Source organism: Streptomyces sp. NPDC030143, assembly GCF_055573695.1.
The window spans coordinates 1-57,671 of the sequence record NZ_JBVIAY010000003.1 but is presented as its reverse complement, the minus strand read 5'-3'; the positions used below and the strand labels follow the sequence as shown (position 1 = coordinate 57,671).

Annotated in this window: 49 protein-coding genes and 1 pseudogene (1 of these 50 running past the window's edge); 25 read left to right on the top strand and 25 right to left on the bottom strand. The window is 71.1% G+C overall.

Annotated elements, in window-relative coordinates; translation table 11 throughout:
- The 3 genes from ACZ4YY_RS06495 to ACZ4YY_RS06485 form a co-directional block, all read left to right on the top strand.
- Positions 1–682: the final stretch of an FG-GAP repeat domain-containing protein gene (locus ACZ4YY_RS06495; RefSeq protein WP_468284477.1), read on the top strand. 2,438 nt of this gene lie to the left of the window's left edge; the window shows 682 of its 3,120 coding nt (coding positions 2,439–3,120); its start codon lies beyond the left edge, outside the window; its stop codon occupies positions 680–682.
- A gap of 349 nt (positions 683–1,031) precedes the next feature.
- Positions 1,032–2,030: an arabinan endo-1,5-alpha-L-arabinosidase gene (locus ACZ4YY_RS06490; RefSeq protein ID WP_468284475.1), complete on the top strand. Its 999-nt coding sequence runs from the start codon at positions 1,032–1,034 to the stop codon at positions 2,028–2,030.
- Positions 2,012–3,442: a family 43 glycosylhydrolase gene (locus tag ACZ4YY_RS06485; RefSeq protein ID WP_468284474.1), complete on the top strand. Its 1,431-nt coding sequence runs from the start codon at positions 2,012–2,014 to the stop codon at positions 3,440–3,442. The genes ACZ4YY_RS06490 and ACZ4YY_RS06485 overlap by 19 nt, the downstream gene beginning before the upstream one ends.
- A 32-nt stretch (positions 3,443–3,474) precedes the next feature.
- Here ACZ4YY_RS06485 and ACZ4YY_RS06480 read toward each other — a convergent pair whose 3' ends face one another.
- The 8 genes from ACZ4YY_RS06480 to ACZ4YY_RS06445 all read right to left on the bottom strand — a co-directional run bounded on the left by ACZ4YY_RS06480 (position 3,475) and on the right by ACZ4YY_RS06445 (position 13,823).
- Entirely contained in the window at positions 3,475–5,229 is a 1,755-nt protein-coding gene (locus tag ACZ4YY_RS06480) for a pyridoxal phosphate-dependent aminotransferase (RefSeq protein ID WP_468284472.1), read from the bottom strand.
- 166 nt (positions 5,230–5,395) lie between these two features.
- Entirely contained in the window at positions 5,396–6,442 is a 1,047-nt protein-coding gene (locus tag ACZ4YY_RS06475; protein WP_468284470.1) for an aldose epimerase family protein, read from the bottom strand.
- Positions 6,443–6,508: 66 nt separating this feature from the next.
- Positions 6,509–7,753: a multiple monosaccharide ABC transporter permease gene (gene mmsB / locus ACZ4YY_RS06470; RefSeq protein ID WP_468284468.1), complete on the bottom strand. Its 1,245-nt coding sequence runs from the start codon at positions 7,751–7,753 to the stop codon at positions 6,509–6,511.
- Complete coding sequence (mmsA, locus tag ACZ4YY_RS06465) at positions 7,750–9,300, bottom strand: multiple monosaccharide ABC transporter ATP-binding protein (protein WP_468285258.1); 1,551 nt, start codon at positions 9,298–9,300, stop codon at positions 7,750–7,752. Before mmsA ends, mmsB begins: the two co-directional genes overlap by 4 nt.
- A 32-nt stretch (positions 9,301–9,332) precedes the next feature.
- A complete protein-coding gene (chvE, locus tag ACZ4YY_RS06460) occupies positions 9,333–10,439 on the bottom strand; it encodes a multiple monosaccharide ABC transporter substrate-binding protein (protein WP_468284466.1) in 1,107 nt (368 codons plus the stop codon).
- Between the two features lie 139 nt (positions 10,440–10,578).
- On the bottom strand, positions 10,579–11,550 hold the full coding sequence (locus ACZ4YY_RS06455) for a glycosyltransferase family protein (protein ID WP_468284465.1): 972 nt from the start codon (positions 11,548–11,550) through the stop codon (positions 10,579–10,581).
- Between the two features lie 111 nt (positions 11,551–11,661).
- Positions 11,662–12,666: a zinc-dependent alcohol dehydrogenase gene (locus ACZ4YY_RS06450; RefSeq protein WP_468284463.1), complete on the bottom strand. Its 1,005-nt coding sequence runs from the start codon at positions 12,664–12,666 to the stop codon at positions 11,662–11,664.
- Positions 12,663–13,823, bottom strand: coding sequence for a mandelate racemase/muconate lactonizing enzyme family protein (locus ACZ4YY_RS06445; protein WP_468284461.1), 1,161 nt, complete (start codon positions 13,821–13,823; stop codon positions 12,663–12,665). Before ACZ4YY_RS06445 ends, ACZ4YY_RS06450 begins: the two co-directional genes overlap by 4 nt.
- Before the next feature lie 255 nt (positions 13,824–14,078).
- On the opposite strand from ACZ4YY_RS06445, the gene ACZ4YY_RS06440 reads away from it, so the two are divergent.
- From ACZ4YY_RS06440 to ACZ4YY_RS06405, 8 genes are all read left to right on the top strand, one after another.
- Positions 14,079–14,936, top strand: coding sequence for an SCO2400 family protein (locus tag ACZ4YY_RS06440; RefSeq protein ID WP_468284459.1), 858 nt, complete (start codon positions 14,079–14,081; stop codon positions 14,934–14,936).
- A 426-nt stretch (positions 14,937–15,362) separates the two neighbouring features.
- Entirely contained in the window at positions 15,363–16,406 is a 1,044-nt protein-coding gene (locus tag ACZ4YY_RS06435) for a LacI family DNA-binding transcriptional regulator (RefSeq protein WP_468284457.1), read from the top strand.
- Between the two features lie 135 nt (positions 16,407–16,541).
- Positions 16,542–17,546, top strand: coding sequence for an ABC transporter substrate-binding protein (locus ACZ4YY_RS06430; RefSeq protein ID WP_468284455.1), 1,005 nt, complete (start codon positions 16,542–16,544; stop codon positions 17,544–17,546).
- A 98-nt stretch (positions 17,547–17,644) separates the two neighbouring features.
- A complete protein-coding gene (locus ACZ4YY_RS06425) occupies positions 17,645–19,183 on the top strand; it encodes a sugar ABC transporter ATP-binding protein (protein WP_468284453.1) in 1,539 nt (512 codons plus the stop codon).
- An 8-nt stretch (positions 19,184–19,191) separates the two neighbouring features.
- Complete coding sequence (locus ACZ4YY_RS06420; RefSeq protein WP_468285255.1) at positions 19,192–20,271, top strand: ABC transporter permease; 1,080 nt, start codon at positions 19,192–19,194, stop codon at positions 20,269–20,271.
- Positions 20,271–21,302, top strand: coding sequence for a galactofuranose ABC transporter, permease protein YjfF (yjfF, locus tag ACZ4YY_RS06415; protein ID WP_468284451.1), 1,032 nt, complete (start codon positions 20,271–20,273; stop codon positions 21,300–21,302). The genes ACZ4YY_RS06420 and yjfF overlap by 1 nt, the downstream gene beginning before the upstream one ends.
- 256 nt (positions 21,303–21,558) lie before the next feature.
- Positions 21,559–24,117, top strand: a complete 2,559-nt coding sequence (locus ACZ4YY_RS06410; protein WP_468284450.1) for a M14 family zinc carboxypeptidase — start codon at positions 21,559–21,561, stop codon at positions 24,115–24,117.
- Entirely contained in the window at positions 24,114–25,277 is a 1,164-nt protein-coding gene (locus ACZ4YY_RS06405) for a serine hydrolase domain-containing protein (RefSeq protein WP_468284448.1), read from the top strand. Before ACZ4YY_RS06410 ends, ACZ4YY_RS06405 begins: the two co-directional genes overlap by 4 nt.
- Positions 25,278–25,393: 116 nt before the next feature.
- On the opposite strand, the gene ACZ4YY_RS06400 is transcribed toward ACZ4YY_RS06405, so the two are convergent.
- The gene (locus tag ACZ4YY_RS06400) at positions 25,394–26,392 is read right to left on the bottom strand and encodes an NADP-dependent oxidoreductase (RefSeq protein ID WP_468284446.1); all 999 of its coding nucleotides are present in this window, start codon (positions 26,390–26,392) and stop codon (positions 25,394–25,396) included.
- 101 nt (positions 26,393–26,493) lie between these two features.
- Here ACZ4YY_RS06400 and ACZ4YY_RS06395 point away from each other — a divergent pair, with 101 nt between their 5' ends.
- On the top strand, positions 26,494–26,940 hold the full coding sequence (locus tag ACZ4YY_RS06395; protein WP_468284445.1) for a MarR family winged helix-turn-helix transcriptional regulator: 447 nt from the start codon (positions 26,494–26,496) through the stop codon (positions 26,938–26,940).
- 94 nt (positions 26,941–27,034) lie between these two features.
- On the top strand, positions 27,035–27,841 hold the full coding sequence (locus ACZ4YY_RS06390) for an EI24 domain-containing protein (protein WP_468284443.1): 807 nt from the start codon (positions 27,035–27,037) through the stop codon (positions 27,839–27,841).
- On the opposite strand, the gene ACZ4YY_RS06385 is transcribed toward ACZ4YY_RS06390, so the two are convergent.
- Both ACZ4YY_RS06385 and ACZ4YY_RS06380 read right to left on the bottom strand, forming a co-directional pair.
- The gene (locus tag ACZ4YY_RS06385; RefSeq protein ID WP_468284441.1) at positions 27,822–29,075 is read right to left on the bottom strand and encodes a pyroglutamyl-peptidase I; all 1,254 of its coding nucleotides are present in this window, start codon (positions 29,073–29,075) and stop codon (positions 27,822–27,824) included. The genes ACZ4YY_RS06390 and ACZ4YY_RS06385 overlap by 20 nt on opposite strands.
- A 74-nt stretch (positions 29,076–29,149) precedes the next feature.
- Entirely contained in the window at positions 29,150–30,097 is a 948-nt protein-coding gene (locus tag ACZ4YY_RS06380) for a LysR family transcriptional regulator (RefSeq protein WP_468284439.1), read from the bottom strand.
- Between ACZ4YY_RS06380 and ACZ4YY_RS06375 the strand changes: the two are divergent.
- Together ACZ4YY_RS06375 and ACZ4YY_RS06370 are read left to right on the top strand one after the other, a co-directional pair.
- Positions 30,096–30,650: pseudogene (locus tag ACZ4YY_RS06375) on the top strand (NAD(P)-dependent oxidoreductase); the annotation flags it as partial. The gene ACZ4YY_RS06380 and the pseudogene ACZ4YY_RS06375 overlap by 2 nt on opposite strands.
- A gap of 435 nt (positions 30,651–31,085) precedes the next feature.
- On the top strand, positions 31,086–31,475 hold the full coding sequence (locus tag ACZ4YY_RS06370) for a RidA family protein (protein WP_468285252.1): 390 nt from the start codon (positions 31,086–31,088) through the stop codon (positions 31,473–31,475).
- 421 nt (positions 31,476–31,896) lie between these two features.
- On the opposite strand, the gene ACZ4YY_RS06365 is transcribed toward ACZ4YY_RS06370, so the two are convergent.
- Positions 31,897–32,865, bottom strand: a complete 969-nt coding sequence (locus ACZ4YY_RS06365; protein WP_468284437.1) for an aldose epimerase family protein — start codon at positions 32,863–32,865, stop codon at positions 31,897–31,899.
- Between the two features lie 64 nt (positions 32,866–32,929).
- Entirely contained in the window at positions 32,930–33,820 is an 891-nt protein-coding gene (locus ACZ4YY_RS06360) for an SGNH/GDSL hydrolase family protein (protein WP_468284435.1), read from the bottom strand.
- Positions 33,821–34,099: 279 nt separating this feature from the next.
- Here ACZ4YY_RS06360 and ACZ4YY_RS06355 point away from each other — a divergent pair, with 279 nt between their 5' ends.
- On the top strand, positions 34,100–34,594 hold the full coding sequence (locus ACZ4YY_RS06355; RefSeq protein ID WP_468284433.1) for a DUF3145 domain-containing protein: 495 nt from the start codon (positions 34,100–34,102) through the stop codon (positions 34,592–34,594).
- A 70-nt stretch (positions 34,595–34,664) separates the two neighbouring features.
- Here ACZ4YY_RS06355 and fabF read toward each other — a convergent pair whose 3' ends face one another.
- The 5 genes from fabF to fasR form a co-directional block, all read right to left on the bottom strand.
- A complete protein-coding gene (gene fabF, locus ACZ4YY_RS06350) occupies positions 34,665–35,936 on the bottom strand; it encodes a beta-ketoacyl-ACP synthase II (protein WP_468284431.1) in 1,272 nt (423 codons plus the stop codon).
- An 82-nt stretch (positions 35,937–36,018) separates the two neighbouring features.
- Positions 36,019–36,267, bottom strand: a complete 249-nt coding sequence (locus ACZ4YY_RS06345; protein WP_043500565.1) for an acyl carrier protein — start codon at positions 36,265–36,267, stop codon at positions 36,019–36,021.
- Between the two features lie 102 nt (positions 36,268–36,369).
- Positions 36,370–37,401, bottom strand: a complete 1,032-nt coding sequence (locus ACZ4YY_RS06340; RefSeq protein WP_468284429.1) for a beta-ketoacyl-ACP synthase 3 — start codon at positions 37,399–37,401, stop codon at positions 36,370–36,372.
- A gap of 16 nt (positions 37,402–37,417) precedes the next feature.
- Positions 37,418–38,356, bottom strand: a complete 939-nt coding sequence (locus ACZ4YY_RS06335) for an ACP S-malonyltransferase (protein ID WP_468285250.1) — start codon at positions 38,354–38,356, stop codon at positions 37,418–37,420.
- Positions 38,357–38,445: 89 nt separating this feature from the next.
- A complete protein-coding gene (fasR, locus tag ACZ4YY_RS06330; RefSeq protein ID WP_468284427.1) occupies positions 38,446–39,651 on the bottom strand; it encodes a fatty acid biosynthesis transcriptional regulator FasR in 1,206 nt (401 codons plus the stop codon).
- A gap of 108 nt (positions 39,652–39,759) precedes the next feature.
- On the opposite strand from fasR, the gene ACZ4YY_RS06325 reads away from it, so the two are divergent.
- Positions 39,760–40,416, top strand: coding sequence for a pirin family protein (locus tag ACZ4YY_RS06325; RefSeq protein ID WP_468285247.1), 657 nt, complete (start codon positions 39,760–39,762; stop codon positions 40,414–40,416).
- Between the two features lie 7 nt (positions 40,417–40,423).
- Here the strand turns inward: ACZ4YY_RS06325 and ACZ4YY_RS06320 are convergent, their stop codons facing one another.
- Positions 40,424–42,271, bottom strand: a complete 1,848-nt coding sequence (locus tag ACZ4YY_RS06320; protein ID WP_468284425.1) for a serine/threonine-protein kinase — start codon at positions 42,269–42,271, stop codon at positions 40,424–40,426.
- A 60-nt stretch (positions 42,272–42,331) separates the two neighbouring features.
- Complete coding sequence (locus ACZ4YY_RS06315; RefSeq protein WP_468284423.1) at positions 42,332–43,168, bottom strand: serine hydrolase domain-containing protein; 837 nt, start codon at positions 43,166–43,168, stop codon at positions 42,332–42,334.
- A gap of 75 nt (positions 43,169–43,243) precedes the next feature.
- Between ACZ4YY_RS06315 and ACZ4YY_RS06310 the strand changes: the two genes are divergently transcribed.
- On the top strand, positions 43,244–43,705 hold the full coding sequence (locus ACZ4YY_RS06310) for a MerR family transcriptional regulator (protein WP_468284421.1): 462 nt from the start codon (positions 43,244–43,246) through the stop codon (positions 43,703–43,705).
- Positions 43,702–44,718 carry an aldo/keto reductase gene (locus ACZ4YY_RS06305; RefSeq protein ID WP_468284419.1) on the top strand — a complete coding sequence of 339 codons (1,017 nt, stop codon included), beginning with the start codon at positions 43,702–43,704 and terminating at the stop codon, positions 44,716–44,718. Before ACZ4YY_RS06310 ends, ACZ4YY_RS06305 begins: the two co-directional genes overlap by 4 nt.
- Here ACZ4YY_RS06305 and ACZ4YY_RS06300 read toward each other — a convergent pair whose 3' ends face one another.
- The 3 genes from ACZ4YY_RS06300 to ACZ4YY_RS06290 form a co-directional block, all read right to left on the bottom strand.
- Positions 44,719–45,573 carry a DUF4429 domain-containing protein gene (locus ACZ4YY_RS06300; protein ID WP_468284417.1) on the bottom strand — a complete coding sequence of 285 codons (855 nt, stop codon included), beginning with the start codon at positions 45,571–45,573 and terminating at the stop codon, positions 44,719–44,721.
- 57 nt (positions 45,574–45,630) lie between these two features.
- Complete coding sequence (locus ACZ4YY_RS06295) at positions 45,631–46,848, bottom strand: alpha/beta hydrolase (protein ID WP_468284415.1); 1,218 nt, start codon at positions 46,846–46,848, stop codon at positions 45,631–45,633.
- 104 nt (positions 46,849–46,952) lie between these two features.
- Positions 46,953–47,615 carry a TetR family transcriptional regulator gene (locus ACZ4YY_RS06290; RefSeq protein WP_468284413.1) on the bottom strand — a complete coding sequence of 221 codons (663 nt, stop codon included), beginning with the start codon at positions 47,613–47,615 and terminating at the stop codon, positions 46,953–46,955.
- A 121-nt stretch (positions 47,616–47,736) separates the two neighbouring features.
- Between ACZ4YY_RS06290 and ACZ4YY_RS06285 the strand changes: the two genes are divergently transcribed.
- Positions 47,737–49,356: an MFS transporter gene (locus tag ACZ4YY_RS06285; protein WP_468284412.1), complete on the top strand. Its 1,620-nt coding sequence runs from the start codon at positions 47,737–47,739 to the stop codon at positions 49,354–49,356.
- Between the two features lie 542 nt (positions 49,357–49,898).
- Here the strand turns inward: ACZ4YY_RS06285 and ACZ4YY_RS06280 are convergent.
- Both ACZ4YY_RS06280 and aceE read right to left on the bottom strand, forming a co-directional pair.
- A complete protein-coding gene (locus ACZ4YY_RS06280; protein WP_468284410.1) occupies positions 49,899–50,693 on the bottom strand; it encodes a potassium channel family protein in 795 nt (264 codons plus the stop codon).
- An 82-nt stretch (positions 50,694–50,775) separates the two neighbouring features.
- Positions 50,776–53,523, bottom strand: a complete 2,748-nt coding sequence (gene aceE / locus ACZ4YY_RS06275; protein ID WP_468284408.1) for a pyruvate dehydrogenase (acetyl-transferring), homodimeric type — start codon at positions 53,521–53,523, stop codon at positions 50,776–50,778.
- 374 nt (positions 53,524–53,897) lie between these two features.
- Between aceE and ACZ4YY_RS06270 the strand changes: the two genes are divergently transcribed.
- From ACZ4YY_RS06270 to ACZ4YY_RS06250, 5 genes are all read left to right on the top strand, one after another.
- Positions 53,898–54,335: a DUF3052 domain-containing protein gene (locus tag ACZ4YY_RS06270; RefSeq protein WP_266396452.1), complete on the top strand. Its 438-nt coding sequence runs from the start codon at positions 53,898–53,900 to the stop codon at positions 54,333–54,335.
- Between the two features lie 135 nt (positions 54,336–54,470).
- Positions 54,471–54,929 (top strand): peroxiredoxin, encoded by a 459-nt coding sequence (locus ACZ4YY_RS06265; RefSeq protein WP_468284406.1) that lies wholly within the window; start codon positions 54,471–54,473, stop codon positions 54,927–54,929.
- A 154-nt stretch (positions 54,930–55,083) separates the two neighbouring features.
- Positions 55,084–55,659: a calcium homeostasis/redox stress adaptation protein gene (locus ACZ4YY_RS06260; protein WP_468284404.1), complete on the top strand. Its 576-nt coding sequence runs from the start codon at positions 55,084–55,086 to the stop codon at positions 55,657–55,659.
- A 94-nt stretch (positions 55,660–55,753) separates the two neighbouring features.
- A complete protein-coding gene (locus ACZ4YY_RS06255; protein WP_468284402.1) occupies positions 55,754–56,332 on the top strand; it encodes a TerD family protein in 579 nt (192 codons plus the stop codon).
- 48 nt (positions 56,333–56,380) lie between these two features.
- Positions 56,381–57,526 (top strand): DUF475 domain-containing protein, encoded by a 1,146-nt coding sequence (locus tag ACZ4YY_RS06250; protein WP_468284400.1) that lies wholly within the window; start codon positions 56,381–56,383, stop codon positions 57,524–57,526.
- Positions 57,527–57,671 lie beyond the last annotated feature (145 nt).

Here is a 57,671-nt window from a genome sequence, read left to right as displayed (position 1 = left end):
GGACCTGGTGGCACGCCACTCGGACGGCAGGCTCTACCTGTACCCGAACAACGGACAGGGTGAGTTCACCGCCGACACCCGGGAGGAGGTGTACGTCTACCCGGACGCGGAGACGGAGGTGTCGACCGACCCCGCGACGATCAAGCAGATCGTGTCCGTGGGGGACATCACCGCCGACTCCGACGCGCACTACCCCGACTTCGTCGCGGTCATCGGTGACCAGCTGTGGTTCATGCAGGGCCACTTCGGCGGAATCGACTCGGGGTACCTGATCGGCGGCTCGGGCTGGGGCAACATGCAGCTCGCCTCGCCGGGTGACGTCGACGGGGACGGTTTCACCGACCTCATCGCCCGCAACACCACCAACGGCGAGCTGTGGGTGTACCACGGCCGCAGCCCGGGTGACGCGGACGAGGACGGTGTCCCCGACGGTGGCACCGACCCGGCGTCCCTGGGCACCGCCGAGAACCGCACGGCGTACGCCACGGGCTGGACCACGACGGCCCGCCCGCAGCTGACCGCCACGGGCGACTCCAACGGCGACGGTGTCCCGGATCTGTGGACCACGACCGCCAACACCACGGCGGGTCTGGAGTTCGTCCCCGGCCGCAGGACCGGCCTGGTCGGTCCGCCGACGGTGGTCGGAGCGGGAGGATGGCAGGCGATCAAGCGGATCTCCTGACCCCTTTTCCCGAGGACAGACCCGACCGGGGCCGGAGCGACACGCTCCGGCCCCGGTCGGCCGTGTGGGGGGCGGATGCCGATGCGTGAACCCGGCCTCCGCCACTGCGCGAGCCGTCGACGCGCCAGGGGTTCGACTCCACGGTCCGGTCCACGACCCCAGCAGCCGGATCGCCGCCCACCGTCGGCTGGAACTCCCCCCGTTCGGCCGGGCGGACGCACACCGCGTGGTTCCTCGCGTTACTGCGCGAGCCATTGACGCGCCAGGGGTTCGACTCTACGGTCCCGTCCGATGACGCGAGCGCTGTTCGGCATGACGAACGGCGATCCCCCACCGAAGGAGCGTCCGCATGAGCCGTACCTCCCGCACCTCGCGCACGTCACCCCTGTCCCGCAAGGCCGCCCTCTTCTCCCTCCCCGCAGCCCTCCTCCTCGCCCTCACCCCCTCCGCCGCCACCGCCTACCCCGGCCCCGGCAACGTCACCGGTGCCACCGTGGTCCACGACCCGACGATGATCCGCACCTCCGCCGGCCGTTACCTGCTGTACGCCACCGGGGGCGGACTGTCCTACCGGACCTCCACCGACCGGGTCGCGTTCGGCGCGGGCGGCGACGCGTTCCCGACGAAGCCGGGCTGGTGGTCGTCGTACGGGGCGACCGAGGCGTGGGCGCCGGACATCTCCTACCAGGGCGGCAAGTACCTGATGTACTACGCCGTCTCGACCTTCGGGTCGAACCGGTCCGCCATCGGGCTGGCCACGTCCGGCACCGGTCTGCCGGGCTCCTGGAGCGACCAGGGGACCGTCTACACCTCCACGACCTCCAGCGACTACAACGCCATCGACCCCAACCTCTTCGTCGACGACGACGGCCGGTGGTGGCTGTCGTTCGGGAGCTGGTGGACGGGGCTGAAGATGATCCAGATCAATCCGGCCACCGGGAAGCAGCTGCCGGGCAGCACCACGCGGTACTCCCTCGCCTCCCGCCCCACAGGGACCAAGGCCGTCGAAGCGCCGTTCATCGTCAAGCGGGGCGGCTACTACTACCTCTTCGCCTCGTACGACACCTGCTGCGCCGGCACCGGCTCCACCTACAAGGTCAAGGTCGGCCGCGCCACCAGCGTCACCGGGCCGTACCGCGACAGGAACGGCGTCGCGCTCATGAACAACGGAGGGACGCCCGTGCTGGAGTCGCACGGCCGGTACATCGGCCCCGGCGGCCAGTCGATCACGAAGGACTCCGACGGCGACCTGATCGTCTACCACTACTACGACGGCAACGCCAACGGCACCCCCAAACTCGGCATCAACCTACTGAACTGGAGCACTGGATGGCCCGTCGCCTACTGACCCTGTTGACCGCGCTGTTGCTCGCCCTCTCGCTCGGGCAGTCCTCCGCGAACGCGGCCTCCTTCGCCAACCCGGTCAAGACGCAGAAGGGCGCCGACCCCTGGATCTCGTACCACAACGGCAACTACTACCTGGTGACGACGAGCTGGACCGACGTCATCACCATCCGCAAGTCCGCGACCCTGGCCGGGCTCGCCACCGCGCCGAGCGTGCAGGTGTGGAAGGGTGACGCGCCCTCGCGCTGCTGCAACATCTGGGCACCGGAACTGCACTTCATCAACGGCCGTTGGTACCTGTACTACGTCGCCGGGCAGAACATCACCGACTACAACGCGACCCAGCGGACGCATGTGCTGGAGAGCGCCGGGTCCGACCCGATGGGGCCGTACACCTACAAGAACCAGCTCAACTCCGCCTGGATGTTGGATCCGACGGTCGCCACCATCAACGGGCAGCTGTACCTCTTCGGCAGCCTGAGCGGCGGCACGCAGAACCTCGTCGCCGCCCGTATGTCGAACCCGTACACCCTCGCCACCGGCTTCTCCACCGTCTCCACGCCGACCTTCGACTGGGAGCGCAACGGCACGGTCAACGAGGGCCCGGAAATCCTCCAGCGCGGCGGCAGGACCTTCCTGATCTACTCGGCGAGCGGCTGCTGGACCCCCGACTACAAGCTCGGCCAGCTCACCCTCACCGGTTCCGACCCGCTCGCGGCGTCCTCCTGGACGAAGAAGTCCACGCCGGTCTTCCAGCGCAACGACGCGAACAGCGTCTACGGCCCCGGCCACAACGGCTTCTTCACCTCACCCGACGGCACCGAGAGCTGGATCGTCTACCACGCCAACGACGCGGCCTCGGACGGCTGTGACAACGGGCGGACGACGAGGGCGCAGAAGTTCACCTGGAACGCCGACGGCACGCCGAACCTCGGTACGCCGGTCCGCCTGGGCGCGAGCCAGACGGGACCGTCGGGGGAGCCGTCCACCGTGTCCACGACGTACACCCTCACCAACCGCAACAGCGGCAAGTGCCTCGACGTGGCCGGGGGTTCGGCCGCCGACGGCGCCAACGTCCAGCAGTACACCTGCAACGGCGGCGCCAACCAGCGCTGGCGGATCGAGGACCTGGGCGACGACACCAGCCGCCTGGTCAACGTCGCCACCGGCAAGGTCCTCGACACCGCCGACTGCTCCACGGCCGACGGCGCCGACCTGCGCCAGTGGAGCTGGCTGAACAACACCTGCCAGCGCTTCCGGTTCCTGGCCACCGACAGCGACTACGTCCGCGTCGTCAACCAGGCCACCGGCAAGGTCGCCGACGTCGCCGGCTGCTCGACGGCCGACGCCGCCGACGTACGGCAGTGGACCTGGCTCAACAACGCCTGCCAGCAGTGGCGGCTGAACCCGGTCTGAGGCCCGGGGGCCGGACGCGCCGGGGAGTCGGATCAGCCCGCCTGACCCATCCCCGCCGCGTTCGGCCAGCTCTGCGCGTTGGGCCAGCCGGTCGCGGCGGCGGGGGAGAGGCCGTTGGTGCCGCGCACCTGGGCGGCGGTGAGGCCGCCTCTGGCCGGGACGCCGGGCGGGGTCGGGCCCGCGGGTGCGGCGGGCGCCGGAGCGGGCGCCGCCGGTGACGGTGCCGGCATCGGGGCCGGGGCGGGGGACATCGCCGGGATCATGGCGGGAGCCATCGCGGGTGTCATCGCGGGTGCCATGGCCGGTGTCATCACCGGGGCCGGTGCCGGTGTCATCGCCGGGCCCGGTGCCGGTGCCGCGGCGGGCACGGGGGCCATCGCGGCCGGTGCCAGGGGGTTCGTCGCGGCCGGGGCCGCGGGGGCCGGCGGGGGGAAGACCTGGGCGGCGGCCGGAAGCGGCACCCCGGCGCCGTGGGACGGGGTGGGTGCCGCCGCCGGCATCTGCATGCCGACGGCGGCCGCCGGGGCCGCGGTGAGCCCCGGCATCCCGGCGCCGACGGCCTGAGCGGCAAGGCCTTGGATGCCGGCCCCGTTGGTGGCGCCGACCAGCCGGTCCACCGCCGCCGTGCCCGAGCTGTAGCTGGTCCCGGCGCCCAGCTCGGGTACGGCGGCTCCCCTCCTGGTCCCGTAGAGCACCTGTTCCAGGCCGGACACCAGGCGACGCACGTCCACCTGGGGGCGCACCACGAGCCGCAGGAAGCGGCTGGAGGAGCCGATCTTGTTGCCGCACTCGCGGACCAGGATCCGGTGCTCGGTGAGCAGCCGGTCGCGGACCACGGTGCCCTCGGCGCCCACGGGAAGGCGCACGAAGAGGAAGTTCCCCTGCGAGGGGTAGACGGTCAGGCCCGGCAGCGCGGAGAGCTGGCTCGCCATCTCCAGACGGTCCCGGCGCACCTGCATCAGGCTCTGCGCGTACTCGGGGCCGTGCTCCTTCAGCATGAACACCACGTGCTCGGCGAAGGAGTTGAGGTTCCACTTCGGCAGCATGGAGCGGACCCGGCCGGCCAGCGCCGGGTTCGCCACCAGGTAGCCGAAGCGGATGCCGTGCAGACCGAAGTTCTTGCCGAGGCTGCGCAGCACGACGACGTTCGGACGCAGCATCGCCTCCTGGACGACCGACGGCTCGGCCTCGGCGTCCGCGAACTCCAGGAACGACTCGTCGATGACGACCAGGTCCAGGTCGGCCATCGCGTCCATGAACTGCACGACCGCGTGCTTGTGCAGGAACCCGCCGTCGGGGTTGTTGGGGTTGCAGATCACGGCGACCCGGGTCCCGCGGGCGCGGATGAACTCGGCGTACTGCGCGAGGTCCAGGGCGAAGCCGCTGGACTCCTGGAGCGGGAACATGTCGACCCGCTTGCCGGTCTCCATCGGCTGGTCGGTCCAGCGGCCGAAGGTGGGGACCGGGACGGCGAGGGACTCGCGGACCAGCAGGTGGTCGATCCAGGTGATCAGCTCGGTCGAGCCGTTGCCCATCGCCACGGCCTGCGGCGGCAGCTGGAGGAGGCTGCACAGCTCGGCGGTGATCGTGTCGGCGCTGCTCGGGTAGTAGGTGATGATGTCCCGCAGCCGGGCCGACATCTCGTCGAACATCTGCGGGGTGGGGAAGTAGGGGTTGCAGGGGATGCAGAAGTCCACCGGGCCGTCCCCGCCCTCGCGCGTCAGCGCAGCCATCGACGGGCTGTGCGCCGCGGTGCTGCGGAACAACGAGGTGACGTTGTCGGCCATGGAACCTCCGTATGGGGCGGACCCGGTGGGGACGCCCGGGCCCGTCGTCATGTAAGGGCGGCACGCGCGGGGGAGCGCGGGCCGCCCCTACATACGGAGGCTGGAGTGACGCTGTTCAACCCCTGGGGGGAGCGTCATGAAGTTGTGCGCCTGCTGTGAAGGCGGATCAGCGGCCGAACGAGTGGATCGTGGTGCTCCGGTAGGTCTCGCCGGGCCGCAGGACGGTCGACGGGAACGACGGCTTGTTCGGCGAGTCCGGGAAGTGCTGCGTCTCCAGGCAGAGTCCGTCGCCCTGGCGGTGGACCCTGCCGCCGCTGCCGACGAGGGTGCCGTCGAGGAAGTTGCCGGAGTAGAACTGCAGGCCGGGCTCGGTGGTGGCGATCCGCAGGGTGCGACCGGAGGCGGGGTCGCGCAGGGTGGCGACGTGCTCGGGCCGCGCGGTGACGCCCTTGTCGAGGACCCAGTTGTGGTCGAAGCCCTTGGCGTGCAGCAGCTGGGGGTGCGCGGCGCGGATGTCCTCGCCGACGGTCTTGGCGCGGCGGAAGTCGAAGGGGGTGCCGGCGACGTCCGCGAGCTCGCCCGTGGGGATCAGACCGGAGTCGACGGGGGTGTAGCGGGAGGCGGCGATCTCCAGCTCGTGGTCGTGGACCGAGCCGCCGTCCTCACCGGCGAGGTTCCAGTAGACGTGGTTGGTGAGGTTGACGACGGTGGCCCGGTCGGTGGTGGCCTCGTAGTCGACGCGCCAGTCCCCCTGCCCGGTGAGGGCGTAGACGACCTGCACCTCGAGCGTGCCGGGGTAGCCCATCTCCCCGTCGGCGCTCGTGCGCGAGAGGCGGAGGCCGACGTCGGGGCCGTCGGTGAACGGCTCGACGTCCCACACCCGCCGGTCGAAGCCCTCGGCACCGCCGTGCAGGCTGTTCGCGCCGTCGTTGACGTCGATGCGGTGGGACGCGCCGTCGAGTGTGAACCGCCCCTCGCCGATGCGGTTGCCGTACCGTCCGATCAGCGCGCCGAAGTACGGGCTCGCGGCGACGTAGTCCTCGAGGCCGGCGAAGCCGAGCGAGACGTTCCGGTGACGGCCGTGCCGGTCGGGGATCTCCAGGGACTGGACGATACCTCCGTAGTCGAGGACCTTCAGGCGGGTGTCGCCGTTGGTCAGGGTCCAGCTGTGGATCTCGGTGCCGTCGGCGAGCCTGCCGAAGAGGTTCTTCACCGCGTCCTGCCTCCCGGGGCAAGGGTGGGGCCCCGCCGGTTCTTCCGGCGGGGCCCGTCTGCTGACTTACGAACCGGACTTGCGCTTGTTCCAGACGTCGAACCCGACCGCGGCCAGCAGGGCCAGGCCCTTGATGACCTGCTGCCAGTCGCTGCCGACGCCGAGGAGGTTCATGCCGTTGTTCAGCACGCCGAGGACGAGACCGCCGATGATCGCGCCGAGGACCGTACCGACACCGCCGCTCATCGACGCGCCGCCGATGAACGCCGAGGCGATCGCCTCGAGTTCGAAGTTCAGACCCGCCTTCGGACCGGCCGCGTTCAGACGGGCGGCGACGACCAGACCCGCCAGAGCCGCGAGCAGGCCCATGTTCAGGAAGACGTAGAAGGTGACCTTCTTGTCCTTCACACCGGACAGCTTCGCCGCCGGCAGGTTGCCGCCGATGGCGTAGATGTGCCGGCCGAAGACCGAGTTGCGCATCAGGTAGCCGTAGCCGACCACCAGCACGCCCAGGACCAGCAGGATGATCGGCGCGCCCTTGTAGCTGGCGAGCAGCATCGTGACCACGAGGATCGCGGCGACGATCGAGACGATCTTCAGCAGGAAGATGTTGCGCGGCACCACGTCCAGCGAGAACTCCTGCTGGCGCTTGCGGTCCCGGAACTCCTGCAGGACCACGAAGACGATCAGGGCGATGCCCAGCAGCAGCGTGATGTTGTGGTAGTTGGTGCGCGGTCCGGCCTCGGGCAGGAAGCCGTTGCCGATCTTCTGCAGTCCGTCCGGGAAGGGGCCGAGGGTCTGGCCCTCCAGCAGGATCTCCGTGACACCGCGGAAGGTCAGCATGCCCGCGAGGGTCACGATGAACGACGGTATGCCGAGATACGCGATGAGGTAGCCCTGGACCGAGCCGGCCACGGCGCCCACCACCAGGCAGAGCACCACCGCGACGGGCCACGACACGTCGTGCTGCACCGTCAGCACGGCCGCGAAGGCTCCCACGAACGCCGTCAGCGAGCCGACCGACAGGTCGATGTGGCCGGCGATGATCACCAGCATCATGCCGATCGCGAGGATCAGGATGTAGCTGTTCTGGAGCACCAGGTTGGAGACGTTGCGCGGCAGCAGCAGGTCGCCGTCGGTCCACACCGCGAAGAGGGCGACGATCAGACCGAGGGCGATCAGCATGCCGTACTGGCGCATGTTGCGGCGCAGACCGTCCAGCATCAGCTGGAGCAGGTTCCCGCCCCCCGCCCCACCGCTCTTGCCCGGCGGCGCGGCGACCGGGCTCTTGTCGGTCACTTCGGTGCTCATCGCGTTACCTCTTTGTCCTTCGTCATCTGACGCATCAGCACTTCCTGCGTGGCCTCGGCCCGCGCGACCTCGCCCGTGAGGCGGCCGGCGGCCATGGTGTAGATGCGGTCGCACATGCCGAGCAGCTCGGGCAGCTCGGAGGAGATGAAGACGACCGCCTTGCCCTGGGCCGCCAACTGGTCGATGACCGTGTAGATCTCGTACTTGGCGCCCACGTCGATACCGCGCGTGGGCTCGTCCAGGATCAGCACGTCCGGACCCGCGAAGATCCACTTGCTGAGGACGACCTTCTGCTGGTTGCCGCCGGAGAGCTTGCCCACCGGCTCGAAGACGGTCGGCGCCTTGATGTTCATGGACTTGCGGTAGCCCTCGGAGACCTGCCGTTCCGCGTGCTCGTCGACGACCCCGCGTCTGGCCACCTTGTTCAGGGCGGTCAGGGAGATGTTGCGGTTGATGGTGTCGATGAGGTTGAGGCCGTAGTGCTTGCGGTCCTCGGTGACGTACGCGATCCCGTGGCCGACCGCCTCCGGGACGGACTTCGTCCGGATCTCCTTGCCGTCCTTGAGGACCGTGCCGCCGGCGTAGCGGCCGTAGGTGCGCCCGAAGACGCTCATCGCGAGCTCGGTGCGGCCGGCGCCCATCAGGCCCGCGATGCCGACGATCTCCCCGCGCCGCACCTGGATCGACACGTCGTCGACGACCTTGCGCTGCTGGTCGATCGGGTGGTGCACGGTCCAGTTGCGGATCTCCAGCGCGGGGGCCGCGCCCTCTTCGGGCTCGTGCGGGGTGCGCTCGGGGAAGCGGTGGTCGAGGTCGCGCCCGACCATGCCGCTGATGATCCGGTCCTCGGTGGTCTCCGGCGACTTCACGTCCAGGGTCTCGATGGACCGGCCGTCGCGGATGATCGTGACCGAGTCGGCGACCTTGCGGATCTCGTTCAGCTTGTGGGAGATGATGATCGAGGTGATGCCCTGCTTCTTCAGCTCCAGGATGAGATCGAGGAGTTTGTCGCTGTCCTCGTCGTTCAGGGCCGCGGTCGGCTCGTCCAGGATGAGCAGCTTCACCTCCTTCGACAGCGCCTTGGCGATCTCCACCAGCTGCTGCTTGCCGACGCCGATGTCGGCGACGCGGGTGTGCGGGTGGTCGCTCAGACCGACCCGGCGCAGCAGCTCGCTGGCCCTGCGCAGGGTCTCGTTCCAGTTGATGACTCCGCGCGTCGCCTGCTCGTTGCCGAGGAAGATGTTCTCCGCGAGGGAGAGGTACGGCACCAGCGCCAGCTCCTGGTGGATGATCACGATGCCGTGCTGCTCGCTCGCGCGGATGTCCTTGAAGCGGCAGACCTCTCCCTCGAAGAGGATCTCACCTTCGTAACTGCCGTGCGGATGGACGCCGGAAAGCACCTTCATCAAGGTCGATTTCCCGGCGCCGTTCTCACCGCAGATGGCGTGGACCTCGCCCTGCCGGACGGTCAGGGTGACGTCCGACAGCGCTTTCACACCGGGAAAGGTCTTGACGATCGAGCGCATTTCCAGGACGGGTCCCGCCATGGTCGTGCCTTCCAATCAGTAAGTGTCGACGACTACTTGAGCTGGTCAGCGGTGTAGTAGCCGCCCTTGACGAGGACTTCCTCGTAGTTGGCCTTGTCGACGCTCACCGGCTGGAGCAGGTAGGCGGGGACGACCTTGGTGCCGTTGTCGTAGGTCTTGGTGTCGTTGACCTCGGGCTTCTTGCCGTTCAGCACCGCGTCGACCATGTTCGAGGCGACCTTGGCCAGCTCCCGCAGGTCCTTGTAGACGGTCTGCGTCTGCCCGCCCGCGATGATCGACTTCACCGAGGCCAGCTCGGCGTCCTGGCCGGTGATCACCGGCAGCGGCTTGCTCCCGGAGCCGTAGCCGTCGGACTTCAGCGCCGACAGGATGCCGATGGAGATGCCGTCGTACGGCGAGAGCACCGCGTCGACCTTGGCGGTCTTGTAGGACTTGGTCAGAATGTCGTCCATGCGCCGCTGGGCGGTGGCGCCGTCCCAGCGCAGGGTGGTGACCTGGTTCAGGCTGGTCTGGCCGGACTGGACGACGAGCTTCTTGCTGTCGATGTACGGCTTCAGCACGCTCATCGCGCCGTTGAAGAAGTACTTCGTGTTGTTGTCGTCGTTGGAGCCGGCGAACAGCTCGATGTTGAAGGGGCCCTTGCCGCCCTTCAGGCCGAGCTTGTCGACGATGTAGTTGGCCTGGAGCTGGCCGACCTTCTCGTTGTCGAAGGAGGCGTAGTAGTCGACGTTCGGCGAGCCGAGGATGAGGCGGTCGTAGGAGATGACCGGGATGTTCGCGTCCTTGGCCTGCTGGAGGACGTTGTTGAGCGACTTGTTGTCGATGGCCGCGACGATCAGCGCCTTGACACCCTGGGTGATCAGGTTCTCGATCTGGGAGACCTGCTGGTCGGGGTCGTCCTCGCCGTAGACCAGCTTGGTCTTGTAGCCCTTGGCCTCGAGGTCCTTGACGACGTTGTTGCCGTCGGAGATCCAGCGCTCGGACGACTTGGTCGGCATCGCGATGCCGATGGTCCCGCCCTTGGTGTCGCCGGAGGTCTCCTTGCTCCCGCCCTCGCCGCTCTGGCCGCAGGCGGACAGGGTCAGGGCGAGGGAGGCGGCGCCGGCAACGGCGGCGAGTGCGGCTCTGCGAGTACGCATGATCATGTTCCTTGGTGTGGTGAGGGTGGCCTCGGTCCGGCGGGCGGTGGCGCATTGTGCGGTGCGGGGACCGAAAGAATCCGTGTGTGGGATTGTGTTCGGCTGCGTCGCGTTCTGTGAAGAGGGTTTGTCCGGAACGTTATGCGGAAATTTCGAACCGGTTCAGCGTTCCGGGCAGACGCGAGCCCAGAGGAGCCATGTCACCGGCCGCTCCGTGCCGTGCGAGCAGGTCCAGGGCCAGCCGGCCGCGGCGCACCCGCTCCTTGGCGGTGGACAGCGTCACGTCCCTCAGGTGGTGCCCGTAGGGGTAGATCGCCGGAGCCTTGGACAGGCCGAACTTCAGGTAGAGCGGTGCGCCGCGCCGGATCAGCTCGGCCACCTCGTACATCCGAATGTAGCCGCCGAGGTCGTCGGGCGCCTCGATGTACATGTCCATGGGAGCGGCGGACAATCGGCGGATCTCGGTGAGGTGATCGAGCGTCAGGTCGCTGGGCACGTTGACCGAGTCGGCGCCCAGCCGCTCGTACACCGCGTACGAGGCCGGGTTCACGGGCCCGATCAGCGCCGAGACCTTGAGCGTGGTGTCGGCCGGGATGATGCCGGCCTCCCGCGCCCGGTGCAGCGTCCACAGCACGCCCTCGTCGGCGACGAGCAGGCACTTGACGCCCAGCTCCGTGGCCCGCACGGCGTCCTCGACGCATCCGGCGACGGCGTCGTGGCCTCTGGCTCTGAGCCCCGCGCCCCGGGAGTCGGTCCGGGTCGACCCGCCGATGTCCCAGGTGCCGCGCGGCCCGGTGAACAGGCACAGCTCGATGTCGCGCTCGGCGGTGGCCTCGACCATCTCGGTGATCTCGGCGTCGGTCAGCATCCACACGCCGCTGCCCTGGCTGATCCGGTGGATCGGCACGTCGAGCCGCGAGGCCTCCTTCAGGACGACGGCCAGCGCTTCGGGCCCCTCGCACGAGGGGATCTCGGTGCGCCAGCGGCCGCCGCCCGGGAAGGTGTGCCCGGAGGTGTCGGCGGGGTCGAGGGCGGGCGAGCCCAGGCCGAGCGCGGTGAGCGCCTGCTCACCGGGTCGACGGGCGGCCGTGGCGGAAGCGTCGGTCGTCACAAGCTGTCCTTCGTGTTCGATATGTCGGACGAGATTCGGAGTGCGCGGCGTGCGGGGCTTGGGTGTACGCCGGTACGGAGGCCGTCAGGTCGCCCCCGTACCGGCGTACGTCTAGGGGTGCAGCAGTACCTTGCCCACCTTCGGATCACCGGAGCCCACCAGCTCGATCGCCGCGGCGAACTCCGCGAGCGACAGCTCGTGGGTGACCAGCGGCCGCGGGTCGAGCAGCCCGGCCCCGAACACCCGCACCGTGTGCGACCAGGCGTCCGGCGGTGCCCCGAAGACGGTGTGCACCTCCAGCTGCCGTACGACCAGGTCCGTCGGGTCGAGCCCGTCGGCGCCCGGCGCCGGGATGCCCGTCAGCACCAGCCGCCCGCCGCGCCGCAGCAGGGACGCGGCGGTCTGCGCGGCGGACGCCGATCCGGCGGTCTCGATCACGACGTCGAAGTCGTCGGGCAGTGCCCGGCCCCGCGTGCGGAAGTCGGTGGCCCCGAACCGCCGCGAGAGGGCCTCCCGGTCGTTCCGCGTGCCGACGACCAGCAGTTCGCTGGGCGAACCCGCCTTCAGGAACTGGACGGCGAACATGCCCAGCGTCCCGGTGCCGACCACGGCCACCCGCTCGCCGGGCAGCGCGTGCGCCTTGATCGCGGCGGCCGCGATACAGGCGGCCGGCTCCAGCAGCGCCGCCGCCGTCAGGTCGGCGTCCCCCGGCAGCACGTGCAGCAGCCGGGCCGGCAGGGTGAGCGTGGCGGCCATCGCACCCGGCTGGGTGAACCCGGTCTCCTCGTACCCGTCCGTGCACAGCGTGGTCTCGCCCGCGTGGCAGCGGTCGCAGACCTGGCAGTTGCGGAAGCCCTCGCCGACGACCTTGCGGCCGACAAGGCCCTCCGGCACCCCGGCACCGACCGTCACCACCGTCCCCGACCACTCGTGGCCGGGGGTGACCGGGTAGCGGACGTATCCCTCGGGCCGGTTGCCCAGGTACACCTCGCGGTCGCTGCCGCAGATGCCCACCGCGTGGACGCGGACCAGTGCCTCACCGGGCTCGGGCTGCCGGGGCTCGTGCGCGACGAGCCGATGCTCGCCGGGCGCCTCGACGACGACGGCGGTGCTCACTTCTGGGTGCTCTTCGGCTTGCGCTGTTCCCAGCCCTCGGCCCACAGGTCGAAACGGGCCTGCTGCTGCGGGAACTCGGCGGCGGCGTCGATGTCCAGCTCGACCCCGAGGCCGGGCGCGTCGGACAGGTGGAAGTACCCGTCGACGACCTGCGGCGCCCCCTTGACGACCTTCTTGATCTCCGCGTCGGCGAAGTCGTTGAAGTGCTCGAGGATCTTGAAGTTGGGGGAGGTGAAGCCCACCTGGAGGGAGGCGGCGGTGAGCACGGGCCCGCCCACGTTGTGGGGAGCGACGAGCATGTAGTGGGTCTCGGCGGTCGCGGCGAGCTTCCGCGTCTCCCAGATGCCACCGATGTGGCCGACGTCCGGCTGGATGATGTCGACGGCCTGGCTCTCGAAGAGCTCGCGGAACTCGATCCGGTCGTGGATGCGCTCACCGGTGGCGACCGGGATGTCGACCTTGGCGGCCACCTTCTCCAGCGCCTTGAGGTTCTCCGGCGGGCAGGGCTCCTCCAGCCACGCGGGCTTGAAGGGGGCGAGTTCCTTGGCGAGGCGCACGGCCGTCGAGGGCGAGAACCGGCCGTGCATCTCCAGCATCAGCTCGGCGTCCGGCCCGATGGCGTCGCGCACGGCCTCGATCAGGGAGACGGCGTACAGCGTCTGCTCGTGGTCGAGCTCGTAGTGCCCCGTTCCGAAGGGGTCGATCTTGAGCGCCTTGTAGCCACGCTCCATGACTCCCTGAGCGGCCTTGTGGTACGCCTCGGGCGTCCGCTCGGTGGTGTACCAGCCGTTGGCGTAGGCCTTGACCTTGTCGGTCACCTTCCCGCCGAGCAGTTGCCAGACCGGCACCCCGAGAGCCTTGCCCTTGATGTCCCAGCAGGCCATCTCGACGACGGCGATGCCGGACATCACGATCTCGCCGGCGCGCCCGTAGTCGCCGTACTTCATGCGGCGCGTGAGGTCCTCGACAGCGAAGGGGTCCGAGCCGAGAATGTGGTTGACCTCGGCCTCTCTCAGGTAGCCGATCAGCGCGTCGGTGTGGCCCAGCATGCGGGTCTCGCCGACACCCGTGATGCCCTCGTCGGTGTGCACCAGGACGTAGGTCAGGTTGCGCCACGGCGTCCCGACCACATGCGTGCTGATTCCGGTGATGCGCACGGAAGTTACCTTTCGGCTGTTCGAGATTTCGTCACATGTTCGAAATGCTGGGCAGACAGTAAGGATGGCCCCAGGGGGGTGTCAATGGGTCGCACCGGTAACGGTTTCGGCAGTTTCGGCATCTCCTCCAAGGCAGGTGGGTGGCGGTGTGTGACAGGTCACTCGGTCCGCTGCGCCGGTATGGCCGGTTCCCACACAACTTTCACCAGGCGAACCTAGGAACGCGACCGTTCCGGAACCTAGTCTTCCCGCGTCATGGACTACTGCCACCCGTGCCGACGGCACCTCAACGGCGCCCTCGCCTGCCCGGGGTGCGGCACGCCGGCCGAATCGCTACGCGCGTATCCCCCGGACGAGACCGGCCCGGAGCCCTACGACGACGACTTCCGCGCCCCGTCCGACCACGACGACCATGACGGGCGCGAGGGCCACGCCGATCACGCCGATCACAGCGAGCACGCCTCCCGCGGCGAGCACGGCGAGCACGGCTACCGAGGCGACCCCGAGGGGGACGACGGCGGGCCGCAGGACCGCGCGGCGCGCCGCCGCGGGCAGGGCCGGGGCGGCCGGCGTTCCCCGGCGGCCTCGGCCGCCGCAGTGGAGGCCGGCCGGCGCGACCGCAGGGCCGCGGTCCACCGCCGGCGCCGCAAGCGCACGGTGCTGATCGCCGTCGGCTTCGTCCTGGCCGCGGGCGGACTGAGCCTGGCCGAACTCGGTGTGGACGCACCGGGATTCTCCTCCACCCCCAACCCCTCGGCGGCCGGGGGCGAGTCGTCCGAGATCGACGGCTCGTCGGCGGAGCCGAGCGCGCCGGGACGGCCCCTGGACGACCGGACGGACCCGGACGCGGACAAGGCCTCGTCGTCCCCCGAGGCGTCCGCCTCCCCCGACGCGACCGCCTCCCCGTCGGCCTCGGAGTCCCCGGGCGACGAGGGCGACGCCACCCGGGCCCCGGGCGAGGCCTCCCGGCCGGCCAGTGCTCCCGGCTCCTCCGGCCCGACGCCCCCGTCGGACTCCGGCTCGGCCCCGACCGCCGCCCCGACGCCGTCGGCCCCGGCCCCCGACCCGTCGCCGTCCCCGACGTGCCAGCGCTTCCTGTGGTGGTGCTCGTAGCGCTCGCCGCTCGGACCGCCCCCGGACGACCGGAGTCGGACACCGCGGCCGCCGCTCGGCGCCCTCGGTGGCCGGGGCACGCGGCGCCGTAGCGGGCGGATCGGGCGGCCGCCGCGAGGGGACGGGCCGGCCTGGCCGGGCGTGTTTCCGAGGCCGATCACGCGGCGCGTTATTCAACCGTGACGCCGTTCCGACGCAGACCCCTTGACCGTCGTGAATTGTTAGCGCTCACAATGACCTCCTCATTCACCAATCAGTGGCCGGTGCCGGCACGGGAGGTATGAGCGTCATGCCCGCACAGCCCCCGTCTGTGCTCCCGGCCGATGGCCTCGCGTTCTCCGGAGGTCCGTTGTGACGCCGGCAGGGCGGGACCATCCGCCCACCTCACAGGCCTTATCCGCAGACGACCGCCAAGGAGGTACGGCCGTGACACACGCACCGCTTCGGCCGCCCACCATGGCCGACGTGGCACGTCTGGCCGGCGTGTCCCACCAGACCGTGTCCCGCGTCCTCGCGGACCACCCGAACGTGCGGGAGGCCACACGGGCCAGGGTGCTGCGAGCGATCGAGGAGATGGGCTACCGCCGCAACTCCTCAGCACGCGCCCTGGCCACCCGGCGCACCCGGACCCTCGGGCTGGTGGCCTCCGACACCACCCTGTACGGACCGGCCAGCACCCTGTTCGCCCTCGAGGAGGCGGCGCGCGCCCGGGGATACCTCGTCTCGACGGTCAGTCTGCGCGAACTGACCATGGAGACGCTGTCCGAGGCGCTGGACCACCTCAGCGAGGGCGGGGTCGAAGGGGTCGTCGCCATCGCCCCGCAGCGGTCGGCAGTGGACGCCCTGGCCGAAATGCGGTATTCCTTCCCGGCAGTGGTCGTGGGCAGCGGGCCGAGCGTCGACATCCCCAGTGTCGGCGTCGACCAGCACCTGGGAGCACGGCTGGCCACCGGTCATCTGCTGGCGGCCGGTCACCGCACGGTCTGGCACCTCGCCGGACCCGAGGACTGGCAGGAGGCGGCCGACCGGGCCGCCGGCTGGCGGGCGACCCTCGAAGCGGCCGGTGTCGAGCCGCCCATGCTGCTGCGGGGGGACTGGAGCCCCCTGTCGGGCTACCGTGCGGGTCAGGAACTGGCCGGCTGGGTGGGCCGGGGACTGACCGCGGTCTTCGTCGCCAACGACCAGATGGCACTGGGGGTGTTGAGGGCCCTGCGTGAGGCGGGGGTCCGAACCCCCCAGGACGTCGCGGTGGTCGGCTTCGACGACATCCCGGAGTCGGAGTTCTTCGCACCTCCCCTCACCACCGTCCGGCAGGACTTCGCGACGGTGGGCAGGCAGGGCGTGTCACTGCTCCTGGAGCTGATCGAGGGCCGGCCGGCCGCCCAGGCCAGGGTGGCGATCGAACCCCAACTCGTCGTCCGGGCCAGTACGTTCCCGTACGCCGCTCAACCCGAGGGCGTACCCCTCTGACCAACCAGCAGGTCGCATGCGCCCCGTCGTGCGACCGACATACCGAACAATGATCGACAGGCTGGACGCAGTGCGGCCGGTCCCATCCAGTACCAGCGGGTCCCTCACCGGGCCGGCTCTTCAAAGGAGAAGAACATGCTCAACAGAAGGAACTTCCTCACCGCGGCGGTCGGCGTTGCGGCTGCGACGGGACTCGCGGCCTGCGCGAAGGAGGACGGCAACTCCTCAGGTTCCTCCGATGGCGGCAGCAAGGCGATCACCCTGGGCTTCGCCCAGGTCGGCTCGGAGAGCGGCTGGCGCACCGCCAACACCGACTCGGTGAAGGCGGCCGCGAAGGATGCCGGTATCAACCTCAAGTTCTCCGACGCCCAGCAGAAGCCGGAGAACCAGATCTCCGCGATCCGCAGCTACATCGCCCAGGGTGTCGACGTCATCGCCTTCTCGCCGACGGTCGTCAAGGGCTGGGACGTGGTGCTGAAGGAGGCCAAGGCCAAGAAGATCCCGGTGGTCCTCACCGACCGCTCCATCGAGACGTCCGACGAGTCCCTCTACGTGACGCTGGTGGGCTCCGACTTCACGGACGAGGGCCGCCGCGCCGCCAAGATCCTGGAGAAGGTTCTGGAGAAGGCCGGCCACAAGGGCAAGGTGAAGATCGCCCAGCTGGAGGGCAGCACCGGTACCGCCCCCGCGATCGAGCGCGCCAAGGGCTTCAAGGAGGTCATGGACGCCGAGCACAAGGACGACTGGGAGATCGTCACCAGCCAGAGCGGTGACTTCACCCGGGCCGGCGGCAAGCAGGTCATGGCGGCCTTCCTGCAGTCCAACCCGGACATCAACGTCCTCTACGCGCACAACGACGACATGGGTCTCGGCGCCATCCAGGCCATCGAGGCGGTCGGCAAGAAGCCCGGCAAGGACATCCTCATCGTCACGGTCGACGGTGTGAAGGACGGCTTCATCGCCATGTCCGAGGGCAAGATCAACGCCATCGTCGAGTGCAACCCGCTGCTCGGCCCCCAGCTGATGGACGTCGTGAAGAAGGTCCACGCCGGCGAGAAGGTCGAGCGCTGGATCAAGACCAAGGAGAGCGACTTCATGCAGGACCAGGCCAAGGACGCGCTCCCCACCCGCAAGTACTGACCGACCGCACCCACCGGCAGGGAGCCTCCGGCCGACCGGCGACCATCCGGCCCGGAAGGCTCCCTGCGGGCCTGAACCATTTCAAGAGGAGCGCTGCCATGGCAGAGCCGCGGCCCGTCCTGGAGATGACGGGCATTGTCAAAGAGTTTCCGGGGGTACGGGCTCTGTCGGGCGTCGACTTCCGGCTCTTCCCCGGCGAGATCCACGCCCTCATGGGCGAGAACGGGGCCGGGAAGTCCACCCTCATCAAGGTGCTGACCGGGGTCTACGCCCTGGACGGCGGCACCATCACCCTCGACGGCAAGGCCGTGCGGATCGGCAGCCCGCTGGAGGCGCAGCACGCCGGCATCAGCACGGTCTACCAGGAGGTCAACCTCTGCCCCAACCTCTCGGTGGCGGAGAACATCTTCATCGGCCGTGAACCCACCCGCGCGGGCCGCATCCAGTGGAAGCAGATGCGCAAGCAGGCCGCGGAGATGGTCGACCGGCTCGGCCTCGACATCGACGTGACGGCGCCGTTGTCCTCGTACCCGCTGGCCGTGCAGCAACTCGTCGCGATCGTACGGTCGGTGGGCCACGGCGACAGCGACGGCCAGGGCTCCGGCACCAAGGTGCTCGTCCTGGACGAGCCCACCTCCAGCCTCGACCGCGACGAGGTCCTCGAACTCTTCCGCCTGATGCGGCGGCTGCGGGACGAGGGCGTCGCGATCCTCTTCGTGTCGCACTTCCTCGACCAGATCTACGAGATCTGCGACCGCATGACCATCCTGCGTAACGGCACCCTGGTCGGCGAGCACATGGTGGCCGACCTCGACCAGGTCGGGCTGATCGAGCTGATGATCGGCAAGGCCCTGGACCAGCTGGAGGAGCTGCACGAGCACCAGCTGCGCTCCGACGTCGGCGAGACGCTCGTCAAGGCCGAGGGCCTGGGCCGCACCGGCGGTATCGCCCCCTTCGACCTGGAGATCAAGAAGGGCGAGGTGCTGGGCCTCGCCGGACTGCTCGGCTCGGGCCGCACCGAACTGGCCCGGCTGCTGTTCGGCGCCGACCAGCCCGACAGCGGCAAGGTGACCGTCGCCGGCAAGCAGGTCCCGATGAGCGCCCCCAACGACGCCATCGACGCCGGTGTCGCGTTCTGCTCGGAGAACCGCAAGACCGAGGGCCTCGTCCCCGACCTCACGGTGCGCGAGAACATCATCCTCGCCCTCCAGGCATCCCGCGGCTGGACCCGGCCCATCCCGGCCTCCCAGCGCGACGAACTCGTCGCCAAGTACATCAAGGCCCTCGACATCCGCCCTGCCAACCCCGAGGCCCGCGTCGGCCAGTTGAGCGGCGGCAACCAGCAGAAGGTGCTGCTCGCCCGCTGGCTGATCACCCAGCCGAAACTGCTGATCCTCGACGAGCCCACGCGCGGCATCGACATCGGCGCCAAGGCCGAAATCCAGAAGCTCGTGGTCTCCCTCTCCGAGGACGGCATGTCCGTGCTGTACATCGCGGCCGAACTGGAGGAGGTGCTCCGGCTCAGCCACACCATCGGCGTGCTGCGCGACCGCAAGCTCGTGGCACAGCTGACCAACGGGCCGGAGATCACCACCAGCAAGATCCTGGAGACCATCGCGAGCGGAGAGCACCAGTGAGTACCCCAGTGACCACCCCCTCCCGCTGGCGAGCACTGACGCACCACCACCTGTTCTGGCCGGTCGCGGTCCTGATCGTCCTGCTGCTCGTCAACGTTCCCTTCACACCCGACTTCTTCTCGATCAAGATGACGGACGGCCACCTCTACGGCAGCCTCATCTCGATCGTGCTGTTCGCCTCGCCGCTGATCCTGGTGGCGGTGGGCATGACCCTGGTCATCGCCACCGGCGGCATCGACCTCTCCGTCGGCGCCGTGGTCGCCATCACCGGCGCCCTGGCCTGCTCGTACATCAGCGACCAGTCCGACCAGAACGCGCTGGCGGGGGTCTTCCTCGCCATGGGCATCGGCCTCGTGGCCGCAGTGGTCTGCGGCCTGTGGAACGGCTTCCTCGTCGCCCGTATGGGCATCCAGCCCATCATTGCGACCCTCATCATCATGGTCGCGGGCCGAGGCGTGGCCCAGCTGATCACCGACGGCCAGATCATCACCATCAACAGTGAGCCGTACAAGCTGATCGGCGGCGGCTACTGGCTGACCCTGCCGTTCTCCATCTTCGTGGTGGGCGCGGTCGTCGCCGTCACGGTGGCGCTGACCCGCCGCACGGCCCTCGGCCTGCTGGTCGAGTCGGTCGGCGGCAACGCCGAGGCCAGCCGCCTGGTCGGCATCCGCTCGCGCCGTATCAAGATCATGGTGTACGTCTTCTGCGCGCTGTGCGCGGGCATCGCGGGCCTGATGATCAGTTCCAACACCTCGGCCGCGGACGGGAACAACGCCGGCCTGTGGATCGAACTCGACGCCATCCTCGCCGTGGTGATCGGCGGCACGTCGCTGCTCGGCGGCCGCTTCTCCATCGGCGGCACGGTGGTGGGCGCCCTGGTCATCCAGACCCTCACCACCACGATCTACACCATCGGCCTGCCGACCCAGACGAACCTGGTGTTCAAGGCCGCCGTGGTCATCGTCGTCTGCCTGCTCCAGTCCCCGAAGTTCCGCGCCAAGGTCTTCGGCGCCCGTGGGAAGACCCCGGCCCCGGCGGCGCCGTCCGTGGCCCCGGCCGATCCCGCTCCCAAGATGGAGGTGTCGTGATGAGTGCGACCACCCAGACCCCCACGACACCTCAGAAGCCGGAAAGCCGTACGCCTTCCGGGGCCGCCCGTCTGCTCGGCGACCGCCGGCTGCCCGTCCTGGTCACGGCCGCCCTGTTCCTCGCGATGTACATCGCCGGGCTCAGCCGCTACCAGAGCTACGGCTTCGGCGAACCGCAGGTGTTCCTCAACCTGTTCATCGACAACGGCTATCTGCTGGTTGCCGCCGTCGGCGCCACCTTCGTCATCCTGTCCGGCGGCATCGACCTGTCCGTGGGCTCCGTGATCGGCTTCACGACGATGCTCACAGCGTGGCTGGTACAGGACGTGGGCCTGCCGCTCCTGCTCGTCGTGCCCATATCCCTGGGCGTGGGGGCGTTCGGCGGCTTCCTCATGGGCTATGTGATCCACAACTTCGAGATCCAGCCGTTCATCGTGACCCTCGCCGGCCTCTTCCTCTTCCGGGGCCTGTGCCTGGTCATCAGCAAGGAGACGATCGCGATCGACGACTCCGCCGTGAGCAGCCTGGCCCAGACGCGGGTCTCGCTCGGGGTGGGTGACCTGTCGATCGGCGCCCTGGTGGCCCTGGTCGTCCTGGCCGCGGCCTTCTACGTCCTCCACTACACCCGCTTCGGCCGCCGGATCTACGCCATCGGCGGCAACGAACAGTCGGCCCTCCTCATGGGTCTCCCGCTGGGCGGCACGAAGATCGCGGTCTACACGATGAGCGGCTTCTGCTCCGCGCTCGCCGGCCTGCTCTTCATGCTCTACATCCAGTCCGGCGACCCGCTGCACGCCGTGGGCATGGAACTCGACGCCATTGCCGCGGTGGTCATCGGCGGCACGCTGCTGACGGGCGGCTCCGGCTATGTGGTGGGCACGCTGTTCGGTGTCCTGGTCCTCGGCCTGATCAAGAGCATCATCCAGTTCGAGGGCACGCTCAGCTCCTGGTGGACGAAGATCGCCACCGGTGTGCTGCTGTGCGCCTTCATCCTGATCCAGCGGACCATGACGTCACGTCAGAAGACCTGACCCGACCGGGAGGTTCCGGCCTTTCCCGTCCCACCCCGGTCCTTCCCGTCCCTCCCGTCCGGAGCGGTCCGGCGCACGTGCATCCCCCGTGCGCCGGACCGCTCCTTCTTCTCGTTCCGGCGGCCTTCGTAGGCCATCCGGGCTATCGGTGACACCAACCCCTCCTTGTTGCAGTTGAGTCGAACAGGTACACCTCGCCGTACCGATCTCCGGCAGCACCGTTCGCAGGAACCGCAGGAAGTCAGAGGAGGTACACGTGCGCACCACGAGAACCACCCCGGCCCGACCTGTCCTGATCGCCGCCCTCGCCCTCACCGTGACGGGCTCCCTCCTGCTCGCCCCCCACACCGCCACCGGCGCCGAACCCGGCCCCGCCACCCGGGACCGCGACACCGCGTCCCCGCCCGCCGACTCCCCGCCGGGCGCCGCCCGTCGGGCCCTCACCGCCCCGGCCCCCGACCTCGACGCCCCCCGCGGCTACCCCCGACGGCAGGTCCTCGCGCCCGACCCGCAGAACCCCGCCGACACGTCCCTCAGACTGGGCCTCGTCCCGTACCACGGCATCGCGCCCAGGCTGAACGCCCTCCAGGCGCTCGGCGACCGGGTGAGCGTGGAGGTCGTGGGCCGGTCGGCGGGCGGGCGCCGGCTGTTCCTCGTCACCGTCACCGCACCGGAGACGGTCCGTCAGGCCCGCGCCCAGGAACGGATGCGGAAGCTGATCGAGGACGCGCCGGCCGTCGCCGCCGGCTCGCGGGAGATCCGGGCCGCCTACAAGACGCCGGTCCTCTTCAACAACAACATCCACGGCAACGAGTGGGAGGGCACCGACGCCTCCCTGGAACTCATCGAGCGGCTCGCCACCGCGAACGACGCGGCGACCAGGGACCTCCTCGCCCACAGCCGGCTGTACTTCAACATCACCGCCAACCCGGACGGCCGTGTCGCCGGCACCCGGGCGAACGCGAACGGCTTCGACCTGAACCGGGACTTCGTCACCGCCTCGCAGCCCGAAGCGCGCGCCGTGCGGCAGATCGGGATCGACAAGCAGCCGGCGGTCCTGCTCGACCTGCACGGCTACGTCAACGGCACCCTCATCGAGCCGACCACCCCGCCGCACGGCGAGAACTACGAGTACGACCTCTTCCTGAAGAACACCTACGCCAACGCCCTCGGCATGGAGGCCGCCGTCAACGGCCTCGGGTACACCCCCGGCGAGGACGGCGTGCGGCCCGCGCAGATCCCCTTCCGCGACCAGCAGGAGGGCTGGGACGACTGGCCGCCGATCTTCACCCCGCAGTACGCGGCCTTCCACGGCACGGTCGCCGCGCACACCGTCGAGATCCCGCTCCAGGTGAACAACGCGGCCTACACCACCCTGCCGGAGAGCGAACTGCGCCGACGGTCCGCCGTCAACGTCGACGTCGCCGGCGCCGCCCTGCGCGCCACCCTCGACTTCGTGCGGACCCGGCGGTCCGCGCTCGTCGCCGACCAGATCGAGGTGTTCCGGCGCGGAGCCGCGGGCGCCGCGCAGGTGCCGGTGTCGGAGCAGACCGTCCCCGGCGTCCCGGGCATCGGCCCGGAGGACGTCTACACGACCGCCTTCCCGCGCGCCTACGTCCTCCCGGCGGGCCCGCGCCCCACGGCCACCGCCCGCCTGGTCGACCACCTCCTCGACCACGACGTCCGCGTCACCCGCGCGGCGCTGCCCTTCCGGCTCGCCGGACGGACGTACCCGAAGGGCTCGTACGTCGTCGACATGCGCCAGCCCAAGCGGGGCCTGGCCAACGTGCTCCTCGCCGACGGGCGGGACATCAGCGACAGGGTGTCGGCGATGTACGACATCTCCGGCTGGAGCCTGGGCCGGCTGTGGGGGGCCGACGTGGTGGCCGTCCGCGGCGGCTCCCTGGCCGGTGTCCCCCTGCGCCCGGTGTCCGCGGCCGCCCCGGCCGGCTCGGTCGCCCCGCGCGGGAACCTGCGGCTGCGCCTCGACGCCCCCGAGGCGGTCGCGGCCCTCAACTCCCTCCTGCGGCAGGGCGTGCGGGTACGGCGGGCCGCCGACGGGAGCGTGATCGTCCCCGCAGCGGCGCGCCCGCAGGCGACGGCGGCGGCCCGCACCCACGGCGTCCCCTTCACCGCGACCTCCCTGTCCGGCACCACCCCCCTGCACCGCGTCCGCGTCGCCGCCGCCGTGACCCCCGGTGAGCTGTTCGCGCTGCGCGGAATGGAGTTCGACGTCACGCCGGTCTCCACGGCCGCCCTCAACGCCGGTTTCGACTGGTCGTCGGCGGACGTGCTGTTCGTGTCGACGGGACTGGACCGGGCCGGTCTGACCGGGCCCGCCCGCTCCGCGCTCGACGCCTTCCTCGCCGGGCGCGGTCTGGTCGGACGGGGCGCCGGCGGGGCCGTGCTCGCCACCGGCGCCGGGCTGCTGGACGTGACGGCCGTCCAGGGCGACGCCGACGCCAACGGCGTGGTCCGCGTGGTCAACGCGGGCCCGGTGACGGCCGGCGCCCCGGCCCACGGGTTCGTCTACGCGCCGCTCTGGTTCACCGCTGTGGGACCGGGGGTGCGCGTCGAGCAGTCGTACGCCGCCGGGAACCCGCTCGTCTCCGGTCACTGGCGGGCCCTGGCCGACGGGTCGGGCGGTCCGTCCGCCGCGGCCGGGCGGCCGGCGGTCGTGAGCGGGCCGCACGCCGTCCTGTTCGGCACGGAACCCCTCTTCCGGGGCCACCCCAGGGGGTCGTTCCCCCAGGTCGCACAGGCTTTGATCACCATGGCACACGCAAGCAGCGGTCGGGTTGAGGAGAGCGGATGACGCAGCAGATCCAGGGCACCGTCGCGGACGGTTTCGAAGCGGTGCGGGAGGAGTTCACCGCGGTCGTCGCCGGGGAACGGCCCGACTACGAAGGGCAGGTGTGCGCCTACCTGCACGGCCGCCGGGTCGTCGACCTGTGGACCGGGGGCGGCGCCGGCGCGGACGCCGACTGCCTGCACGGCGTGCACTCCTCCACCCAGGGCGCCGCGCACCTGGTGGTCGCGCTGCTCGTCCAGGAGGGCACCCTGGAACTGGACCGCAAGGTCACCTACTACTGGCCGGAGTTCGCCACCGAGGGCAAGGGCGCGCTGACCCTGCGCGAGCTGCTCGCACACCGGGCCGGGGTGGTGGGCACGGACACCGGGTTCTCCCCGCAGGAGCTGGCCGACGACCGGCAGATCGCCGAACGCCTCGCCGACCAGCGGCCGTTCTGGCGCCCCGGCACCGCCTTCGGACACCACGTGCTGGTGCTGGGCGCGCTCACCGGCGAGGTCGTCCGGCGGGCCACGGGACGCACGCTCCAGGAGGTGTACGAGGAGCGGGTGCGCGCCGCGTACGGGCTGGACCTCTTCCTGGGGCTGCCGCGCGCGCACGAGCCGCGGTTCCGCTCCGCGCAGCCGATGGCGCCGACCGCCGGGCAGCGGGCGCTGTCGGACGCACCGCCCGACGGGCCCCACACCCTGGCGTCCGTCGCCCTCAACCGGCACGGCGCCGAGCCGACCGACCCGCAGTTGGTGCCCAACGACCCGCTGATCCGGGCGAAGGGCCCGGCCTCCGTGGGCGGGGTGGCGTCGGCGCGCGGTCTGGCCGGGCTGTACGCGGCGGCCATCAGCGAGGTCGACGGGAAGGTGCCGCTGCTGAAGGAGGACACGGCGGCGGAGTTCGCCCAGTTCCACTCCGTGGGGTACGACCTGGTGGCCCGCGCCCACCGCTCGTACGGGCTGGGCTTCCAGGCGACCGCTGACACGTGGTACCCGTTCCTCGGCGCGGGGACCTTCGGGTACAGCGGCGCGGGCGGCTCACAGGGCTTCGCGGACCCGCGCAGCGGCCTCGCCTACGGCTACACCCGCCGCCGTGGCGCCTTCCCCGGCGACGCGGCACCGGAGAACGAGCGTCTGGTGGCCGCGGTGCACGGGGCGGCACTGCGCGACGCCCGGTAGACCGGCGCCGGACGGGTGAAGGCCGCACCCCACGTCCAGGGGTGCGGCCTTCGTCGTGCGCAACGACCGGCGTCGGACGAGCGTCACGGTGAGAAGTCCAGCGCAGGGTGCCCGGGTCAGAGCTTGACGATCATCTTCCCGGTGTTGTCGCCGCGCAGGACGCCGAGGAAGGCCTCCAGGTTGTTCTCGATGCCCTCGACGACCGTCTCGCGGTACTTCAGCTGCCCCGAGGCGACCCAGGGGCCGACCTCCTGGACGAACTGCGGCTGGAGGTCGTAGTGGTCGCCGACCAGGAAGCCCTCGATGCGGCCGCGGGTCTGGATGAGGCGGGCCAGGTTCTTCGGGCCGGGGGCGGGCTCGGTGTTGTTGTAGACCGAGATCATCCCGCAGACCGCGATCCGGCCGTCCCGGTTGAGCTGCCCGATCGCGGCCTCCAGGTGGTCGCCGCCGACGTTGTCGAAGTAGACGTCGACGCCGTCCGGCGCGGCCTCGCGCAGTTGCTCGTTGACCGGACCGTCCTTGTAGTTGAAGGCGGCGTCGAAGCCGTACTCCTCGACGAGCAGCTTGACCTTCTCGTCGCTGCCGGCCGATCCGATGACCCGCGAGGCGCCCTTCAGCCGGGCGATCTGGCCCACCTGGCTGCCGACGGCACCCGCCGCGCCCGAGACGAACACCGAGTCGCCCTCCTTGAACGACGCGGTGCGCAGGAGTCCGGCGTAGGCGGTGAGGCCGGTCATGCCGAGGACGCCCAGGTACGTCGACAGGGGTGCGGCGTCCGCGTCCACCTTCACCGCGTTCTTCGCGTCCACGGCGGCGTACTCGCGCCAGCCGAAGAAGTGCAGCACGTGGTCGCCGACGGCGAAGCCCTCGGCCTCGGAGGCGACGACCTCGCCGACGGCGCCGCCCTGCATGACCTTGCCCAGTTCGAAGGGGGCGACGTACGACTTCGCGGCGCTCATCCGGCCGCGCATGTACGGGTCGACCGAGACGTACGTGTTCCGCACCAGCACCTGTCCCTCGCGCGGGGTGGGGACCTCCGCCTCGACCAGGGCGAAGTCCTCGGGCTTGGGCCAGCCCACGGGGCGGCTGAGCAGGTGCCATTCGCGGTTGATCATGGGGGGTGCCTTTCCTGGTCCACTACGATTTACTTCAGTACCTGAAACAACCATGCTCCTGAATATTTCAGGATGTCAAGTAAACGGGTACCCTGATTCTCATGGCCACACCTCAGAGATCCCCCCGCCCCGACCCCCTGACCCTGGACGTGGTCGAGCTGATCGGCGAGGTCGTGGCCCGCTACCACGAGGACTACGAGAGCGCCGCCGGCGCCCACCACCTCACCGGCGCCCAGGCCCGCCTGCTCGGTCTGCTCTCCCTGGAGCCGCTGCCCATGCGGAAGCTGGCGGTGCGACTGCGGTGCGAGCCGTCCAACGTCACCGGCATCGTCGACCGTCTGGAGGCCCGCGGCCTGGTCGAACGCCGTCCCGACCCCGCCGACCGCCGCGTGAAGCTGGCGGCGGCGACGGACGAGGGCCGCCGGGTGGCGAAGAACCTGCGCGAGTCCCTCCGCTTCGCCCGCGAACCGCTGGCCGGCCTCGCGGAGGAGGAGCGGGTGGCGCTGCGCGGCCTGCTGCGGCGCATGCTGGAACCGGGGGACGGCTGACCCGCCCCGGCCCGCGTCCGGTCCGTCCTTCGGCGCCGGGCCCCGCGCGACGCACCCGGTGGGTCATGTCCATGCGACCGATAGAGTTTCGGCCATGCGTGATCTCGGGGTGGGTTTCAAGTTCCTGATGAGGGGCCAGCGGTGGGTGGCCCGGCACGGCAAGCAGTACGGGTTCGGGCTGGTACCCGGGCTGATCGCCCTCGTGCTCTACGCGGCGGCGCTGGTCGCGCTCGCGGTGTGGGGCGGGGACCTCGTGGCGTGGGCGACACCGTTCGCCGACGACTGGTCCAGCCCCTGGCTCGGCCTGTTCCGCGGGCTCCTGACGGTCGTGCTGTTCGCCCTCGGCCTCCTGCTCGCCGTGCTGACCTTCACCGCCGTCACCCTGCTGATCGGGCAGCCCTTCTACGAGAGCCTCTCCGAGAGCGTCGACCGCGACGTCTCGCCCGACGGCACCGCGCCCGAGTCGCCCCTGCCGCTCTGGCGCGAACTGTGGATCTCGGCCCGCGACAGCCTGCGGGTGCTGGCCAGGGCGCTGTGCTGGGCCGTGCTGCTGTTCGCCCTCGGGTTCGTCCCCTTCCTCGGGCAGACCGTCGTCCCGGTGATCGGCTTCTTCGTCACCGGCTTCTTCCTCACCGAGGAGCTCACCTCCGTCGCCCTCCAGCGCCGGGGTGTCGACCTGCGCGCCCGCCTCGCCCTGCTGCGCTCCCGCAGGACGCTGGTCTGGGGCTTCGGCACGCCGCTCGGCCTGGCCTTCCTGGTGCCCTTCGTCGCCGTCTTCCTCATGCCGGGCGCGGTCGCCGGCGCGACGCTCATGGCGCGGGAGCTGCTGGGGGAGGAGATCGGGGACGGCGACGAGGAGGACCGCAGGCAGGAGACCGACGCTACCTTCGGTCCGCGCTGACGGCCACGGCCACGATCGCCCGCACCTGGGCGACGATGTCCAGCCGGTTGCGCACGAACTCGGGGTCGCTCACGGTCCCCGTCGCCGGATCGGTGTTGCCGGTGCCGAACGCCAGCACCGGCGTGTGCACGTGTCCGCCCGGCAGGGTGCCGGCGAGCCCGAGCCGGTCCCGCAGCAGCGTCGCCCGGTAGGCGATCTCGTTGGAGAGGTAGTTCCCGCCGCCCCCGGCCCGCGCGGTCGACCCGGGCGTGGGCCCGTCCGGCCGGACGACGGACTCGGTGCCGCCCGCCGGGATCTCCGTCACCCCCGTGTTGTCGAACACGGGGAAGCGGCCGGTGTCCGCCGCCGTGATCGCCCGGTACGGCAGGGTCGTCGTCGTCCACTGGGGCTGCGCGCCCGGGTCGGCGACCGGGATCGTCTCCGTGCGGCTCACGTTCTCGTTGTCCGGGAAGCCGCCGCGCCAGGCCCCGTTGGTCCGCTCGACGTCGAACCGGCCGACGCGGCCCTGGCTCACGGTCGCGAAGAGGTCCACGTGCCCCAGGAACGGCCCCAGCGTCCGCTCGACCGTCCCCTCGGCGAAGTCCCGCCAGCGCACCGGGAAGACGGCCGCCTCCACCCGGGCCGGCCCGCTCGCCGTCTCGATCACCGTGCCGTCGAGGGCGAGCGCGCTCGCACCGGAGGGGTTGGAGATCCGGATGTCGCGGTCCAGCGTGAACGGGTCGAACCCGGTGACCAGGACCCGCCGCATGCCCGGGGCGGCGGGCCGGAAGCCGATGTCCGTCCCACCGCGTGAGGTGCGGTCCAACTCGGCCCCCAGCGCCGCCCGGCGGGTGTCGTCGAGTGGGAACGCGGGCTGCCACAGCCGCAGTTCGCGTATCAGGGCGAGCCGCGCCCAGTACAGCGGCCGGTCGTCGTCCCGGCTCAGCTCCCCGCCGGCCGGCCCCCGCCCCTGCGCCCGGTCCACGGCCCGCCGCCACAGCGCCGAGCCCTCGTGGACGACGACGTGGCGGGCCTGCGCGAAGGTGCGGGCGGAGGCGAGGAGGCGGCCGAAGCGCGGGGCCACCGTGTCGAAGCCGGAGCGGGCCAGGATCTCCCGGGGGGCGGCATGGTCCAGCCGCCGTTCCTCGACGGTGGGGGCGGCGGCCCGGGCGGCGGCGGCCGCGGTCGTGGGGGCGAAGAGGCCGGCCAGCAGGGCCAGGCCGAGAACACCGGCGCGAACTCGAGAGCAGGGCACGGGAGTCGGGGTCCTTCCGTCGCTGTGGGGGGAGCGTGAGGTGGGACGGCGGAAGTATCCCGTGACGGCAGTGGTCACGCCATGGGGCGTGCGACGGTCGCCGCGGCCTCCCGCAGGACGGCGAGGAACGCCTCCGCGGCGGGAGTGAGCGACCGCCCCCGTTCCGTCGCCGCGTACACCGCCCGCGCCGGGGCGCCCTCGTCGAGGACCGGCAGCAGCACGACATCGGGCCGGACCGAGGCGGCGGCGAGCGCCGGGACCAGCGTCACGCCGAGGCCCGCGGCGACGTAGCCCTGCTTGGCGGTCCACTCGGCCACGACGTGGGCCACACGCGGCCTGAAGCCCTCGCGCAGGGCCGCGTCGAGGAGGGTGCCCTCGGGGTGGGGGCCGCCGGAGATCCAGTCGTCGTCGGCGAACCGGCCGAGCCGCACCGGCCCCGCCAGGCCCGCCAGCGCGTGGGCGGCCGGGACGGCGACGTACAGGGACTCGTCCAGGAGGTGGTGCAGGGCGTACGCGTCCAGCGGGGCGCGGCCGGTCGTCGACACCACCGCGAGATCGAGCTGACCGGCGGTCAGCCGCTCCAGCAGGGCCGCGCTGAACCCCTCCTCCCGGGTGACCCGGACCTCGGGGCGGCGGGCCCGGAACGCGGCCAGGGCCCGCGGCACCAGCGCCGCGTCCGCGGTCGCGAACGCCCCGAACCGCAGCCGCCCGCCGGTGCCCTCCCGCAGCGCGTCCAGTTCCCGACGGGCACCGCGCAGCGCCTCGGTGACGGACTGCGCGTACGGCACCAGCGCCCGGCCGGCCTCGGTGAGCCGCACGCCCCGCGGCAGCCGGTCGAACAGCGGGGCCCCGCCCAGCGCCGCCTCCAGCGACGAGATCTGCCGGGAGACCGCGGACTGCGTCCAGCCGAGGGTGCGCGCGGCGACCGTGAACGAGCCGTGCCCGGCAACCTCCAGGAACACCCGGAGCCAGACCGAGGAGAGCTCCGGTTCCGCAGCCGTCGTGTGATGCTGATTCTGCATGGCTGCCATGCTAGACATTCGCTTGTCGCATCACGGTGGCGGGCCTAGCGTCGTCGGCATGGAAAAGCCGGAGAAGAGACCGGAGAGGCCGGGCAAGGCGCCGGAGAAGCCGGGCAAGGCGCCGCAGAAACCGGAGAAGCAGCCGGGAAGGGCGCCGCAGGGGTTGGAGCGAACCGCCTTCCTCGGGCTCGGTCGCATGGGCGCGCCGATGGCCCGTCACCTGCTCGCCGCGGGCCATCCGCTGACGGTGTGGAACCGCACCACCGACAAGGCGGCCGAGCTGGTCGCCGAGGGGGCCGTGCTCGCCGCCGACCCCGCCGGGGCCGTCCGCGACGCCGACGTCGTCGTCACGGTGCTGTCCGGTCCGGACGCGCTCGCCGAGGTCGCGACGGCCGTCGTCCCGGCGCTGCGGTCGGGGGCCCGCTGGATCGACATGTCGACCGTGGGCCCGGCCGCCGTCCACGCCCTCGCCGCCCGCCTCCCCGACGGCGTCACGCTGGTCGACGCGCCCGTCATGGGCAGCACCGACAAGGCGGCCGCCGGGACGCTCGGCATCCTCGCCGGCGGCGACGGCGTGGACGCCGTCGCGCCCCTCCTCGGCCGCCTCGGCACGGTCACCCGCACCGGTCCGCTCGGCTCGGCCGCCGCGCTCAAACTCGTCCTCAACGCGGCGGCGATCGGGGGCGTCGCCCTCGTGGCGGAGGCCCTGCGCCTCGCCGACGCCCTCGGACTCGACGAGGCCACCGTGCGCCCCGCCCTCGCGGCCGGCCCGCTCGGCGGCGCCGTCGCCCGCGCCTTCGCCGAGGAAGCCCACTTCGCGACGGCACTCGCCGTCAAGGACCTGGACCTGGCGGCCGAGGCCGTCGCCCTGCCCGTCCTGCACACCGCGGCGGACCGCTACCGCCGGGCCACCGCCACGTCCCCCGCCCTCGCCCACGCCGACCTGTCCGCGGCCGCCGCCCGCCTTCGCACCACCGAGGAGCCCCTGGTGCACGTCACCCTCGACAACCCCGCCTCCGCCCCCCGCCCCCTGAGCCCGTACTACTCCCAGGTCGCCCGCGTGGAGCACGCCGACGGCAGCGCCCTGCTGTTCCTCTCCGGGCAGGTCGCCGAGGGGGCCACCCTCGCCGAGCAGAGCCGGGGCGTCTTCGAGACCATCGCCGCCCTGCTGAAGGCGCACGGGGCGAGCCTCGCGGACGTCGTCAGCATCCGCACCTGCCTGACGGACATCGACGGGCTGGAGGAGTACGGCGCCGTACGACGGGAGTTCCTCACCGGCACCCCGCCCACCAGCATGACCTTCGAGGTGCCCCGGCTGTTCCGCCCCTGGGCGCAGGTCGAGGTCGAGGTGGTGGCCGCGGTACCGGCCGCCTCCTGAACCCCGGGCCACGTCCTCGCCGAGCGACCGCAGGACGTCAGGAGCGGGCCCACGGGTCGGTCGGGACGGCCGGCCGGTCCGGGAATGTCCGCGTCCGCAGCACCGGCGCGCGGCCCGGCCCGCCGAAACCGGTCTCGCGTCGCCCCGCGCGCCGTCGAGGCCCGGGACGGGACCGCTGACCGTTGGTTCTTTGTGAAGGGTTCGTACGAAATCCAGGTGGGTAGGTCGATCGCGGAACGCGGGATCACCGCGACGATTACCGTCTGGCGCGGGAACTCCTCATCCCACGAGCAGCCCCGGTCCGGGACCTGACCCCTGGACCGGGGCTCATCCCGCCCCGCCGGCGGGCCCGTCCGGCCGGACACCTCGCCCCACCTCCCCGGGAACCGGGCGAGCCGGCCCCGTGTACACCGTCCTCGGCTCACCTCGCCGAGAAGCCGTACACCGTCTCCGAGCGGTACACCGCGCCCGGCCGCAGCACCGTGTCCGGGAACTCCGGGCGGTTGGGGGAGTCCGGGAAGTGCTGGGTCTCCAGCGCGATGCCGTCCCCGGGCGCGAAGGGCTCGCCCAGGTGGTCCGCCGTGTACACCTGGACGCCCGGCTCGGTCGTCGCCACCGTCAGCACCCGCCCGGACACCGGATCGTGCAGCTCGGCCACCTCCACGGGCGTGTCCGTGACGCCCTTGTCGAGCACGAAGTTGTGGTCGTAGCCGGCACCGACCTCGCGGGCCGCACGGAAGTCGAAGCGCGTGTCCGCCACCTCCGCCACGCCCGTCGGGATCAGGTCCGCGTCGACCGGCGTGTAGCGGGAGGCGGCCAGCCGCAGCTCATGACCGCCCGCGGGGCCCGAGCCGGCGAGGTTCCAGTAGGCGTGGTTCGTCAGGTTCACCACCGTCGGCGCGTCCGTCACCGCCTCGTAGGCGATCCGCAACGCCCCCGACGCCGCGAGCGTGTACGTCGCCGAGACCTCCAGCCGGCCCGGGAAACCCTCCTCGCCGTCCGGACTGACCCGGCGCAGCCGCAGTCCGTGCTCGACCGGCTCCGCCTCCCACACGCGCTTGTCGAAGCCGCGCTCACCGCCGTGCAGGGAGTTGGGCGCGTTGTTCGGCGCCAGCGCGTACGTCACCCCGTCCAGCGTGAAGCGGGCGTGCGCGATCCGGTTCGCGTACCGGCCGATCAGGGCCCCGAGGTAGGGGCCGGGATGCGTGACATAGCCGTCCAGGTCCGCGAACCCCAGCACCACGTCCGACCTGCGCCCGTCGCGGTCCGGGACCTCCACCGACTGCACGATCCCGCCGTAGGAGAGGATCCTCACCCGTACGCCGGCCCGCTCCAGGGTCCAGCGGTGCACCGGGGTGCCGTCGGAAAGTGTTCCGAAGTGTTCGCTCATGAGCGGAACCCTAAGGGGCCCAGGCGCTCATGGTGCAGGGTCCCCTTCCGTTCGGAGCTCTGAGTCACGCCTTCCGGCCGGTGACCTGGCGGTATGCGATCTCCGCGAGCCGCGCCTGGCCGTTCTTGCTCGGGTGGAACCAGTCCCAGTGGCTCAACTGGTCGGTGCCGAAGCGGTAGTCGTACACCGCACCGCCGTCGAACCGGCACCGCGGGTCCTTCGTGCAGACCTCCTCCAGCACCCTGTTGTAGTCCTCCACCCGCTTCTGCACCGTCTCGCGCCGCAGGTTCGCCGCCGAGTCCAGCGCGTCCGCGTCGCCCAGCATCGACGGGCAGATGCCCAGCTTCCACACCTGCTTGCCCAGCGCGTTGGTCCGACCCTGCGACCACAGCCGCTTCAGGTCGGGCACGCTCGACACGTACACCTGCGTCCGCGGCGCGGCCCGGCGCAGCGTGGTCAGCGCCCGGGTGAACTGCGCACGGAAGTCGGCCACCGACGTCATCGCGGTCGTCGAGTCCCGGCACGCGTCGTTGGCCCCCGCCATCACCGTCACCAGCTCGGGACGGCGCGCCGCCGCCCGCGCCATCTGTGCGGGCAGGTCCGCCATCCGCGAGCCCGACACCGCGTAGTTCCAGCTGTGCGTGGCCGCCTTCGCCCCCAGCAGGCGCACCGCGAGGCTGTTCACCTCCGAGTCGCCGCCGGTCGCCCAGGACACCTCCGGACAGTCCTGGAGGATCGTGCAGGCGTCGAAGCCGCGGGTGATGGAGTCGCCCACCGCCGCGATCGACGCCGGGCTGCTGTCCCACACGGGGGTCGGCGACGGCGTCGCCCGGGGGGCCCGCGAGCCCGTCGCCCGCGGGTCGTCCCCGCCCAGGGCGTCACAGCCCGCCGCGCCCAGGACGGCCGCCGCCGTCACGGCGACGACCGCCCGCGAACGGTGGCTTCGCATGTGCATCCCCTGGTGTCCCCTCGGTCGTCCGGCCCGCCGCCGGGCCGGACGAGTCGCCGGCCCCACCCATGACAACGTGCGGGAGTTCCCGAGCGCCGCACCGAGCGACGCAACCGCTCCGCACAGGCGTCCTGCCGGGTGAATGGCGGGCGTTTCACGGCATCCGGACCGACGGTACGTCACACTCCTTGCGCCACCGCACGGTAGCCTCGCCATCAACGTGGCTGTCCTGCCGCCGCCGCCATGCCAGCCTGCAAGCCTGTCCCGCTCTGCCCGGAGGTCCCGGTGACGACACGTGGAGTTCTGTACGTGCACTCCGCGCCGCGCGCGATGTGCCCGCACGTCGAGTGGGCCGTCGCCGGGGTGCTCGGCACGCGCGTCAACCTCGACTGGATCCGGCAGCCCGCCGCCCCCGGCACCTGGCGCTCGGAGTTCTCCTGGCAGGGCCAGGCCGGCACCGCCTCCAAACTCGCCTCCGCGCTGCGCGGCTGGCACCTGCTGCGCTTCGAGGTCACCTCCGAACCCTGCTCCACCGCCGAGGGCGAGCGCTACAGCTGCACCCCCGACCTCGGCATCTTCCACGCCGTCACCGGCATCCACGGCGACATCCTCGTCCCCGAGGACCGACTGCGCGCGGCCCTGCTGCGCAGCCGGCGCGGCGAGACCGAGCTGGAGGCCGAGCTGTCCAAGCTCCTCGGCAAGCCGTGGGACGACGAGCTGGAGCCGTTCCGCTACGCGGGCGAGGGCGCCCCGGTGCGCTGGCTGCACCAGGTGGTCTGAGGGGTCCACGGATACGTGAAGGGCCCCCACCTCGCAGGGTGGGGGCCCTTCACGCGCGGGCGAACGCCGCTCAGACGGACCGGAACGCCAGGACCACGTTGTGCCCGCCGAAGCCGAACGAGTCGTTCAGCGCGGCGATGCGGCCCTCGACGGGAAGCTTGCGGGCCTCGCCGCGGACGATGTCCGCGTTGGCCTCGGCCTCGGGGTCGAGGTTGTCGACGTTGATGGTCGGCGGGGCCACCCGGTGGTACAGCGCCAGCACGGTCGCGACGCTCTCGACACCACCCGCGCCGCCCAGCAGGTGACCCGTCATCGACTTGGTCGCCGAGACCGCGATGTGGTCGGCGTCGTCACCGAACACCTTGCGCAGCGCCTTCAGTTCCGCCACGTCACCGGCCGGCGTCGACGTCGCGTGCGCGTTGACGTGCACGACCTCCGCCGGGTCCAGGTCGGTGCGCTCCAGCAGGTTCTGCAGGGCGTGCGAGATGCCGCGGCCCTCGGGCTCCGGCTGCACGATGTCGTGGCCGTCGGCGGAGATGCCCTGGCCGACCGCCTCCGCGTAGACGCGGGCGCCGCGCGCGGCGGCGTGCTCGGCGGACTCCAGGACGATCACACCGGCGCCCTCGCCCATGACGAAGCCGTCGCGGGCGGTGTCGTAGGGGCGCGAGGCGCCCTGCGGGTCCTCGTTGTTCTTGGACATCGCCATCATGTTGCCGAACGCGGCGATGGGCAGCGGGTGGATCGCCGCCTCCGTACCGCCGGCGACGACGACGTCGGCGCGGCCCGTACGGATCATCTCGATGGCGTAGCCGATGGCCTCGGCACCCGACGCGCACGCCGAGACCGGCGTGTGCACGCCCGCGCGGGCGCCCACGAGCAGACCGACGTTGGCGGACGGGCTGTTGGGCATCAGCATGGGCACGGTGTGCGGGGAGACACGGCGGACGCCCTTCTCCTTCAGCACGTCGTACTGGTCGAGGAGGGTCGTCACGCCGCCGATGCCGGAGGCGATGACCGCGCCGAGCCGGTCGGCGTCGACGGAGGAGTCCTCGCCCGCCGGGCCCTCGAAGCCGGCGTCCTTCCACGCCTCCTGAGCCGCGATCAGCGCGAACTGCGCCGAGCGGTCCAGCTTGCGGGCCTGCGGCCGCGGGATGACCTCGGTCGGCTCCACGGCGACCGGGGCCGCGATGCGGACGGCCTGCTCGGCCGCCCAGTCCTGCTCCAGGGCCTTGACGCCGGACTTGCCGGCTACCAGACCCTCCCAGGTAGAGGCTGCGTCGCCACCCAGCGGTGTGGTTGCGCCGATACCGGTGACGACCACGGTGCGATTGGTCGGGCTCACGGGAATTCTTTCTCCAACGATCGGGATTCAGCGGCGCCACCGCCGGGTGGCGGGGCCGGTCAGCGTCCGGCCCAAGCAGGGCTCAGGCCTGGTGCTTGAGGATGTACTCGGTCGCGTCGCCGACGGTCTTGAGGTTCTTGACGTCCTCGTCGGGGATCTTGACGTCGAAGCGCTCCTCGGCGGCGACGACGACCTCGACCATGGACAGCGAGTCGACGTCCAGGTCGTCGGTGAAGGACTTGTCCAGCTGGACGTCCTCAACCGGGATGCCGGCGATCTCGTTCACGATGTCGGCGAGACCGGCGACGATCTCTTCCTGAGTGGCGGCCATCTTGGCGCTCCTTCGTTGTGTTCCAGAGGGTGGGGCGCCCACCGCGTCAGCGGCGGGTTGGTGCATGTCCCGTGCCGGACCGCATGATCCGGCACGGAGTGCCTAGGGGAGGGTAACGACCGTCGCGGCGTAGACGAGACCCGCCCCGAATCCGATGACGAGCGCGGTGTCGCCGCTCTTCGCCTCACCGGTCGCCAGGAGCCGCTCCATCGCGAGCGGGATCGAGGCGGCCGAGGTGTTGCCGGTGGTGCGCACGTCACGGGCGACCGTGACGGACTCCGGCAGCTTGAGGGTCTTCACCATCGAGTCGATGATCCGCTCGTTGGCCTGGTGCGGGATGAAGACGTCCAGGTCGTCGGCGGTGAGGCCGGCCGCGTCCAGCGCCTCCTTGGCGACCTTCGCCATCTCGAACACGGCCCAGCGGAAGACCGCCTGGCCCTCCTGCGTGATGGCGGGGAACTTGACGTTGCCCGCGCTGTCGACCGGCAGCTGCGACACGTCGCCGATGCGGTACTCGTTCCACGGCACGGTCTGCTTGATGGTCTCCGACTTGTCGCCCTCCGAGCCCCACACGGTCGGGCCGATGTGCGGCTCCCCGGAGGGACCGACCACGACCGCGCCCGCGCCGTCACCGAAGAGGAAGGCCGTCGCCCGGTCCTCCAGGTCGGTCAGGTCGGACAGCCGCTCCACGCCGATGACCAGCACGTACTCGGCGGAGCCCTCCACGACCATGCCCTTGGCGAGGGTCAGGCCGTAGCCGAAGCCCGCGCAGCCGGCCGAGATGTCGAAGGCCGCGGCCTTGTTCGTGCCCAGCTTGTCGGCGATCTCGGTCGCCACCGCGGGGGTCTGCCGGAAGTGCGAGACGGTGGAGACGACCACGGCGCCGATCTGGTCGGCGGCGATCCCGGCGTCGGCGATCGCCTTGCCGGCCGCCTCGACCGACATGGCGGCGACGGTCTCCTCGTCGTTCGCCCAGTGCCGCGTCTCGATGCCCGAGCGCGAGCGGATCCACTCGTCGGACGAGTCGATCGTCTCGAGGATCACCTCGTTCGGCACCACCCGGGTGGGCCGGTAGCCGCCCACGCCGAGGATGCGCGCGTACGGGGCGCCCTTGCTGGGCTTGATCTTCGACATGACCGTCGGCTCCTTGTCAGGCACTGTGCTCGGCGATGACCTCGCGGGCCGCGTCGAGATCGTCGGGGGACTTCAGCGCCAGCGTCTTCACGCCGGGCAGGGCGCGCTTGGCGAGACCGGTGAGCGTGCCGCCGGGGCACACCTCGATCAGCGCGGTGACACCGAGCTCCTTGAAGGTCTCCATGCACAGGTCCCAGCGGACCGGGTTGGCGACCTGGCCGACCAGCCGCTGCAGCACCTCGGCACCGGTGGCGACGGCCCGTCCGTCCTTGTTGGACACGTAGGTGAGGGCCGGGTCGGCGGGCGTGAGCTCCTTGGCGGCGGCGGCCAGCGTCTCGACCGCCGGGGCCATGTGATGCGTGTGGAAGGCGCCGGCGACCTGGAGCGGGACGACCTTGCGGACGCCCTCGGGCTTGTCCTCGTTCAGCGCGGCGAGCTGCTCCAGCGTGCCCGCGGCGACGATCTGGCCCGCGCCGTTGATGTTCGCCGGGGTCAGTCCGAGCTTCTCCAAATGCGCGACGGAGACCTCGGGGTCGCCGCCGAGCAGCGCCGACATGCCGGTCCCGGTGATCGCGGCGGCCTCGGCCATCGCCAGGCCGCGGGTGCGCACCAGGGTCAGCGCGGCGGTGTCGTCGAGGACGCCCGCGAAGGCGGCGGCGGTGAACTCGCCGACGCTGTGGCCCGCGACGGCGCCCGGTGTGCCCGCCGAGTCGGCGGCACCCGGGAAGGCACCCAGTGCCGTGGCGGAGAGGATCCCGGCCGCGACGAGCAGCGGCTGGGCCACCGCCGTGTCGCGGATGGCGTCCGCGTCGGCCTGCGTGCCGTAGTGGGCGAGGTCCAGCCCGATGGCGTCCGACCAGGCGGCCACGCGGTCGGCGGCGCCGGGCAGTTCGAGCCAGGGGGTCAGGAAGCCGGGCGTCTGGGCGCCCTGGCCGGGAGCGACGAGTACGAGCACTCTCACACTCTCTCTTGAGGGCGGCCTGGGCCGCCCGTGGGGACAGGGACGAAGAACGGCAGGGGGTTTTGTGGACCCCCGACAAAACGCTAGCTCTGGGGATCTCCATCGACCAGACGCCCCAGGATCAGCGCGATGCGCAAGGTGAACGCAGAGCGTACATCCGAAGGCGACCAACCGGTGACGTCAGTCACACGTCGAAGCCGGTAGCGCACGGTGTTGGGATGCACGAACAGCATTCTGGCCGCACCCTCCAGACTGGACGCCTGTTCGAGGTAGACGGAGAGTGTTTCCAGGAGCGCGGATCCGGCCTCCTCCAGTGGTCTGTAGATCTCCTCCACCAACTGCTCGCGCGCGCTGGGATCACCGGCGATCGCGCGTTCCGGAAGCAGATCGTCCGCCAGGACCGGCCGCGGCGCGTCCTGCCACGCCGAACAGGCCTTGAGTCCGGCCGCGGCGGCCTGCGCGGACCGGGTCGCGGCGAGCAGGTCCGGCACCACGGGCCCCGCGACGACCGGACCCGCGGCGAACGGGCCGATCAGCGACTTGGCGACGGCGAGCGGGTTGTCGCTGCCGCCCGCGATCACGACCAGCCGGGCGCCCAGCACCCCGGTCAGCACCTGGAGCTTGGCGTGCCGGGCCGCCCGCCGGATCGCCTCCACGGTCAGTTCGGAGTCCCCGTCCGGGGCGGTCCCGAGGACCACGCACACGTGCTCGGGCGAGTTCCAGCCGAGGGCGGCGGCCCGGCTGACGGCGCCCTCGTCGGCCTCCCCGCTCAGCACGGCGTTGACCACCAGCGACTCCAGCCGCGCGTCCCAGGCACCGCGTGCCTCGGCGGCCTGCGCGTACACCTGTGCGGTCGCGAAGGCGATCTCACGGGCGTACACCAGGAGCGCCTCGCGCAGCAGCCTCTCGTCGCCCGGCGCCGCGACCTCGTCGATCGCGGACTCCATGACCTCGATGGTGGTGCGCACCATCTCCACCGTCTGCCGCAGCGTGATCGCCCGGGTCAGCTCGCGCGGCGCTGTCCCGAAGACGTCGGTGGAGATCGCCTGCGGGGCGTCCGGACGCCGGAACCACTCCGTGAACGCGGCGATGCCCGCCTGGGCCACGAGCCCGATCCAGGAACGGTTCTCCGGGGGCATCGCCCGGTACCACGGCAGGGTCTCGTCCATGCGCGCGATGGCCTGGGCGGCGAGACTGCCGGAGGACCTCTCCAGTCGCTTCAGCGTCGCCGAGTGCGCGTGGACGGCGTGCGGTGCGGGTTCGGGCTTGCTGGCTTCGGGTTCGGGCACGGGGACAAGACTGCCTTATCGGGACGTGAGCCTGTGCCGCCGGGTCGGAGGTGCGGAGCTCACCGGGGCTCCGGCCCCGGAGGGAGGAGGGCTACCGTGGGGGGCGTGATGGACGTACGGCGCGCCGACGAGCGCTATCCCGGCGGGGAGCCGGCCGCGGGCATCGAGAGCCGGCACGCCTTCTCCTTCGGCCCCCACTACGACCCCGACCACCTCCGCTTCGGCGCGCTGATCGCCTGCAACGAGGAGCGGCTCGCGCCCGGCGCCGGCTTCGACGAGCACCCGCACAGCCACACCGAGATCGTCACCTGGGTGATCGAGGGCGAGCTGACCCACCGCGACTCGGCCGGGCACGAGACGCGCGTGCGCGCCGGGGACGTGCAGCGGCTCAGCTCCGCGGGCGGGGTGCGGCACGTCGAGCGCAACGACGGCACGGCGCCCCTGACCTTCGTGCAGATGTGGCTGGCCCCGCGGGAGCCCGGCGGCGACCCCTCCTACGACATCGTCCGCGGCCTCGCCGACTCCACCCCGTACGCCGTCCCGGAGGCGGGCGCGGTGCTGCACGTCCGGCGCCTCGCTGCGGGGGAGCGGACGGCGGTGCCGGACGCGGCCCGCGTGTACGCGCACGTGGTGCGCGGTGCCGTACGGATCGGGCCGCACGAGCTGGGGCCGGGGGACGCGCTGCGTGCCGCGGACGAGAAGGACCTGGAGCTCCTCGCCGCTGCGGGCCCGGCCGAGGTGCTGGTGTGGGAGATGCCGGTGTGAGCGGTGCTCACTGCTCGGAGCTCGGGTCCTCCGCGTTGCGCCAGACCGTGATGTCCACCGTCACGTAGTCGCTCGGGTCGTTCTCGGGCGCGCTGCCCTTGAAGGTGACCAGGGCGATGTGGCCGGAGGAGGTGTGCACGCACATCTGCGACCCCTTGGTGAGCTGGGTGAGCTCGACCTCCTTGGTGTACCGGGTCTCCGTGCGGCAGGTGGCCAGCGAGCCCTTCTGGGCGTTGTTCAGCAGGACGACCTTCTCGCCGCTGCTGCCCATCAGGGGGTTGTTGTCCCAGCCGCCCGCGTCGTAGTAGTAGAGGTCGCTCGCGTCCTCGTACCGGGGGCTGCTGCCCTCGGAGGCCTCGACCGGCTTGGGCGGCGAGTCCGCGAACCGCACGTAGTAGCTCTCGGGGATGTTGATGCCCGTGTAGGTGACCGGTGTGGGGTCGGGCAGTGCCTTGGCGCTCGAGGAGCCCGAGCCGGGGTTCGCGTCCGCGCTCGAGCTGCTGCCGGAGCCGCTCGTGGAGGTGTCGGACGAGTCGCCGAACTCCTTCAGGAACGAGGCACAGCTGCTGACCCATGCCAGCACGGCCACGGCCGCGAAGCCGAGCCCGATGTACTTGCCGACCTTGCTCCGCCTGGACGGCGGCACCGGGTGCGGCCGCCAGCCGGGCTGCTGGACGTACGGCGGCGGAGTCATGGCCGGAGGGCCGTACGACGGCTGGTGCGCGGCGGGCCCGTAGCCCACGGGGCCGGGCGCCGACGGGACGTGCGCGGCCGCCGTCGTGGGCGCCGCGTGGATCGGGGCGGCGGGCGGGGCCGGGGGCGCGGTCGGCGGCGGGGTCGCGGGACCGGCGTGGGTCACCGGGGCGGTCGGCGTCGGCGCCGCGCTCGGCTGGGTCACGGGAGCCGTGGGCGGCGCCGTCGCCGCCGCCGTCGGAGCCGCGGCCAGGGCCGCCGACGCCGACACCCGCTGGGTGATCTGCTCGGTGATCGCCGCCGGCAGCCAGGAGCCGGACTGGCGCAACGGCGTGGGCGACGCCTGCTGGCACAGCGTGATGATCTCGGCCGGGGAGGGCCGCTCCGCGGGGTCCTTGGCCAGGCAGCGGGCGATGAAAGCGAGCTGCTCGGGAAGCCCGCTGAGGTCGGGCTCCTCGTGGACGATCCGGTACAGCACCGCGTGCGAGGGACCGTCGCCGTACGCCCCGGTGCCGCGGGCCGCGAACGCGGCCACCTGTCCGAGCGCGAACACGTCCGACGCGGGCGTGACCGGCTTGCCGGCGGCCTGCTCCGGCGACATGAAGGCGGGGGTGCCGATGGAGACGCCGGTGCCGGTCAGGGCCGTGGCGTCGGCGGCCCGGGCGATGCCGAAGTCGATGACGCGCGGGCCGTCGGAGGCGAGCAGCACGTTGGACGGCTTCAGATCGCGGTGGACGATGCCGGCCCCGTGGATCACCGCCAGCGCCTCGGCCATGCCCGCGAGCAGGAGCAGCACCGACGGCACCGGCAGCGGGCCGTGCTCGCCGACGGCCGAGGCCAGCGACGGGCCGGCCACATAGGCGGTCGCCAGCCAGGGCTGGGCGCCCTCGGTGTCGTAGTCGATGACCGGCGCGGTGTACAGGCCCTGCACCCGCTGCGCGGCCTGCACCTCCTGCTTGAACCGACGACGGAACTCGGGGTCCTCGGTCAGCTCCGGACGGATCGTCTTCAGGGCGAGGGGATGCCCACCGGGCGTGTACGACAGGTACACCGTGCCCATGCCGCCCGAGCCGAGCCGAGCCATCAGCCGGTAGCTCGCGACCGTTTGCGGGTCGCCGCCCTCCAACGGACGGAACTGGCCGCCCGGTTGTGCGCCTGTCATTGCCTCTCCCCCGAGATCCACGCGTGTGAGTGCTGTGCAGAGGGAGGGTAGCCGAGGCGGTCAGCGCCCCGCGTCGAAGGCCCCGGCCTCGGCGAGCACGGCGTCCGTGAAGCCGGGCCACGCCTCGACCGCCCACGGCCCGAACGCCCGGTCCGTGAGCGCGACCGCGGCGACCCGCGCGTCGGGGTCGACCCACAGGAACGTACCGGACTGCCCGAAGTGGCCGAAGGTCCGCGGCGAGGAGGAACTCCCCGTCCAGTGCGGTGACTTGGCGTCGCGGATCTCGAAGCCGAGCCCCCAGTCGTTGGGGTTCTGGTGGCCGTACCCCGGCAGCACGCCCTTGGTGCCCGGGTACTGCACGGTCATCGCCGCCGCCACCGTGCGCGCGTCCAGCAGCCGGGGCGCCTGCACCTCCGCCGCGAACCGCAGCAGATCCTCGACCGTGGACACCCCGTCCTTCGCGGGGGAGCCCTCCAGGGAGGTGGCCGTCATGCCGAGCGGCTCCAGCACCGCCTGCCGCAGGTACTCGGCGAAGGGGATGTCCGTCGCCTTCGCGATGTGGTCGCCGAGCTGCTCGAACCCGGCGTTGGAGTACAGCCGCCGCTCACCGGGCGCCGCCGTCGCCCGGTGTTCGTCGAAGGCGAGCCCCGAGGTGTGCGCGAGCAGGTGACGGACCGTCGAACCGGGCGGCCCGGCCGGCTCGTCCAGCTCGATCGCCCCCTCCTCGTACGCGACCAGCGCGGCGTACGCGGCGAGCGGCTTGGTGACCGAGGCCAGCGGGAAGCGTCGCCCGACGGGGCCGCGGGTGCCCAGGACCGTACCGTCGGCCCGTACGACACCCGCCGCGGCGGAGGGAACCGGCCAGTTCTCGATCAGCGCGAGGCTCTTCAGCGACATGGCATGAGCCTACCTTCGGACTTCTTACCGGTTTCGCTTGCTTGGAGCGCACTCCAAGGTCATAGCGTGGAGCCCATGACGGTGTTGCAGACCATGCCCGTGACCACCGAGCCGGACCCGCACCCCGCAGACATCTGCTCAGCCCCACCACGGCGGCATCCCCGCCCCGAAGGGCAGGACAGCTACACGATCAGCGAGGTGGTCGCCTTCACCGGCCTGACGGCGCACACCCTGCGCTGGTACGAACGCATCGGGCTGATGGCCCACGTCGACCGCTCCCACACCGGCCAGCGCCGCTACAGCAACCGCGACCTGGACTGGCTCGACTTCGTCGGAAAGCTGCGGCTGACCGGCATGCCGGTCGCCGACATGGTCCGGTACGCCGAACTGGTCCGTGAGGGCGAGAGCACGTTCGCCGAGCGGTACGAGCTGCTGGAGTCGACGCGGCGGGACGTGCAGGCCCGCATCGCCGAACTCCGGGACACGCTCGCCGTGCTCGACCGAAAGATCACCTTCTACTCCGGGGGCAACCGATGACCGACCGCACGATCCCGACGGCCCACCTCGGCGACCACGGCCCCGAGGTCGGCGTCCAGGGCCTCGGCTGCATGGGCATGAACTTCGCGTACGGCCCCTCCGACGCGCAGGAGTCCCGGGCCACCCTGGAACGCGCCCTGGAGCTGGGCGTCACCCTGTACGACACGGCGGACGCCTACGGTGCGGGCGAGAACGAACGCTTCCTCGCCCCCTTCTTCAAGGCCCACCGCGACGAGGTGGTCATCGCCACCAAGTTCGCCCTCTCCATACCCGCGGACGACCCCACCCGGCGCGTCATCCGCAACGACCGCCCCTACGTCCGCCAGGCCGTCGAGGACAGCCTGAAGCGCCTGGACGTCGACGTCATCGACCTGTACTACATGCACCGGCGCGACGTGAACGTGCCGATCGAGGAGACCGTCGGCGTGATGGCCGAGCTGGTGCGCGAGGGCAAGGTCAAGCACCTGGGCCTGAGCGAGGTCACCGCCGCCGAACTGCGCGCGGCCCACGCGGTCCACCCCGTCGCCGCCGTGCAGTCGGAGTGGTCGCTGTTCAGCCGGGACATCGAGGCCCAGGTGGTGCCGGCCGCCCGGGAGCTCGGCGTCGCCCTCGTCCCGTACTCCCCGCTCGGCCGCGGCTTCCTCACCGGCTCCTTCACCGACGCCGACCGGGATCTCACCGCCGACGACTTCCGCCGCCACCAGCCCCGCTTCACCGGCGACAACGCCACCGCGAACGCGGCCCTGCTGGACACCGTCCGCCAGGTGGCCCGGGCCCACGACGCCACCCCCGCCCAGACCGCCCTGGCCTGGGTCCAGCAGCGGGCCCAGGTCCACGACCTCCCCGTCATCCCGATCCCGGGCACCCGCAAGCCGAGTCGGGTGGAGGAGAACGCGGCGGCGGTGGCGATCGAGCTGACGTCCGAGGAGCTGGCCCTGCTGGACCCCCTGGCGCAGCAGGTGGCGGGCGACCGGTACGCGGACATGGCGTTCACGTCCGCCGGACGCGAGTAGTCACAGCTCCGCCAGCAGCTCCGCCTTCTTCACGGAGAACTCCTCGTCGGTGACCAGACCGGCCCGGTGCAGTTCCCCGAGATGGCGGATCCGCTCGGCGACGTCCGCAGGGTGACGTCCGGGTCCCGTGGTCGCCGCGACCGCGGCCACGGGACCCCGGGTGCGCACGGCGTCCAGCACCGCCGCCGCGAACGGCAGCGACTCGTGCACGGGCCCGTACCCGAGCCCGAACACCACGGCCCCCGGATCCTGGTCCGCCTGCACCGACGGGGTCTTCCCGCGCAGCAAGCGCAGGTGCCCCTCGAACACCTCAGGCGAGCGCCACTCCACCCCGGTCAGCTCCGCCACCGGGAAGCTCTGGTCGCCGGCCTTCCACTTCGCCGACGACGCCCCGGTCCAGAACCACCGGAAGTTCACGGTGCGCCCGTCGAAGGACGCCTTCCCGTCGTACGCCTTGAACGCCAGCGGCGCCTCCGGGGCGGCCACCAGGAACCGCTCCGCGGGCCCGGACTCCGTCAGCCGCGCGCGCAGCTCGTCGGCGTAGTACTCGGCGAGGACCTCCCGCTCGGCCGGCAGCACCAGCCGGTACGGGTCGGACGGCTCCCTCAGCTGTCCCGCCGCCGCCTCGATCAGCGGGTCGGCGCCCTCCCGCGGCACGACGCGCAGGACGACGGTCCCGCGCCTGCCGGGTTCGAGCGTCACCCCCGCGATCGCCTCCACGGGGATCCGGCGCTCCCCGAGCGCCGACAGCAGCTTGGGTGTGCGCAACCCCCGTTCGTAGCGGATGAGGACGGAGTCGGACTCGAACTCCCAGGCAGCATGAAATCCGGCCAGTACGTCACCCATGCGGCTCATCGTATGCGGGACCTGCTCCTCCGTCGCCACCTCGCGCGCGCCGCGGTTCCTGCGCCTCTACGCGCGTCCGGCCGTGGTCATGTCGGACAGACCGTCCCGGCAGACGTCGTCCTCCGCGGCGCACTCCACCGATCGGTATGCGCCGGTGCCGATGCCGGCGAAGTTGCGCAGACTGTCGGTGCCGGGTTCGAAGTAGCCGCCGTGGCCCTTGGCCTCCCGCGCGGACAGCACCCGCGCGCCGAACGCCGCCGACACCGGGTCCTCGCCGTGCCCGAGGCCCCCGAGCTCCAGGTACGGCACGTCCTGCACCCAGTCGTCGGCGTCGCGCATCGCCCACACCCGGGCGGAGGTGCGCAGCTGTGCGGCCTTCTCCACCCGCATGCCGGGGCTGCCGGCGACGGCGATGTCGCTCACCCGGGCCGGCACCCCGGGCGCGGCGATCCCGCACACCACCGAGCCGTAGCTGTGACAGAACAGGGAGACCGGGGCGCGGCCGGGCAGGGCGTTCAGCAGCGCGTTCAGCCGGACGGCGCCGGACTCGGCGCGCATCCCGGTGGCCGAGTCGATGCCGAGGCCGGCGGGGGAGGTGTAGTCGGCCCAGGCGATCACGGCGGTCCGCGTCGAGGGGCTCACCTCGCGCTCGGCCGCGTACAGGGCCTGGGCCATGCCGACGGGCGCGGAGTACTTGCGGTAGGTGCGCTGGAAGGTGAGCAGCGCGGTGTCGACACCGGGCACCACGACGGAGACCCGTTCGGCCCGGTCGAGGTCGCCGAAGACCTCGGCGGCGCGGCCGGCGCCGTCCGGGTCGAAGGCGAGGATCTGCCGGCCGGTGGAGCTCATCGCCTCGAAGCGGTGCATGCGCCGTCCGGCCTCGTGCTGGCCGGCCGGGGAGAGCCGCTCGTCGCGCATCCGGTCGCTCTCGACCAGGATCTGCTGGAGCAGTGCGACACGGTTGGCGCGGTAGCGCAGCGCGACCGGCGCGCCGTTCATGTTGCCGACCGCGAGCGGGTAGCGCCCGGCGAGCGAGGTGCGCTGCGCGGCGGTGAGCGAGGCGAAGAACCGGGCGAGGCGGGCGGGGGCCGCGTGCGGGTCCGGCAGCCGGTGCCCGTCGATGTGTCCGTGCTCCCAGGCCGAGAGCGAGGCCTGCAGCGCGGTGGCCTCCCGCTCCTGGCGCACGGCGGTCCAGCCCGTGGTCGCGAGCATCAGGAACACCACGGCCAGCGCGAGCAGCGCGCGCCACACATTGAGTTGCGAGGGGGTGTCGAAGGAAGTCACTGGGAGGACACACTAGGAGAACGAGAAGGTCTCGGGAGGCCTGAGTGACAGGGATCACGTTTCAACAGACGTGGTGATGGTCATAGGACTCTTCAGGCCCTGTCTCAGCGTTCCTCGCGCCAGTCGCCCAGCAGGGCGGGGCCCACCTGGTCCAGCGACAGGGCCGTCAGCGCCCGGATGCGCTCCAGACTGTAGTCCTCGCCGGTGCTCCACTGCCGTCCCGTCACCCGCATCACCCCGCCGAACACGGCCACCGCCAGCCGTGGCCGCGGGTCGAGGTCCACGTCGACCCCCTCACGCTCGGCGATCACCCGGGCGATCGTCTCCTCGACCTCCGCCGAGCGCCGCAGGTGCGCCGCGAGCAGGACGGGCGTCGACTCGATCACCCGGTACATGCGCAGGTACAGCTCCACCGGCACGACGGCGGCGACGATCTCGTGGAGCGAGTCCCAGCCGTCCAGGACGGCCTGGCGCAGCGCCTGCATCGGGGCCTCGTGGGGCGGGCGTTCGCGCACCGCCCGCACGAACCGGGTCACCGTCATGTCGTCCAGGGCGAGCGCGGCCTCCTCCTTGCCGGCGAAGTACCGGAAGAAGGTGCGCTGCGAGACGTCGACGGCCTCGGCGATCTCGTCGACGGTCGTCCGCTCGTACCCCTGCGAGGTGAACAGCTCGATGGCGGCCCGCAGCAGCGCGTCCCGGGTGCGTTGCTTCTTGCGTTCCCGCAGTCCCGACCGTTCCCGCAGCTCCGTGCGTGGCGCCGTCTCCATGGCGACCTCTTTCCTGCCGTTCGCGCCGTCCGCCCAGCTCGGGCAAGAGGCAAGTGTCGTGACAGTTACCGACTTGTGAATTGGTTTGTCAACTGTCAGTGGCTGTCATTAGCCTCCCGGTATGACTAGTCAGACCGCCATCGACAAGACGGGACCCGGGGACGCCTCGCCGCCCGGCCCGTCGGACCAGGCGCCGGCCTCGGGGCTGCGCGGACACCCGTGGTTCACGCTCATCACCGTCGCCGTGGGCGTCATGATGGTGGCCCTGGACGGCACCATCGTGGCCATCGCCAACCCGGCCATCGCCAAGGACCTCGGCGCCACCTTCGCCGAGGTGCAGTGGATCACCAACGCCTACTTCCTCGCCCTCGCCGTCTCCCTGATCACCGCGGGCAAGCTCGGTGACCGCTTCGGCCACCGCCAGACCTTCCTCATAGGCGTGATCGGCTTCGCCGCCGCCTCCGGGGCGATCGGACTGTCCGACAGCATCGCGTTCGTCGTCACCTTCCGTGTCTTCCAGGGCCTGTTCGGCGCGCTGCTGATGCCGGCCGCGCTCGGTCTGCTGCGCGCGACCTTCCCGGCCGAGAAGCTCAACATGGCCATCGGCATCTGGGGCATGGTCATCGGCGCCTCCACCGCGGGCGGCCCGATCCTCGGCGGTGTCCTCGTCGAACACGTCAACTGGCAGTCGGTCTTCTTCATCAACGTGCCGGTCGGCATCATCGCCGTGGTCCTGGGCGTGGTGATGCTGCTCGACCACCGCGCCGAGAACGCGCCGCGCTCCTTCGACATCCTCGGCATCGCGCTGCTCTCCGGTGCGATGTTCTGCCTGGTGTGGGCGCTGATCAAGGCCCCCGAGTGGGGTTGGGGCGACGCCAGGACCTGGGCGTTCATCGGCGGGTCCGTGCTGCTGTTCGCGTTCTTCGCCTTCTGGGAGACGAAGGTCCGCGAGCCGCTGATCCCGCTGGGGCTGTTCCGCTCGGTGCCGCTCTCCGCGGGTGTCGTCCTGATGGTCCTGATGGCCATCGCGTTCATGGGCGGCCTGTTCTTCGTGACGTTCTACCTCCAGAACGTGCACGGCATGAGCCCCATCGACGCGGGCCTGCACCTGCTGCCCCTCACCGGCATGATGATCGTCGGCTCCCCGCTCGCGGGCGCGATGATCACCAAGCTCGGCCCGCGCGTCCCGCTGGCCGGCGGCATGGCGGCCACCGCGATCGCCATGTACGGCATGTCCACGCTGGAGACGGACACCGGCAGCGCCGTGATGTCCCTCTGGTTCGCCCTGCTCGGCCTCGGCCTCGCGCCGGTCATGGTCGGCGCCACCGAGGTCATCGTCGGCAACGCGCCGATGGAGCTGTCCGGTGTGGCCGGTGGCCTCCAGCAGGCGGCCATGCAGATCGGCGGCAGCCTCGGCACGGCCGTGCTGGGCGCCGTGATGGCCTCCAAGGTCGACGGCGACCTGCCCGCCAACTGGAAGGACGCGGGTTTGCCCGACCTCACCCCCGCCCAGCTCGACCAGGCCTCCGAAGCGGTCCAGGTCGGTGTGCCCCCGGTGGCCAAGGGCACTCCCGAGACGGTCGCCGCGAAGATCACCGACGTCGCCCACGACACCTTCATCTCCGGCATGAGCCTGGCGTCCCTCGTGGCGGCCGGCGTGGCGGCGGTGGCGGTGCTCGTCGCCCTGCTCACCAAGCGCGGCGAGAACGCGGAGGCCGGCGTCGGGACCGGCCACATCTGACGCAACTTCAGCGGAGTTCCCCTATCAGGGTGACAACGCTAAAGGTCCCTCGCCTCCGGCACGTGTCACAGCTCACAGTGGGTCAAGCCCTCCGGAGGGGAGGGCGGCCAGGGCTGCGGCGCGCTGCCGGAGGGGGACAGCGCGCCGACGGCCCCGGACATCGGGGGGCATGGCCCTCGCGCCGCGGGATACCCGACCCTGGAGCGACCCCGGGTCGCTGGGAGTTGAGATGGCGGGCACCCGCTCCGGGACGCGCGGGAGCCCCCGCTCACGAGGCCGAACGAGGCCCCGGACCGGGCCGGATCGTGCGACGCCCGCCACTCTCTCCGAGGGTTGGGCAGGAGAGGCTCGTCCCGGCCGCCCGGCGCGGGCGCGGCACGACTGATCGCCCAGCCCTCGCCCCTCTTGAGCCGGACCGCTCGGGTTGCGCAGCCCCTGCCCCTCTTGAGCCGGACCGCTCCGGTTGCCCAGCCCGCTGTCCCTTGAGCCGGGAAGTCAGTCGTGAACCGGGGGCGGTGGCCGTGAGCTTCGGCCCGCGCGGCCTACCTGCCCTGCGCGATCGCCCCGGGTGACCGCTCTCCGAGGCGTGCGGGAGCGTCGTCGTGGCGCTCGCGGTTGTGCCGCAGGCTCGCCACCTCCGCGCGCAGCGCCCGCACCTCCTCCGTCAGGGCCTGGAGCGCCTCCGTCTGCTGTCGCTCCTCCGCATCGTCCTTCTCGAACCGCTCGATGAACCACGCCGCGATGTTCGCGGTGACGACACCCAGCAGCGCGATTCCGGACAGCATCAGACCCACCGCGATCAAGCGTCCGAGTCCGGTGGTCGGTGCGTGATCCCCGTAGCCCACCGTCGTCATCGTCGTGAACGACCACCACAGGGCGTCACCCAGCGTGCGGATGTTCCCGTCGGGCGAGTCCCGTTCCACCGACAGCACGGCCAGCGAGCCGAACATCAGCAGCCCGACGACCGCCCCGGCGACGTACGTCGTCACCCGCACCTGCGAGGCCATCCGCGCCCGCTGCCCCACCAGCAGCAGCGTCGACACCAGCCGCAGCAGCTTCAACGGCTGGACCAGGGGCAGCGCCACCGCGCACAGGTCCAGCCAGTGCGTGCGCACGAACTCCCGCCGGTCGGCGGCCAGTACCAGCCGCACCACGTAGTCCGCCGCGAACGCCGCCCACACCGTCCACTCGACGGCGGCGCACACGGCCGTCAGCGACCGCCCGGCCGAGGTGTCGACGATCGGCAGGGCGTAGGCGACGGCGAACACGACGGCGAGCGCCAGCAGTGGCCGCTGCGTCCCTTGCTCCCACCGGATCTGCGCCGATTGTTGCTGCATGGCCGCATCGTAAAGAACCCGTGCAGACCCTGGGGCGGTGAGGCCGAAACCTCACCGCCCCAGGGGACCTCCCGTGCCCGGATCAGGCGTCGCCGCCCGCCGCTCCGGGGTCCGCCGCCGCGACGTCCAGCAGCTGGTACCGGTCGACGGCCTGCTTGAGCGCGGACCGGTCGACCTTGCCCTCCTTCGCCAGCTCGGTCAGCACCGCCACCACGATCGACTGCGCATCGATGTGGAAGTGGCGGCGGGCCGCTCCCCGGGTGTCCGCGAAGCCGAACCCGTCCGCGCCCAGCGACTGGTACGTCCCCGGCACCCAGCGCGCGATCTGGTCCGGGACGGCCCGCATCCAGTCGGAGACGGCCACGAACGGCCCCTGCGCGCCGGTCAGCTTCTGCGTCACGTACGGCACCCGCTGCTCCTCCTCGGGGTGCAGCAGGTTGTGCTCCTCCACCGCCACGGCCTCGCGCCGCAGCTCGTTCCAGGAGGTCGCCGACCAGACGTCGGCCTTCACGTTCCACTCCTCGGCGAGGATCCGCTGCGCCTCGACCGCCCACGGCACGGCGACGCCCGAGGCGATGATCTGCGCCGGGACGGCCCCCGAGGTGCCCTCGCTGAAGCGGTGGATGCCCTTGAGGATGCCCTCGACGTCCACGTTCTCCGGCTCGGCCGGGTGCTGGATGGGCTCGTTGTAGACCGTGAGGTAGTAGAAGACGTCCTCGCCCGGCCTGCCGTCGGCGGTCTCGCCGTACATCCGTCGCAGGCCGTCCTGGACGATGTGGGCGATCTCGAACCCGAACGCCGGGTCGTAGGCGACACACCCCGGGTTCGTCGACGCCAGCAGCTGCGAGTGGCCGTCCGCGTGCTGGAGACCCTCACCGGTCAGCGTCGTGCGCCCGGCGGTGGCGCCCAGCACGAAACCACGCGCCAGCTGGTCGGCCATCTGCCAGAACTGGTCGCCCGTGCGCTGGAATCCGAACATCGAGTAGAAGACGTAGACCGGGATGAGCGGCTCGCCGTGCGTGGCGTACGCCGAGCCCGCCGCGATCAGCGAGGCCGTGCAGCCGGCCTCGGAGATGCCGTCGTGCAGCATCTGCCCGGTGGGCGACTCCTTGTAGGCGAGCAGCAGCTCGCGGTCGACCGACTCGTACTGTTGCCCCAGCGGGTTGTAGATCTTCGCGCTCGGGAAGAACGAGTCCATGCCGAACGTGCGGTACTCGTCCGGTGCGATCAGTACGAACCGCTTGCCGATCTCCTTGTCCCGCATGAGGTCCTTGAGGAGCCGCACAAAGGCCATCGTCGTCGCGATGGACTGCTGGCCCGAACCCTTCTTCACGGTCGCGTACGTCTTGTCCTCGGGCAGCGGCAGCGGCTCGGCCCGCACGACGCGGGTCGGGACGTACCCGCCGAGCCCCTTGCGCCGGTCGTGCATGTACTGGATCTCCTCGGAGTCCCGCCCCGGGTGGTAGTACGGCGGGAGGCCGCTCTCCAGCTCCCGGTCGGAGATCGGCAGGTGCAGCCGGTCGCGGAAGCCCTTCAGGTCGTCGACCGTCAGCTTCTTCATCTGGTGCGTGGCGTTGCGGCCCTCGAAGTTGGGACCCAGCGTCCAGCCCTTGATCGTCTTGGCGAGGATGACCGTCGGCTGGCCCTTGTGCTCCACGGCCGCCTTGAACGCCGCGTAGATCTTCCGGTGGTCGTGACCGCCGCGGCCCAGGTGCAGGATCTGGTCGTCGGTCATGTGCTCGACCATCGCGCGCAGCCGCTGGTCGTCGCCGAAGAAGTGGTCGCGGATGTAGGCGCCGGACTCGGTGGCGTACGTCTGGAACTGGCCGTCGGGCGTGGTGTTCATCCTGTTGACGAGGATGCCGTCCCGGTCCTGCGCGAGCAGCGGGTCCCAGGTGCGGTCCCAGATCAGCTTGATCACGTTCCAGCCGGCGCCCCGGAAGACCGACTCCAGCTCCTGGATGACCTTGCCGTTGCCGCGCACCGGGCCGTCGAGCCGCTGGAGGTTGCAGTTGACGACGAAGGTCAGGTTGTCCAGGCCCTCACGGGCGGCGATGGTCAGCTGGCCGAGCGACTCCGGCTCGTCCATCTCGCCGTCGCCGAGGAACGCCCACACGTGCGACCTGGAGGTGTCGGCGATCCCGCGAGCGTGCATGTAGCGGTTCATCCGCGCCTGGTAGATCGCGCCGATCGGGCCGAGGCCCATCGACACGGTCGGGAACTCCCAGAAGTCCGGCATCAGCCGCGGGTGCGGGTAGCTGGACAGCCCGTGGGGCGCCTTCGACCGCTCCTGGCGGAAGGCGTCGAGGTTCTGCTCGCCGAGCCGGTCGAGCAGGAACGCGCGGGCGTAGATGCCGGGGGAGGCGTGGCCCTGGAAGAAGACCTGGTCGCCGCCGTCGCCCTCGTCCTTGCCGCGGAAGAAGTGGTTGAAGCCCACGTCGTACAGCGACGCCGAGGAGGCGAAGGTGGCGATGTGGCCGCCGACGCCGATGCCCGGGCGCTGGGCGCGCGAGACCATGACGGCCGCGTTCCAGCGCGTGGCGTTGAGGATCTTCCGCTCGATCTCCTCGTTGCCCGGGAAGAACGGCTCGCTCTTGGTGGGGATCGTGTTGACGTAGTCCGTGCTGCGCATCTCGGGCACGGCCACGCGCTTCTCGCGGGCGCGCTCGATCAGGCGCAGCATGAGATAGCGGGCCCGCTCCCGGCCGCGCTCGTCGATGGCGGCGTCGAGGGAGTCGAGCCACTCCTGGGTTTCCTCGGGGTCGAAGTCAGGAACCTGACTCGGAAGGCCGCCAATGATGATCGGATTGCGATCGGATCCGGAAGCCACGCTGTTCCTTACCTGTCAGAGGGCCGTTTCTTGCGTGTAACCAGGGGAGGTCTCACTCTGCCTGCACCGCTCCCCATCGTGTACCTCAGGGAGGCAAACGTCATCTCTACCGAGGGGTAACCAGTGGGACGCAAGGGGTCCCGTACTCTGAGGTGCCACCGAAACGCGCAATCCAGGCAGAATGGAGTGATGTGTCCCACTTCAGGACGGGATACCGTGTCAGGAGTTGGGCGACACCGCCGGGATCGTCACCGTTTCGGCGGTCCGAACCGCCGGGTACTTGCGCGATCCGTCCCGCCCGTGTGGACTACGGCCAATGCTTCGCGCACGCGCGTGGCTGAGTTATTTCCCGAAACATGATCAGGAGGCAACCCGTGAGCGCGACCGCGGACCACGCGGAGGAGCGGACGAGCCCTGCCGTCAGGCTGGGGTTCCAGCCCGAGCAGGTGGTCCAGGAGATCGGCTACGACGACGACGTCGACCAAGAGCTCCGCGAGTCCATCGAGGAAGTCATCGGCAGCGATCTGGTGGACGAGGACTACGACGACGTGGCCGACGCCGTGGTGCTGTGGTTCCGCGACGAGGACGGCGACCTGACCGACGCGTTGGTGGACGCCACCACGTACATCGAGGAAGGCGGCTCGATCCTCCTCCTCACGCCGAAGACCGGCCGGACCGGGTACGTGGAGCCGAGCGACATCTCCGAAGCCTCGACGACGGCGGGTCTGTCGGCCAGCAAGAGCGTCAGCGTGGGCAAGGACTGGAGCGGCAGCCGGCTGGTGACCCCCAAGGCGGCCAAGTCCAAGAAGTAGCCCCTCACCGAAGAAGCCCTTCACCGGCCCTTCGAACGCCGGACGGGCTGGCGTCGCCAGCCCGTCCGATGCCGTGCGGTGATCGCTGCGTAGGGTGGGTACCACCCGAACAGCCCACGAAGGGACATCCAGGAGATGGCGATCCAGGTCGGCGACAAGGCCCCCGACTTCGAGCTCAAGGACAACCACGGCGCCACCGTCAGGCTGTCCGACTTCCGCGGCAGCAAGAACGTCGTGCTGCTCTTCTACCCCTTCGCCTTCACCGGTGTGTGCACCGGCGAGCTGTGCGAGCTGCGCGACAACCTGCCGCAGTTCTCCGACCGCGACACCCAGCTGCTCGCCGTCTCCAACGACTCCATCCACACCCTGCGCGTCTTCGCCGAGCAGGAGGGCCTGGACTACCCGCTGCTGAGCGACTTCTGGCCGCACGGCGAGGTCTCCCGCGCCTACGACGTCTTCGCCGAGGACAAGGGCTGCGCGGTGCGCGGCACCTTCGTCATCGACAAGGAGGGCGTGGTCCGCTGGACCGTCGTCAACGGCCTGCCGGACGCGCGCGACCTGAGCGAGTACGTGAAGGCGCTCGACGCGCTCTGAGCCGCCGCCCCCGACGCCGGGCCGGACCCGACACCCTGTGATTCTTCGGCCCCAGGGCCTGCGGGGGGCGGGAACCCGTCACTAGGATCGACTCGTTGATCCGATATCCGACGCATTCACGGGGCCAGCGCCCCGGGACACCAATGGAGGACTCGTGGGAGTCAGCCTCAGCAAGGGCGGCAATGTTTCACTGACCAAGGAGGCCCCGGGCCTGACCGCGGTCATCGTCGGTCTGGGGTGGGACGTGCGCACCACGACCGGCACCGACTTCGACCTGGACGCGAGCGCGCTGCTGCTGAACAACTCGGGCAAGGTCGCGAGCGACGCGCACTTCGTCTTCTTCAACAACCTCAAGAGCCCCGACGGCTCGGTCGAGCACACCGGTGACAACCTCACCGGTGAGGGCGAGGGCGACGACGAGCAGATCAAGGTCAACCTGGCGGGCGTCCCGGCCGACGTCGAGAAGATCGTCTTCCCGGTGTCGATCTACGACGCCGAGAACCGCCAGCAGTCCTTCGGCCAGGTGCGCAACGCGTTCATCCGCGTCGTCAACCAGGCCGGCGGCGCCGAGATCGCCCGTTACGACCTCAGCGAGGACGCCTCGACGGAGACCGCCATGGTCTTCGGCGAGCTGTACCGGCACGGCGCGGAGTGGAAGTTCCGTGCCATCGGCCAGGGCTACGCCTCGGGCCTGCGCGGTATCGCGCAGGACTTCGGCGTCAACGTCTGAGCGTGTGACGATCCCGCCCGGCGCCGCACCGTTTACGGGCGGCGCCGGACGTGCAGGACAACCGAAGAAGCAAGACCCAGGGGAGGACAGCATCATGGGCGTCACGCTCGCCAAGGGAGGAAACGTCTCCCTGTCCAAGGTCGCGCCGAATCTCACTCAGGTGATGGTCGGCCTCGGCTGGGACGCGCGCTCCACCACCGGAGCCCCCTTCGACCTCGACGCCAGCGCGCTGCTGTGCGGTGCCGGCAACCGGGTTCTTGGGGACGAGTGGTTCGTCTTCTACAACCAGCTCACCAGTCCCGACGGCTCCGTGGAGCACACCGGCGACAACCTCACCGGCGAGGGCGACGGCGACGACGAGTCGCTCATCGTCGACCTGCCCAGCGTCCCGGCCCACTGCGAGAAGATCGTCTTCCCCGTCTCCATCCACATGGCCGACGAGCGCGGCCAGACCTTCGGCCAGGTCAGCAACGCGTTCATCCGCGTCGTCAACCAGGCCGACGGCCAGGAACTCGCCCGCTACGACCTGAGCGAGGACGCCTCCACCGAGACCGCGATGATCTTCGGCGAGCTCTACCGTTACCAGGGCGAATGGAAGTTCAGGGCGGTAGGGCAGGGGTACGCGTCAGGGCTGCGGGGCATCGCTCTAGACTTCGGGGTCAATGTTTCGTAAAGCCGCGTACGGCGCGGGGGACACCCGTACACAAGGATTGGGTAGCCAGTGGTTCTGAAAACCTTCGGGTGGTCGTTCGCGGTCACCGCGCTCGGCCTCGTCGCGGCGGTGCTCTACGGGGGGTGGACCGCTTTCGGTGTCGTGGCGATCCTCTCCGTGCTCGAGATCTCGCTGTCCTTCGACAACGCAGTCGTCAACGCCGGAATCCTGAAGAAGATGAGTGCCTTCTGGCAGAAGATCTTCCTCACGATCGGCATCCTCATCGCCGTCTTCGGCATGCGGCTGGTCTTCCCCGTCGTCATCGTCGCCGTCAGCGCCTCGATGGGCCCGATCGAGGCCGTCGACCTCGCTCTGACGGACAAGGACCGCTACCAGCAGCTGGTCACGGACGCCCATCCGTCCATCGCCGCCTTCGGTGGCATGTTCCTGCTGATGATCTTCCTCGACTTCATCTTCGAGGACCGTGACATCAAGTGGCTGGGCTGGCTGGAGCGGCCGCTGGCCAAGCTCGGCAAGGTCGACATGCTGTCGGTCTGCATCGCGCTGATCGTCCTGCTGATCTCCTCGATGACCTTCGCGACCCACGCCCACCAGCACGGCGGCACCCACGCCGACAAGGCCGAGACGGTCCTCCTCTCCGGCATCGCGGGCCTGATCACCTACATGATCGTGGGCGGTCTCTCCAGCTTCTTCGAGGACCGGCTCGAAGAGGAGGAGGAGCGCGAGCACGAGGCCGAGGAGAAGGCCGAGCGCGAGGGCAAGCCCAAGTCGGCGGTCGTCCTGGTCGGCAAGGCCGCGTTCTTCATGTTCCTGTACCTGGAGGTGCTGGACGCGTCCTTCTCCTTCGACGGCGTGATCGGCGCCTTCGCCATCACCAACGACATCGTGCTGATGGCCCTCGGCCTCGGCATCGGCGCCATGTACGTCCGGTCGCTCACCGTGTACCTGGTCCGCCAGGGCACCCTCGACGACTACGTCTACCTGGAGCACGGCGCGCACTACGCCATCGGCGCCCTCGCCATGATCCTGCTGGTCACCATCCAGTACGAGATCCACGAGCTCATCACCGGCTCGATCGGCGTGATCCTGATCGGCTGGTCCTTCTGGTCCTCCGTCCGCCGCAACAAGGCCCTGGCGGCGGCCGAGGGAAACGCCGGATCGGACGAGAAGACTGAGGTCTCCTCCGGGGTGTGATCAGCTTCCCGGTGAGGAACGCTCTGTGCGGGGCGGGGGGGGGGGGGGGGGAACCCCCAACCCCCCCCCCCCCCCTCCCCCCCTCCCCCCCCCTTCTTCTCCCCACACGAGGAGGGGAGAGGGTGTTTTTTCTCCACTCCTACCC

Excerpts from the sequence above, each read along its gene's own strand:
- ACZ4YY_RS06360 (WP_468284435.1), bottom strand. The coding sequence starts at position 33,820 with ATGCACATGCGAAGCCACCGTTCGCGGGCGGTCGTCGCCGTGACGGCG.
- chvE (WP_468284466.1), bottom strand. The coding sequence starts at position 10,439 with ATGCGTACTCGCAGAGCCGCACTCGCCGCCGTTGCCGGCGCCGCCTCC.
- ACZ4YY_RS06265 (WP_468284406.1), top strand. The coding sequence starts at position 54,471 with ATGGCGATCCAGGTCGGCGACAAGGCCCCCGACTTCGAGCTCAAGGAC.
- ACZ4YY_RS06340 (WP_468284429.1), bottom strand. The coding sequence starts at position 37,401 with ATGTCGAAGATCAAGCCCAGCAAGGGCGCCCCGTACGCGCGCATCCTC.
- ACZ4YY_RS06280 (WP_468284410.1), bottom strand. The coding sequence starts at position 50,693 with ATGCAGCAACAATCGGCGCAGATCCGGTGGGAGCAAGGGACGCAGCGG.
- ACZ4YY_RS06365 (WP_468284437.1), bottom strand. The coding sequence starts at position 32,865 with ATGAGCGAACACTTCGGAACACTTTCCGACGGCACCCCGGTGCACCGC.
- ACZ4YY_RS06305 (WP_468284419.1), top strand. The coding sequence starts at position 43,702 with ATGACCGACCGCACGATCCCGACGGCCCACCTCGGCGACCACGGCCCC.
- ACZ4YY_RS06315 (WP_468284423.1), bottom strand. The coding sequence starts at position 43,168 with ATGTCGCTGAAGAGCCTCGCGCTGATCGAGAACTGGCCGGTTCCCTCC.
- ACZ4YY_RS06400 (WP_468284446.1), bottom strand. The coding sequence starts at position 26,392 with ATGATCAACCGCGAATGGCACCTGCTCAGCCGCCCCGTGGGCTGGCCC.
- ACZ4YY_RS06490 (WP_468284475.1), top strand. The coding sequence starts at position 1,032 with ATGAGCCGTACCTCCCGCACCTCGCGCACGTCACCCCTGTCCCGCAAG.
- ACZ4YY_RS06405 (WP_468284448.1), top strand. The coding sequence starts at position 24,114 with ATGACGCAGCAGATCCAGGGCACCGTCGCGGACGGTTTCGAAGCGGTG.
- ACZ4YY_RS06320 (WP_468284425.1), bottom strand. The coding sequence starts at position 42,271 with ATGACAGGCGCACAACCGGGCGGCCAGTTCCGTCCGTTGGAGGGCGGC.
- mmsA (WP_468285258.1), bottom strand. The coding sequence starts at position 9,300 with ATGGCGGGACCCGTCCTGGAAATGCGCTCGATCGTCAAGACCTTTCCC.
- ACZ4YY_RS06325 (WP_468285247.1), top strand. The coding sequence starts at position 39,760 with ATGGACGTACGGCGCGCCGACGAGCGCTATCCCGGCGGGGAGCCGGCC.
- ACZ4YY_RS06300 (WP_468284417.1), bottom strand. The coding sequence starts at position 45,573 with ATGAGCCGCATGGGTGACGTACTGGCCGGATTTCATGCTGCCTGGGAG.
- ACZ4YY_RS06480 (WP_468284472.1), bottom strand. The coding sequence starts at position 5,229 with ATGGCCGACAACGTCACCTCGTTGTTCCGCAGCACCGCGGCGCACAGC.
- ACZ4YY_RS06290 (WP_468284413.1), bottom strand. The coding sequence starts at position 47,615 with ATGGAGACGGCGCCACGCACGGAGCTGCGGGAACGGTCGGGACTGCGG.
- mmsB (WP_468284468.1), bottom strand. The coding sequence starts at position 7,753 with ATGAGCACCGAAGTGACCGACAAGAGCCCGGTCGCCGCGCCGCCGGGC.
- ACZ4YY_RS06440 (WP_468284459.1), top strand. The coding sequence starts at position 14,079 with ATGGACTACTGCCACCCGTGCCGACGGCACCTCAACGGCGCCCTCGCC.
- ACZ4YY_RS06390 (WP_468284443.1), top strand. The coding sequence starts at position 27,035 with ATGCGTGATCTCGGGGTGGGTTTCAAGTTCCTGATGAGGGGCCAGCGG.
- ACZ4YY_RS06485 (WP_468284474.1), top strand. The coding sequence starts at position 2,012 with ATGGCCCGTCGCCTACTGACCCTGTTGACCGCGCTGTTGCTCGCCCTC.
- ACZ4YY_RS06310 (WP_468284421.1), top strand. The coding sequence starts at position 43,244 with ATGACGGTGTTGCAGACCATGCCCGTGACCACCGAGCCGGACCCGCAC.
- ACZ4YY_RS06430 (WP_468284455.1), top strand. The coding sequence starts at position 16,542 with ATGCTCAACAGAAGGAACTTCCTCACCGCGGCGGTCGGCGTTGCGGCT.
- ACZ4YY_RS06285 (WP_468284412.1), top strand. The coding sequence starts at position 47,737 with ATGACTAGTCAGACCGCCATCGACAAGACGGGACCCGGGGACGCCTCG.
- ACZ4YY_RS06425 (WP_468284453.1), top strand. The coding sequence starts at position 17,645 with ATGGCAGAGCCGCGGCCCGTCCTGGAGATGACGGGCATTGTCAAAGAG.
- ACZ4YY_RS06255 (WP_468284402.1), top strand. The coding sequence starts at position 55,754 with ATGGGCGTCACGCTCGCCAAGGGAGGAAACGTCTCCCTGTCCAAGGTC.
- ACZ4YY_RS06345 (WP_043500565.1), bottom strand. The coding sequence starts at position 36,267 with ATGGCCGCCACTCAGGAAGAGATCGTCGCCGGTCTCGCCGACATCGTG.
- ACZ4YY_RS06395 (WP_468284445.1), top strand. The coding sequence starts at position 26,494 with ATGGCCACACCTCAGAGATCCCCCCGCCCCGACCCCCTGACCCTGGAC.
- yjfF (WP_468284451.1), top strand. The coding sequence starts at position 20,271 with ATGAGTGCGACCACCCAGACCCCCACGACACCTCAGAAGCCGGAAAGC.
- ACZ4YY_RS06380 (WP_468284439.1), bottom strand. The coding sequence starts at position 30,097 with ATGCAGAATCAGCATCACACGACGGCTGCGGAACCGGAGCTCTCCTCG.